Origin of the sequence: Planotetraspora kaengkrachanensis, from assembly GCF_016862895.1 — a bacterium.
In the GTDB taxonomy this organism is placed as follows: Bacteria; Actinomycetota; Actinomycetes; order Streptosporangiales; family Streptosporangiaceae; genus Planotetraspora; species Planotetraspora kaengkrachanensis.
This window is the reverse complement of the sequence record NZ_BONV01000042.1, coordinates 1-55,640: the sequence shown is the minus strand read 5'-3', so window position 1 is coordinate 55,640 and position 55,640 is coordinate 1. Positions and strand designations below refer to the sequence as shown.

At 70.5% G+C, this 55,640-nt stretch carries 57 protein-coding genes and 1 tRNA gene (1 of these 58 running past the window's edge); 35 read left to right on the top strand and 23 right to left on the bottom strand.

What is annotated here, in order from left to right:
- From radA to Pka01_RS33390, 4 genes are all read right to left on the bottom strand, one after another.
- A protein-coding gene (radA, locus tag Pka01_RS33405; protein WP_203886953.1) for a DNA repair protein RadA crosses the window boundary here: on the bottom strand, positions 1–50 show its beginning. 1,378 nt of this gene lie to the left of the window's left edge; the window shows 50 of its 1,428 coding nt (coding positions 1–50); it begins with the start codon at positions 48–50; the stop codon falls past the left edge of the window.
- 35 nt (positions 51–85) lie between these two features.
- Positions 86–400, bottom strand: coding sequence for a thioredoxin (gene trxA, locus Pka01_RS33400; protein ID WP_203886952.1), 315 nt, complete (start codon positions 398–400; stop codon positions 86–88).
- A complete protein-coding gene (locus Pka01_RS33395; protein WP_203886951.1) occupies positions 397–774 on the bottom strand; it encodes a MerR family transcriptional regulator in 378 nt (125 codons plus the stop codon). The genes trxA and Pka01_RS33395 overlap by 4 nt, the downstream gene beginning before the upstream one ends.
- A gap of 73 nt (positions 775–847) precedes the next feature.
- Positions 848–1,546 (bottom strand): class I SAM-dependent methyltransferase, encoded by a 699-nt coding sequence (locus Pka01_RS33390; RefSeq protein WP_203886950.1) that lies wholly within the window; start codon positions 1,544–1,546, stop codon positions 848–850.
- Between the two features lie 161 nt (positions 1,547–1,707).
- Here Pka01_RS33390 and Pka01_RS33385 point away from each other — a divergent pair, with 161 nt between their 5' ends.
- From Pka01_RS33385 to Pka01_RS33355, 7 genes are all read left to right on the top strand, one after another.
- Positions 1,708–2,523 carry a sugar phosphate isomerase/epimerase family protein gene (locus Pka01_RS33385; protein ID WP_203886949.1) on the top strand — a complete coding sequence of 272 codons (816 nt, stop codon included), beginning with the start codon at positions 1,708–1,710 and terminating at the stop codon, positions 2,521–2,523.
- A complete protein-coding gene (locus Pka01_RS33380; protein ID WP_203886948.1) occupies positions 2,520–3,302 on the top strand; it encodes a class I SAM-dependent methyltransferase in 783 nt (260 codons plus the stop codon). Before Pka01_RS33385 ends, Pka01_RS33380 begins: the two co-directional genes overlap by 4 nt.
- Entirely contained in the window at positions 3,299–3,931 is a 633-nt protein-coding gene (locus tag Pka01_RS33375) for a TetR/AcrR family transcriptional regulator (RefSeq protein ID WP_203886947.1), read from the top strand. Before Pka01_RS33380 ends, Pka01_RS33375 begins: the two co-directional genes overlap by 4 nt.
- Before the next feature lie 181 nt (positions 3,932–4,112).
- Complete coding sequence (locus Pka01_RS33370) at positions 4,113–6,215, top strand: (Fe-S)-binding protein (RefSeq protein ID WP_239115762.1); 2,103 nt, start codon at positions 4,113–4,115, stop codon at positions 6,213–6,215.
- A 158-nt stretch (positions 6,216–6,373) separates the two neighbouring features.
- Positions 6,374–7,168: a hypothetical protein gene (locus Pka01_RS33365; protein ID WP_203886946.1), complete on the top strand. Its 795-nt coding sequence runs from the start codon at positions 6,374–6,376 to the stop codon at positions 7,166–7,168.
- Positions 7,165–8,241: a glycosyltransferase gene (locus tag Pka01_RS33360; protein WP_203886945.1), complete on the top strand. Its 1,077-nt coding sequence runs from the start codon at positions 7,165–7,167 to the stop codon at positions 8,239–8,241. Before Pka01_RS33365 ends, Pka01_RS33360 begins: the two co-directional genes overlap by 4 nt.
- A 46-nt stretch (positions 8,242–8,287) precedes the next feature.
- A complete protein-coding gene (locus Pka01_RS33355; protein WP_203886944.1) occupies positions 8,288–8,569 on the top strand; it encodes a metal-sensitive transcriptional regulator in 282 nt (93 codons plus the stop codon).
- A 93-nt stretch (positions 8,570–8,662) separates the two neighbouring features.
- Here the strand turns inward: Pka01_RS33355 and Pka01_RS33350 are convergent, their stop codons facing one another.
- Together Pka01_RS33350 and Pka01_RS33345 are read right to left on the bottom strand one after the other, a co-directional pair.
- Complete coding sequence (locus Pka01_RS33350; RefSeq protein WP_169806330.1) at positions 8,663–8,824, bottom strand: hypothetical protein; 162 nt, start codon at positions 8,822–8,824, stop codon at positions 8,663–8,665.
- Between the two features lie 270 nt (positions 8,825–9,094).
- Entirely contained in the window at positions 9,095–10,486 is a 1,392-nt protein-coding gene (locus Pka01_RS33345) for a hypothetical protein (protein WP_203886943.1), read from the bottom strand.
- A gap of 183 nt (positions 10,487–10,669) precedes the next feature.
- Here Pka01_RS33345 and Pka01_RS33340 point away from each other — a divergent pair, with 183 nt between their 5' ends.
- Positions 10,670–11,908 (top strand): mannosyltransferase family protein, encoded by a 1,239-nt coding sequence (locus tag Pka01_RS33340; RefSeq protein ID WP_203886942.1) that lies wholly within the window; start codon positions 10,670–10,672, stop codon positions 11,906–11,908.
- Positions 11,909–12,007: 99 nt separating this feature from the next.
- On the top strand, positions 12,008–12,979 hold the full coding sequence (locus Pka01_RS33335; protein WP_203886941.1) for an endonuclease/exonuclease/phosphatase family protein: 972 nt from the start codon (positions 12,008–12,010) through the stop codon (positions 12,977–12,979).
- On the opposite strand, the gene Pka01_RS33330 is transcribed toward Pka01_RS33335, so the two are convergent.
- Complete coding sequence (locus Pka01_RS33330) at positions 12,924–13,454, bottom strand: gamma carbonic anhydrase family protein (protein WP_239115760.1); 531 nt, start codon at positions 13,452–13,454, stop codon at positions 12,924–12,926. The genes Pka01_RS33335 and Pka01_RS33330 overlap by 56 nt on opposite strands.
- A 160-nt stretch (positions 13,455–13,614) precedes the next feature.
- Here Pka01_RS33330 and Pka01_RS33325 point away from each other — a divergent pair, with 160 nt between their 5' ends.
- A complete protein-coding gene (locus Pka01_RS33325; protein WP_203886939.1) occupies positions 13,615–14,856 on the top strand; it encodes a coiled-coil domain-containing protein in 1,242 nt (413 codons plus the stop codon).
- 105 nt (positions 14,857–14,961) lie between these two features.
- Here the strand turns inward: Pka01_RS33325 and Pka01_RS33320 are convergent, their stop codons facing one another.
- Entirely contained in the window at positions 14,962–15,180 is a 219-nt protein-coding gene (locus tag Pka01_RS33320; RefSeq protein WP_203886938.1) for a hypothetical protein, read from the bottom strand.
- Positions 15,181–15,294: 114 nt separating this feature from the next.
- The gene (locus tag Pka01_RS33315) at positions 15,295–16,047 is read right to left on the bottom strand and encodes a GntR family transcriptional regulator (RefSeq protein ID WP_203886937.1); all 753 of its coding nucleotides are present in this window, start codon (positions 16,045–16,047) and stop codon (positions 15,295–15,297) included.
- 389 nt (positions 16,048–16,436) lie between these two features.
- Between Pka01_RS33315 and kynU the strand changes: the two genes are divergently transcribed.
- Positions 16,437–17,672: a kynureninase gene (gene kynU / locus Pka01_RS33310; RefSeq protein ID WP_203886936.1), complete on the top strand. Its 1,236-nt coding sequence runs from the start codon at positions 16,437–16,439 to the stop codon at positions 17,670–17,672.
- 36 nt (positions 17,673–17,708) lie between these two features.
- Here the strand turns inward: kynU and Pka01_RS33305 are convergent, their stop codons facing one another.
- Positions 17,709–18,113, bottom strand: coding sequence for a ClpX C4-type zinc finger protein (locus Pka01_RS33305; protein ID WP_203886935.1), 405 nt, complete (start codon positions 18,111–18,113; stop codon positions 17,709–17,711).
- Between the two features lie 86 nt (positions 18,114–18,199).
- On the opposite strand from Pka01_RS33305, the gene Pka01_RS33300 reads away from it, so the two are divergent.
- Together Pka01_RS33300 and Pka01_RS33295 are read left to right on the top strand one after the other, a co-directional pair.
- The gene (locus Pka01_RS33300) at positions 18,200–18,631 is read left to right on the top strand and encodes a TIGR03668 family PPOX class F420-dependent oxidoreductase (protein ID WP_203887009.1); all 432 of its coding nucleotides are present in this window, start codon (positions 18,200–18,202) and stop codon (positions 18,629–18,631) included.
- A 64-nt stretch (positions 18,632–18,695) separates the two neighbouring features.
- Complete coding sequence (locus Pka01_RS33295) at positions 18,696–20,051, top strand: HAMP domain-containing sensor histidine kinase (RefSeq protein ID WP_239115758.1); 1,356 nt, start codon at positions 18,696–18,698, stop codon at positions 20,049–20,051.
- Here Pka01_RS33295 and Pka01_RS33290 read toward each other — a convergent pair whose 3' ends face one another.
- Together Pka01_RS33290 and Pka01_RS33285 are read right to left on the bottom strand one after the other, a co-directional pair.
- Positions 20,052–20,735 carry a response regulator transcription factor gene (locus Pka01_RS33290; RefSeq protein ID WP_203886934.1) on the bottom strand — a complete coding sequence of 228 codons (684 nt, stop codon included), beginning with the start codon at positions 20,733–20,735 and terminating at the stop codon, positions 20,052–20,054. It abuts the gene before it with no gap.
- A gap of 26 nt (positions 20,736–20,761) precedes the next feature.
- A complete protein-coding gene (locus Pka01_RS33285) occupies positions 20,762–21,547 on the bottom strand; it encodes an isocitrate lyase/PEP mutase family protein (protein ID WP_239115756.1) in 786 nt (261 codons plus the stop codon).
- Positions 21,548–21,806: 259 nt separating this feature from the next.
- On the opposite strand from Pka01_RS33285, the gene Pka01_RS33280 reads away from it, so the two are divergent.
- The 3 genes from Pka01_RS33280 to Pka01_RS33270 all read left to right on the top strand — a co-directional run bounded on the left by Pka01_RS33280 (position 21,807) and on the right by Pka01_RS33270 (position 25,012).
- Entirely contained in the window at positions 21,807–22,448 is a 642-nt protein-coding gene (locus Pka01_RS33280; protein ID WP_203886933.1) for a mycothiol-dependent nitroreductase Rv2466c family protein, read from the top strand.
- Positions 22,449–22,520: 72 nt separating this feature from the next.
- Positions 22,521–23,939 carry a nitrosuccinate lyase gene (locus Pka01_RS33275; protein ID WP_203886932.1) on the top strand — a complete coding sequence of 473 codons (1,419 nt, stop codon included), beginning with the start codon at positions 22,521–22,523 and terminating at the stop codon, positions 23,937–23,939.
- An 8-nt stretch (positions 23,940–23,947) separates the two neighbouring features.
- Complete coding sequence (locus tag Pka01_RS33270; protein WP_239115747.1) at positions 23,948–25,012, top strand: NAD(P)H-dependent flavin oxidoreductase; 1,065 nt, start codon at positions 23,948–23,950, stop codon at positions 25,010–25,012.
- A 70-nt stretch (positions 25,013–25,082) separates the two neighbouring features.
- Here Pka01_RS33270 and Pka01_RS33265 read toward each other — a convergent pair whose 3' ends face one another.
- Positions 25,083–25,613, bottom strand: coding sequence for a GNAT family N-acetyltransferase (locus Pka01_RS33265; protein ID WP_203886931.1), 531 nt, complete (start codon positions 25,611–25,613; stop codon positions 25,083–25,085).
- An 87-nt stretch (positions 25,614–25,700) separates the two neighbouring features.
- Here Pka01_RS33265 and Pka01_RS33260 point away from each other — a divergent pair, with 87 nt between their 5' ends.
- From Pka01_RS33260 to nrfD, 5 genes are all read left to right on the top strand, one after another.
- Positions 25,701–26,126, top strand: a complete 426-nt coding sequence (locus Pka01_RS33260; protein WP_203886930.1) for a MarR family winged helix-turn-helix transcriptional regulator — start codon at positions 25,701–25,703, stop codon at positions 26,124–26,126.
- Positions 26,126–26,536 carry a hypothetical protein gene (locus Pka01_RS33255; protein WP_203886929.1) on the top strand — a complete coding sequence of 137 codons (411 nt, stop codon included), beginning with the start codon at positions 26,126–26,128 and terminating at the stop codon, positions 26,534–26,536. The genes Pka01_RS33260 and Pka01_RS33255 overlap by 1 nt, the downstream gene beginning before the upstream one ends.
- Before the next feature lie 129 nt (positions 26,537–26,665).
- Positions 26,666–29,839 (top strand): formate dehydrogenase, encoded by a 3,174-nt coding sequence (fdh, locus tag Pka01_RS33250; RefSeq protein WP_203886928.1) that lies wholly within the window; start codon positions 26,666–26,668, stop codon positions 29,837–29,839.
- Positions 29,832–30,581: a 4Fe-4S dicluster domain-containing protein gene (locus Pka01_RS33245; protein WP_203886927.1), complete on the top strand. Its 750-nt coding sequence runs from the start codon at positions 29,832–29,834 to the stop codon at positions 30,579–30,581. The genes fdh and Pka01_RS33245 overlap by 8 nt, the downstream gene beginning before the upstream one ends.
- Positions 30,578–31,543 (top strand): NrfD/PsrC family molybdoenzyme membrane anchor subunit, encoded by a 966-nt coding sequence (gene nrfD, locus Pka01_RS33240; RefSeq protein WP_203886926.1) that lies wholly within the window; start codon positions 30,578–30,580, stop codon positions 31,541–31,543. Before Pka01_RS33245 ends, nrfD begins: the two co-directional genes overlap by 4 nt.
- A gap of 8 nt (positions 31,544–31,551) precedes the next feature.
- Here nrfD and selD read toward each other — a convergent pair whose 3' ends face one another.
- The gene (gene selD, locus Pka01_RS33235) at positions 31,552–32,559 is read right to left on the bottom strand and encodes a selenide, water dikinase SelD (protein WP_203886925.1); all 1,008 of its coding nucleotides are present in this window, start codon (positions 32,557–32,559) and stop codon (positions 31,552–31,554) included.
- Between the two features lie 94 nt (positions 32,560–32,653).
- Here selD and Pka01_RS33230 point away from each other — a divergent pair.
- A tRNA-Sec gene (locus tag Pka01_RS33230) sits at positions 32,654–32,746 on the top strand.
- Here Pka01_RS33230 and Pka01_RS33225 read toward each other — a convergent pair.
- Positions 32,747–33,028 (bottom strand): site-specific integrase, encoded by a 282-nt coding sequence (locus Pka01_RS33225; protein ID WP_203886924.1) that lies wholly within the window; start codon positions 33,026–33,028, stop codon positions 32,747–32,749.
- A 49-nt stretch (positions 33,029–33,077) separates the two neighbouring features.
- On the opposite strand from Pka01_RS33225, the gene Pka01_RS33220 reads away from it, so the two are divergent.
- Positions 33,078–33,281, top strand: coding sequence for a transposase (locus tag Pka01_RS33220; protein ID WP_203886923.1), 204 nt, complete (start codon positions 33,078–33,080; stop codon positions 33,279–33,281).
- Here Pka01_RS33220 and Pka01_RS33215 read toward each other — a convergent pair.
- A complete protein-coding gene (locus Pka01_RS33215; RefSeq protein WP_203886922.1) occupies positions 33,266–34,108 on the bottom strand; it encodes a helix-turn-helix domain-containing protein in 843 nt (280 codons plus the stop codon). The genes Pka01_RS33220 and Pka01_RS33215 overlap by 16 nt on opposite strands.
- A 143-nt stretch (positions 34,109–34,251) precedes the next feature.
- Between Pka01_RS33215 and Pka01_RS33210 the strand changes: the two genes are divergently transcribed.
- Positions 34,252–34,644: an NUDIX domain-containing protein gene (locus Pka01_RS33210; protein WP_203886921.1), complete on the top strand. Its 393-nt coding sequence runs from the start codon at positions 34,252–34,254 to the stop codon at positions 34,642–34,644.
- A 327-nt stretch (positions 34,645–34,971) separates the two neighbouring features.
- Here the strand turns inward: Pka01_RS33210 and Pka01_RS33205 are convergent, their stop codons facing one another.
- A complete protein-coding gene (locus Pka01_RS33205; RefSeq protein WP_203886920.1) occupies positions 34,972–35,481 on the bottom strand; it encodes a hypothetical protein in 510 nt (169 codons plus the stop codon).
- Positions 35,482–36,530: 1,049 nt separating this feature from the next.
- Between Pka01_RS33205 and Pka01_RS33200 the strand changes: the two genes are divergently transcribed.
- From Pka01_RS33200 to fdhA, 4 genes are all read left to right on the top strand, one after another.
- Complete coding sequence (locus Pka01_RS33200) at positions 36,531–36,872, top strand: hypothetical protein (protein ID WP_203886919.1); 342 nt, start codon at positions 36,531–36,533, stop codon at positions 36,870–36,872.
- Between the two features lie 175 nt (positions 36,873–37,047).
- Positions 37,048–38,319, top strand: coding sequence for an L-seryl-tRNA(Sec) selenium transferase (selA, locus tag Pka01_RS33195; protein WP_239115744.1), 1,272 nt, complete (start codon positions 37,048–37,050; stop codon positions 38,317–38,319).
- A complete protein-coding gene (gene selB / locus Pka01_RS33190; protein ID WP_203886917.1) occupies positions 38,319–40,079 on the top strand; it encodes a selenocysteine-specific translation elongation factor in 1,761 nt (586 codons plus the stop codon). The genes selA and selB overlap by 1 nt, the downstream gene beginning before the upstream one ends.
- A gap of 132 nt (positions 40,080–40,211) precedes the next feature.
- On the top strand, positions 40,212–41,426 hold the full coding sequence (gene fdhA / locus Pka01_RS33185; protein ID WP_203886916.1) for a formaldehyde dehydrogenase, glutathione-independent: 1,215 nt from the start codon (positions 40,212–40,214) through the stop codon (positions 41,424–41,426).
- 13 nt (positions 41,427–41,439) lie between these two features.
- Here fdhA and Pka01_RS33180 read toward each other — a convergent pair whose 3' ends face one another.
- Complete coding sequence (locus Pka01_RS33180; protein ID WP_203886915.1) at positions 41,440–42,072, bottom strand: TetR/AcrR family transcriptional regulator; 633 nt, start codon at positions 42,070–42,072, stop codon at positions 41,440–41,442.
- 114 nt (positions 42,073–42,186) lie between these two features.
- Here Pka01_RS33180 and Pka01_RS33175 point away from each other — a divergent pair, with 114 nt between their 5' ends.
- Positions 42,187–43,371, top strand: coding sequence for an FAD-dependent monooxygenase (locus tag Pka01_RS33175; RefSeq protein WP_203886914.1), 1,185 nt, complete (start codon positions 42,187–42,189; stop codon positions 43,369–43,371).
- Here Pka01_RS33175 and Pka01_RS33170 read toward each other — a convergent pair.
- Genes Pka01_RS33170 through Pka01_RS33155 form a run of 4 tightly spaced genes read right to left on the bottom strand, consistent with a single transcriptional unit; the run spans position 43,349 to position 48,777 of the window.
- A complete protein-coding gene (locus Pka01_RS33170) occupies positions 43,349–44,638 on the bottom strand; it encodes a cryptochrome/photolyase family protein (protein ID WP_203886913.1) in 1,290 nt (429 codons plus the stop codon). The genes Pka01_RS33175 and Pka01_RS33170 overlap by 23 nt on opposite strands.
- A gap of 42 nt (positions 44,639–44,680) precedes the next feature.
- Positions 44,681–46,213, bottom strand: coding sequence for a cobyric acid synthase (locus Pka01_RS33165; RefSeq protein WP_203887005.1), 1,533 nt, complete (start codon positions 46,211–46,213; stop codon positions 44,681–44,683).
- Positions 46,214–46,229: 16 nt separating this feature from the next.
- Positions 46,230–48,047, bottom strand: coding sequence for a sensor histidine kinase (locus tag Pka01_RS33160; RefSeq protein ID WP_203886912.1), 1,818 nt, complete (start codon positions 48,045–48,047; stop codon positions 46,230–46,232).
- On the bottom strand, positions 48,037–48,777 hold the full coding sequence (locus Pka01_RS33155) for a response regulator transcription factor (protein WP_203886911.1): 741 nt from the start codon (positions 48,775–48,777) through the stop codon (positions 48,037–48,039). Before Pka01_RS33155 ends, Pka01_RS33160 begins: the two co-directional genes overlap by 11 nt.
- A 114-nt stretch (positions 48,778–48,891) precedes the next feature.
- On the opposite strand from Pka01_RS33155, the gene Pka01_RS33150 reads away from it, so the two are divergent.
- From Pka01_RS33150 to Pka01_RS33130, 5 genes are all read left to right on the top strand, one after another.
- Positions 48,892–49,503, top strand: a complete 612-nt coding sequence (locus Pka01_RS33150; protein WP_203886910.1) for a hypothetical protein — start codon at positions 48,892–48,894, stop codon at positions 49,501–49,503.
- On the top strand, positions 49,490–50,614 hold the full coding sequence (locus tag Pka01_RS33145; RefSeq protein ID WP_203886909.1) for an efflux RND transporter periplasmic adaptor subunit: 1,125 nt from the start codon (positions 49,490–49,492) through the stop codon (positions 50,612–50,614). Before Pka01_RS33150 ends, Pka01_RS33145 begins: the two co-directional genes overlap by 14 nt.
- The gene (locus Pka01_RS33140) at positions 50,611–51,339 is read left to right on the top strand and encodes an ABC transporter ATP-binding protein (RefSeq protein WP_203886908.1); all 729 of its coding nucleotides are present in this window, start codon (positions 50,611–50,613) and stop codon (positions 51,337–51,339) included. Before Pka01_RS33145 ends, Pka01_RS33140 begins: the two co-directional genes overlap by 4 nt.
- Positions 51,336–52,547, top strand: a complete 1,212-nt coding sequence (locus Pka01_RS33135; protein ID WP_239115740.1) for an ABC transporter permease — start codon at positions 51,336–51,338, stop codon at positions 52,545–52,547. The genes Pka01_RS33140 and Pka01_RS33135 overlap by 4 nt, the downstream gene beginning before the upstream one ends.
- 87 nt (positions 52,548–52,634) lie before the next feature.
- On the top strand, positions 52,635–53,279 hold the full coding sequence (locus Pka01_RS33130) for a hypothetical protein (protein WP_203886907.1): 645 nt from the start codon (positions 52,635–52,637) through the stop codon (positions 53,277–53,279).
- Positions 53,280–53,455: 176 nt separating this feature from the next.
- Here Pka01_RS33130 and Pka01_RS33125 read toward each other — a convergent pair whose 3' ends face one another.
- A complete protein-coding gene (locus Pka01_RS33125) occupies positions 53,456–54,094 on the bottom strand; it encodes an HD domain-containing protein (RefSeq protein WP_203886906.1) in 639 nt (212 codons plus the stop codon).
- Positions 54,095–54,289: 195 nt separating this feature from the next.
- Here Pka01_RS33125 and Pka01_RS33120 point away from each other — a divergent pair, with 195 nt between their 5' ends.
- Positions 54,290–55,501, top strand: coding sequence for a DUF2786 domain-containing protein (locus Pka01_RS33120; RefSeq protein WP_203886905.1), 1,212 nt, complete (start codon positions 54,290–54,292; stop codon positions 55,499–55,501).
- The last annotated feature ends 139 nt before the right edge of the window (positions 55,502–55,640 follow it).

Genomic DNA, 55,640 nt, shown 5'->3' with positions numbered 1-55,640 from the left:
GTCCACCCGCACTCGCCGCACCGGTACGCCGGCCTCGCTGCCTTGCTCACGTGCCGGAGGCTACCGGTCGCCGCCGACAACCGCGTCAGATGTGGCGTTCGAGGTCGGCGAGGAGCAGGCGCTTGGGCTTGGCTCCCCTGATCTGCTGCACCACCTCGCCGTCGCGGTAGAGATTGAGCGTGGGCAGGCCGAGGATGCCGTACCTCGCGGCGATCTCGGGATTCTCGTCGAAATTGATCGAGGCGACGGTCACCCGGTCGCCGTACTCCTCGGCGATCTCCTGCAGCACCGGCGCGACCATCTTGCAGGAGGGGCACCACTCGGCCCAGAAGTCCACGAGCACGGGCTTGCCGCTCCGCAGCACCTGCTCCTCGAAGTTCTCCGCCGTCAGCGTGATCATGATTCTCCTCGTGTGATCAGGCAGCCCGGGCACGCCTGGGCGAGCTGGGCGGCCACCTCGGATCTGCGGGCCAGCAGAGAGCGGATGTCGGCGTCGATGTCGGCCAGCTTGCGCCGGTAGACGGCGACGGACTCCGGGCAGGAGCCCCCCGACTCGTGCCCCGCCTTCAGGCACTCGACGAAGGGGCGGGCGTCCTCAAGGGTGAAGCCCACGGCGATCAGCGAACGGATCTCCGCGACGAGCCGCACGTCGGCCTCGTCGTACTCGCGGTAGCCGTTCGTGGACCGCCGGGCCCTGATCAGCCCGTTCTGCTCGTAGTAGCGCAGCGCCCGGGGGCTCACCCCTGACCGCTGTGCCAGTTCTCCGATCCGCATCGGCCCTCCTCGGCACGACCGTAAGCGTTGACGCCGGTGTCAAGGTCAAGCGCCGGGAGACGGCGGATATGCCTCAGAAACGCCGCCACCTGAGGACGTTGGGGTAGAAGAGCTCCAGCCCGGGGGTCTCCTGGGCGGCCCTGGCCGCCACCGGGGGCGTGAACTCGATGGCCAGAACAGCCTCGAGATCGGCCCGGGAGGTGAAGGCCATCGTCAGATCGAGTTCCCTGCGCTGCCACCCCTGGCGGGACCAGAACTCCTCGACGGTCTCGGGGGAGTAGGAGGGGACCGTCTGCCGGAACCACCGGCCGAAGTCGCCGCGAGAGCCGTCCAGGTCGACCACGAAGGCGGCGCCGCCCCTGCGCATGACCCGGGTCAGCTCGCGCAGGCCGGGCTCGCAGCCTGGGCCGAAGAAATAGGCCCATCGGGCGATCGACACGTCGACAGACGCGGGCGGCAGGGGCAGCTCCTGGGCGGTGGCCGTGCGGACGGCGACGTTCGGCAGGGACGCGCATCGGGCGGCGGCCCGCGCCGCGAGGCCCTCGTGCGGCTCGATTCCCACGACACGCTCGGCCGCGGCGGCGTACGAGGGGAGGTGGAAGCCCGTTCCGCAGCCGATGTCGAGGACGGTGGCGCCGTCCCAGGGCCGGATCTCCCGGATCGCGGCGTCGACGAGCCCGCCGGGGTCCACGGCCCGGTTCTCCACCTCGTAGATCTGCGGTGAATTCCAGATGTTCGGGCTGGGTACGGCCCCGTTCACGATCCGCGCCATGGGTTCACGATAGTTCGTGATCTTGCATGCCATCATTGTGGCGAAGCGGCAGACGGTGCCGGTCCGGCTTAGGCTGGATCCGTGAACGGGCGCCGGCAGGGTTCAGACGACGAACTGCCACAGCGACGTGCCCGTCGAGCCGCCAGGGGAGGCGGGCGTAGATGAGTGTGATCCGCGTGCCCAGCGCGAAGGTGGCGCTGTCGACGGCCTCGGTGTACCCGGAGCGTACGCCGGACGCCTTCGAGCTTGCCGCGCGCCTCGGGTACGACGGCGTCGAGATCATGGTCGGTCAGGACCCGGTCAGCCAGGACGTCGAGGTCCTTCAGCGGCTGAGCGACCACTACTCCATGCCCGTCCTCGCGGTGCACGCTCCCTGTCTGCTGGTCACCCAGCGCGTGTGGGGCCGCGACCCGTGGGTCAAGCTGCAGCGGGCTCGGGACGCGGCCGAGCGGCTCGGCGCCCAGACCGTCGTGGTCCATCCCCCGTTCCGGTGGCAGCGCGACTACGCCAGGGACTTCGAGGTCGGGCTCGCCCGGATGCGCGAGGAGACCGACGTCGTGTTCGCGGTGGAGAACATGTTCCCCCTGCGGGCACGGGGCAACGAGGTCGTGCCGTACGCGCCGGACTGGAACCCGGTCGACTACGACTTCCCGCATGTGACGCTCGACCTGTCCCACACCGCGGTGTCCGGCTCCGACGCGATGGAGATGGCGGGCAAGCTCGGCGACAGGCTCGCCCACCTGCATCTCGCCGACGGGGTCGGCACCACGAACAAGGATGAGCACCTGGTGCCCGGCCGGGGCGTTCAGCCCTGCGCGCAACTCCTCGAACGCCTCGCGGGAAACGGATACGGCGGGTTGATCGTGCTGGAGATCAACACCCGCAAGGCCACCAGCCGCACCGAGCGGATCGAGGACCTGAGCGAGGCGCTCGCCTTCGCCAGACTGAACTTCGCCGCGTCGACGACGGCCACATGACCAGGGCGCGTGAAGACAGCCACCAGGTGTTCGACCGGGTGGCCGAGGCCTACGACGCGGCGCGGCCCGAATATCCGGAAGCGCTCTATCTCGCGCTGGAGGAGCTTTCCGGCATCCGGCTCCAGGGCGCACGGGTCGTGGACGTCGGCGCGGGCACGGGGATCTCCACCCGCGGCCTGCTGGATCGAGGAGCGCGGGTCGTCGCGCTCGACCGCGGGAACCGCATGCTCGCGCGTCTTCGCGCCCGCACGGCCTGCGAGACGCTGCTCGCGGACGGGAACACGCTGCCCTTCCGCGACGGCGTGAGCGATCTCGTCACCTACGCGCAGGCCTGGCACTGGCTGGACCCGGTCCTGTCGATCGCGGAGGCCGTACGCGTGGTCACGCCCGAGGGAGCGGTGGCCGGCTGGTGGAACTCCGTGGACGCGGGCAAGGCCGACTGGCTGGCGGCCTGCCAGGTGCGGCTGGCGGATTCGTGTGAGGGGTACACCGGTCCCGCGCTGCCCGGATGGAGCATGCCTCCCATCGCGGAGGCGATGGCGGACGCGGGCCTGCGGGTCGAGGAGACGTGGATCCACTGGACCCGCGGGGTGCTCCTGGACGATTTCCTGACCGACCTGCGCTCCCACTCCTATGTCGCCACGCTCGACCAGGAGGCGATGGAAAACCTCATGATCCGCGAGCGCGCCGAGCTCACCAAGGTCTTCGGCGACGGCAGGATGACCGTCCCGATGCGGGTCTACCTGGCGGTGGGCCGCAAGGCGGGCGATCGGCCGTGACGAGGGGCCCGGCAGGCGGGCGCGCGGCCGTACCGGAGGACCGCGCACCGGAGAAGAGGCGCCGGCCCGGACGCCGGCCCGGAGCCGCGGACACCCGCGGGGAGATCCTCACCGCGGCCCGCAAGGTCTTCGCGGAGAAGGGCTTCGACAAGGCCACGATCCGCGGCATCGCCCGGGAGGCGAGCGTCGATCCCGCGCTGGTGCACCACTACTTCGACACCAAGGACGGCATCTTCGTCGAGGCCATGCAGTTCCCGGTCGACCCGGCGACGGTGATCCCCACGATCCTCGCCGGGCCGCGCGAGGAGGTCGGCGAGCGGCTGGTGCGGTTCATCCTCACGCTGACCGCCGACTCCCAGGCGCGCGAGCCCGTCGTGGCGCTCCTGCGTACGGCGATGGCGAACGAGCAGGCCGTGACCATGCTCCGCGAGTTCCTCACCCAGGCGGTGCTGGGACGGGTGGCGGAGGGGCTCGGCATCCCGCCGATCCGGCTGCAGGTGGCCTTCTCCCAGATGTTCGGCGTGATCATGATGAGGTACATCCTCAAGCTCGAGCCGCTCGCGTCGGCGGACCTCGAGGAGCTCGTGGAGATCCTTTCGCCCACCATCCAGCGGTATCTCGCCGGCTGAGGGCTCGCGCGAACCTGCTCCAGAGCCTTGTTCTAGTATCGGAGCGTACTGGTAGTCACACGGTCAAAGGGCATAAGTTACCGACGGGTACCATTTGTGGTGGTCCGCGTGGACTTGCCTGACCACTGTGGACGGGCGGCGGTCATACGCTTGGCAGCCAACGCTGGATATGGGAGGGCACGTGCTCTGGGTAGCGATCATCGGGCTGGTCATGACCGCGGCCGCGGTCGCCGTGGCCGGTCGTCGCGTGCTGTTCCTGTACAGGCTCGCCACCAGCGGCCAGCCCGCCCCCGAGCGCATCGCGTACGCCAGGGAGAACGTGGGCGCGGAGATCAAGGCTCAGCTCGTCGAGGTCTTCGGGCAGCGGAAACTGCTCAAGTGGACGCCCTCGGGCACCGCTCACTTCTTCGTCATGTGGGCGTTCTTCATCCTCGCCACCGTCTATCTCGAGGCGTACGGCGCGCTGATCCAGGGTGCGGTGACGGGCACGCCCGACTTCCACATCCCCCTCATCGGCACGTGGCCGATCCTGGGCTTCCTGCAGGACTTCATCGCGGTCGCCGCGCTGATCGGCCTGATCGTGTTCGCCGCCATCCGCGTCGCCAGGTCGCCGAAGAAGCTCGGCCGGGGCTCCCGGTTCTCCGGCTCGCATCTCGGCGGCGCCTGGCTCGTCCTCTTCATGATCTTCAATGTGATCTGGACGATGTTCCTGTTCCGCGGGGCATCGGTCAACACGGGCAACTTCCCGTACGAGTCGGGCGCGTTCGCCTCTGACCTGGTCGCGAAGATCCTGCCGACGAGCGAGGCGCTGGAGAGCGTCGGGCTGCTGCTCCACCTCGGCGTGATGCTGGTGTTCCTCGTGATCGTGGTGAACTCCAAGCACCTGCACATCTTCACCGCTCCGATGAACGTGTTGTTCTCGCGTCGCCCCGACGGGCTCGGCGCCGCGCAGGAGATGCGCAGCAACGGCAAGGTCCTCGACTTCGAGGAGGCCGACCCCGACGTCGACGTGTTCGGGCGCGGCAAGATCGAGGACACGACCTGGAAGGGCTTCCTCGACTTCTACACGTGCACGGAATGCGGCCGCTGCCAGTCGCAGTGCCCGGCGTGGAACACCGACAAGCCCCTGTCGCCCAAGATGCTGATCCTCGACCAGCGCGACCACGCCTTCAAGGTCGCGCCGTATCTCCTGATGAGCGAGGAGCAGCGCGCCCACCAGGGCGAAGACGTCCTGGCCCTGCTCGAGAAGCCGCTGGTGGGCGAGGACGGCGTCATCCACCCCGACGTGCTCTGGTCGTGCACCAACTGCGGCGCCTGCGTCGAGCAGTGCCCTGTCGACATCGAGCACATCGACCACATCCTCGACATGCGCCGCTACCAGGTGATGATCGAGTCCTCGTTCCCGTCCGAGGCCGGCGTGATGCTGAAGAACCTCGAGAACAAGGGCAACCCCTGGGGCATGTCCGAGATGAAGCGGGCGGAGTGGATCGAGGAACTCGACTTCGAGGTCCCGCTCATCGACGAGAAGATGCCCGAGGACGTCGAGTACCTCTTCTGGGTGGGCTGCGCCGGCGCTCTCGAGGACCGGGCGAAGAAGACCACCAAGGCCGTGGCGGAGCTGCTCCACATCGCCGGGGTGAAGTTCGGCGTGCTCGGCCCGATGGAGGCGTGCACCGGCGACCCGGCCCGCCGCCTGGGCATGGAGTTCCTGTTCAACATGCTCGCCCAGCAGAACATCGAGACGCTGAACGACGCCGGGGTCAAGAAGATCGTGGCCACGTGCCCCCACTGCTTCAACACGTTGGCCAACGAGTATCCGCAGCTCGGCGGGCACTACGAGGTCGTGCACCACACGCAGTTGCTGTCGCACCTGGTCGAGGAGGGCAGGCTCACCCCGATCACCCCGATCGAGGAGAAGATCACCTACCACGACCCGTGCTTCCTCGGCCGTCACAACAAGGTGTACAGCCAGCCGCGCGACATCATGGCGAAGGTGCCCGGCGTGCAGACGCAGGAGATGCACCGGTGCAAGGACCGCGGATTCTGCTGCGGCGCCGGCGGCGCGCGCATGTGGATGGAGGAGCGGATCGGCAAGCGCATCAACACCGAGCGCGTGGAGGAGGCGCTGACCACCGATCCCGACACCGTCTCCACGGCCTGCCCGTTCTGCCTCGTCATGCTCGGCGACGCGATCAATGAGAAGAAGAACTCGGGTCAGGCCAAGGAGTCCGTCGAAGTGGTCGACGTGGCCCAGTTGCTGATCAAATCCGTAAAAGGCGTATAGCCGTGACTTTTCATGATCAGAAAACTATTTGTGGAATCTCTCGGTAAAGAAGGAAGAAGCACTACTTCGCCGGGAAGGGCATGAAACCCTTTCTCCACATAACGGGAAAATCACGGTAACCTCAACGTTGGCTCGATCGACGGGGAGGGGGCTGCAGGGTGGGCGTGGTCGTCACCGGCGCTGAGGTCACACTGGCCGACGTCCTCTCTCTTCGCATGGCGATCGACGAGCCGCTCGCCGAGGGCACCCGGCTCGTGCTGCGCCATCGCGGCACCGGCGAGGAACGGGAGGTGCCGCTCGGCACGCCGGGCGGCGCGCCCGGCGACGCCAGCGTCGCCGTCTCGCTCGCCCCCCTGTCGCTCACCACGGGCCGCTGGGACGCCTACCTCCAGGCGGACGCGAAGCGCGCCCGGATCCAGAGCGTCGACCCCGGTTTCTCGCTCGACCGTCTCGACGCGTACGCGCTGGACCGCAGGACGATGGCCTACCGGGCGTACCGGACCAGGAACGGCTTCCTCGCCATCAAGATCGAGGAGGCGGAGCCGGTCGCCGACGTCCGCGCGGTCTGGTTCCGCGAGGGCAGGTTCGAGGTCACCGGCCTGCTCGCCTACACCGGGCTCGACGACGACGACCGGCAACGCACGGCCAGGCTCGCGCTGCGGCACGACGACCCGGCCGCGACCGTGACGGTCGCCGCGACCGTGCAGGGAGTCCGCTTCCACGCGGCGCTTTCGCTGTGCGACGTGCTGGACGCCATCCCCGAGTCGGAGGGCGTCTGGGAGCCCTCGCTCGAAGTGGACGGCGTCGACGGAGCACTTCCCCTCGGCGCGAGACTCGACGACATCGAGGGGAAGCGGCGCCGCGTCCACTACCCGCGGGCGCTCGTGGACGGCGTGCCGATCGTGCCGAGCTTCACCTCCGACGACGAGTTACGGCTCGAGGTGGGCGCGTGAGGATCACCTTCGTGGCTCCCTCCGCGTACAGCATGCGCGGTGACGTCAGGGCCGTGCTCAACCTCGCGGCCGAACTGGCCCGCAGCCACGAGGTCGAGGTCGTGAGCGTCAAGCGGACCAGGGAGAAGCCGTTCTTCCCCGTCAGCCCGCGCGTCGCCATGCGCTGGCTCGTGGACGCGCGGCCTGGCGTGCCCCACCTGCTGCCGCGCGGCCAGATGCGGACCGAGGTCGCGCTGTGGCGCCTGCTCCGCAACCTGCGGACCGACGTCCTGATCACGGCGCGGCCGGGGCTGAGCGTGCAGTCGGCAAGGTACGCGCCACGAGAGATCATCCGCATCGCCCGGGAATGGAACAGGCCCGCGGTGGCGGAACCGATCCGGCGGTTCTATCCCCGCCTCGACGCGGTCGTGGCGAGCAGCGCGAGCGGGCGGGACGAATGGGTCCGGCTGCTCGACGACGAACTCTCCGTCCACGCGATCCCCGATCCGCTGCCGGCGGGGCCGTGGCCGCGCTCGCGCATGGACAACCGGATCGTCTGCGCCGGCGGCCGTCTCGTGCAGCAGAAGGCCTACGACAGGCTCGTCCGCGCGTTCGCGATCGTCGCGGACAAGCGGCCGGACTGGAGATTGCGCCTGTACGGCAGCGGGCCGGAGGACAAGCGCCTGCGCGCGCTCGTCGCCGACCTCGACCTGCACAACCACGTCTATTTCATGGGCGCGACGTCGGACCTGGCCGGGGAGTTCGCCAAGGCGTCGATCGTCGCCGTGCCGTCCCGGCAGGAGCCCCTGGGCATGACCGTGGTGGAGGCGCTGAGCTGCGGGGTGCCCATCGTCGCCTTCGACTCGGCGCGCGGCCCCGTGCAGTTCCTGCGGCCGGGCAAGGACAGCGTCCTGGTCGCGGAGGGCGAGGGGGAGATCGAGTCGTACGCGGCGGCGCTGCTGGCGCTCGTGGACGACGAGTCCCGCCGCGGCGCGCTCGCGGCGGGAGCGCTCGAATCCGCGTCCGCGCGGTCGGCCGACGTGATCGCCGGTCACTGGCAGGAGCTCATGTACGGCCTGCGCTCCCGGGCCTAGCCGCTCGGCAAGGCGTCTCGATACCCGTAGCGGGTACCGTTGGGGCATGCACGGCTACAGCGGCGACAAGCAGGCATACCTCGCGCGCCTTCGCCGGATCGAGGGGCAGATCCGCGGGTTGCAGCGGATGGTCGACGAGGACGCGTACTGCATCGACGTCCTCACCCAGGTGTCGGCGGCCACACGTGCGCTCCAGGCGGTCGCGCTCGGGCTGTTGGAAGACCACATCGGGCACTGCGTCGCCGACGCCGTCAGCACGGGCGGGCCGGAGGCGGAGGCCAAGGTCAAGGAAGCCTCTGCGGCTATCGCCCGGCTTGTACGGTCCTGAGGGTTATGCACCTTTTGGGTGTTTCTAACTAGTCCCGGACAAAAACCAGCCCGGACCCCTCAGGAGTCCGGACCGGTTCTGCTGAGAATCCCTTCAGCGGCTCGCCGAAGTCCGCAATCCGAGCGCGTTGTCGAGCTCCTCCAAGGTCAGTCGGTCATCGGTGAAGTTGACGGCCTCCAGCACCTCGGCGTACAGCGCGATCTCGTCCAACGCGACACGATCGTGGACCCGAGAGTCCAGGTCATCGTGCCCCACCGCGTCGTCCTTCCTTCCGCAGCCCACACCCACCACGAGGTTACGTCGGGGCTCCTTTCCGCGACATGGCCCATCGGGACCATTCCGCGACCCGATCGTGTCCCTCTCTGACCATTTCCCAGATAGCGAGATCACGATTCGGTGAAAAAGGCGGTGAGGTTGGGAAGAGATTGCTAAAGGAGTAGTAAGGATGACATATCCGAATTTGACGTTTGGTGTGACGCAACGCAACCACGGATACCGGTGGGATCGCCCCGAAATGCCGTGATCTTATTGCCAGGCCCTGTCGGGCAGCCGACCGTGATCATGCGGCGAACCGACGCTACCAGGTCCACCGGCCGGAAACGGATCATCGCGCTGGTGCATCAGGAACGGCACCACGGCCGAGGAGGCCGCGAAACCGCTCGAGGGCGGCGCCGTCCAGGTGAGCCGGCACCACGCCAGCCCCGTGGCGTAGGCGGCCCCCAGAAGGGCGGCGGCGGCTCGGCGGTCGGGCGGCACGAGCGCCGGGGGAAGCGCGCCGCGGGCGGGCCAGAAACCGCGGAGCGGATGGGACGGATCCGTGAGCGTCACATAGAGCTGGTGACGTGACTCCTCGTCCATCCACGCGTAGAGCAGGTTGACGGCGTCGGCGGCCGCCGGCGCCCCCGCGAAACGACCGTGGAGGTCGGCGGCGAGCAGGGCGGCGGCCGCCGCACGCGGGTCGGCGCCCCGGGCGGTGGTGAACGACAGGGACTCGACCAGGTCGTACAGGCTGTGCCGGAAGTGTTCGCCAGGCGAGGTCTCGGTGAGCGTGGCGCCGAGCAGTCGAGGCGGGCATCGCGACAACCACGCCTGCCGTACGGCGCCGCCCGCGAGGGCGTGGTGGTCGAGCCACGGCTGGGCCAGGATCGGCTCGGCCATCGCGATGAGGGCCTCGGCCCGGGGCCGGAACCGCGCGTCGGCGCGGAGGACGGCGGCCGTGTCCGTCATCAGCCGCACGAGGTGCAGCCCGGCCCGCGCGGCCCCCGCGGCCATGCGCTCGGCGTACAGCGCGACGAGCGCGTCCAGGGACGTCGGCGGCAGCCAGCGCACCCAGTCGTCCCCCGGAAGCGGCCGGGCCAGGAACTCGCCGAACATCGACAGCAGGATCTCGTTGCCGTCGAAGGCGGGGGCATAGGCGCACCACATGACCGTGCCCCAGACGGCCGCCACCGGACTGGTCACGTCCCGGGCGAACATCCCGTGGAAACCCTCGGGAGGCAGGGGGAAGTCGTCGCGGCGAAGACCCCGTTGCGCCTGCAGCATCGCCCGGATGCCCTCGGTGATCCCCTCGGGGACGTCCGGCCCCACGAAGGCCTGGGTGGATCCACGCTCGTACGCGAAGTCGGGCCCGGCGGGAAGCGGGAGCGGCGGGATCGCCGGGGGCGGCGGCACGACCCGGGCGGCCGACCGGACGCCGGTGTGCGACGGCGGCGCCGACAGATGCCAGCGGCCGTCGGCCGGGCCGAACCGGTGCCACCGCGCGTGGGCGCCGAACAGCCAGCGTGACCCGTCGGGGGTCTCGAGCATCCGCTGGGCCATCACCTGGGCGCGCACGACGGGGGGAAGCGTCATCCACCGGGGGTCGCCGACGAGAGCGCGGACATCCCGCTCCATCGCCGTGAACCCGTCCCATCGCACGCGGCAATGCTAGTTCCGGTCACCGACACCGGAGGCGGAAGCGCGATCTCGTGGACGGAGGTGGAACTTTCCGTGCCAGGAAAGGTGATGACCTGCGTGAACGCTGGCGAATGCCGCATAAGCTCGCAAACACGTGCCGTCGACCCTTGGCATGGACACTCCGGACGTATTCGATAGGTGGTCGTGACAGAGATCCACCAGCCCGTGGCCGCCGCGGATCCCGTGCGAGCGGAGGCGCCGCCGGGAACCCCGGCCCCGGACGCCCCGGCGCCGGCCGTCCCGCCCGCGACCGGTGACGCGACCGAAGCGAGTTCGGACCGACCCTGGTGGCTGGGCTCGCGGGCCGACCGCACGGCACTGCTGATCTGGCTCTTCTGGCACGTGGCGACGTACATCTACATGGTCCTCGCGGCTCCGGGGCGGACCGACGCCCCGCTGCTCGACCGCCTCACGCCCTGGGACTCCGACAACTTCATCGCGATCGCGCAGTACGGCTACGACGGGTCGCCGGGGATGCCGGACGCGCCCAAGCTGGCCGCGTTCTTCCCCGGGCTTCCGCTGTTCCTGCGCTACGTGCACGTGGTCGTCTCCGACTGGAGCCTCGCCATCGTGCTGGTGTCGTTCGTCGCGAGCGCGGTGGTGGCGGTCGCGCTGTCCCGGCTGAGCGAGTCGTTCAAGGAGGGCACCGGCACGTGGACCGTGCTGGCCTTCTTCCTCAGTCCGTTCGCCGTCTTCATGCTGGCGGGCTACTCGGAGGCGCCGTTCCTCGCGCTGGCGATCCCCGCCTGGCTGCTCGCGCGGCGGGGACGCTGGGAGGCGGCGGCGGTCTGCGCGGCCTTCGCCTCCTCGATCCGCGTCTCGGGCCTGTTCCTCCTCGCGGGACTGGTCGTGCAGTTCCTGGTCGCCGACAACGGCCTGCGGGGGAAGGGATGGCGGACCGCGCCGTGGCTGGCGCTTCCCGCGGTGCCCGTGCTGGCCTACATGGGCTATCTCTGGTCGCGTACGGGTGACCTGCTGGCGTGGAAGCACGCCGAGGCGGACTACTGGGGGCGCTTCGCCGAGTGGCCCTGGCAGGTCCTCGTCAACACCTGGAACCGGTCGCTCGAGGAGAGCGTCCTGCGCACGTCGTACCGCGAGGAGATCCTCGCGGCCCTCGTGCTGGCGGCGCTCGTCGTCTGGCAGGCCGTCAGACGACGGTGGGGGAACCTCGCCTACCTCGCGCCCCAGGCCGTCGCGCTGCTCGCGATGTCGTCGTTCTACATGTCGGTCGGCCGGGCGTCGTTGTTGTGGTGGCCGCTCTACTTGTCGATCGGCATCACCGGCGCGCGCAAGCCGTGGGTCTTCGTGGCGTACCTGGCTGTCGCCGCGCCCGTTATGGCAATCAATGTAGGAAATTTCACCACAGGCGCATGGGTTGGATGATCCAGATTCAGCTACTGTCACCGCCTATGGGGGGATTTGTCGCAAATGACCTCCTGAACGGATGCCCGCGAGGGCTCCCGGAATCGGGGGGTGTGGCGCGTGCGGAAAGCGGGATGGCGTCGGCGCGGCGCGGCACTGGTGGCGGCACCGGTCGTGCTGACGGCGGGGTTCACCGGTGCGTCGGCCGCGGATCGGCCGGGGCCGTACCGCGTCAACGTGCTGACCTACAACGTCTGCGCGGCGAACAACCGGGACGACACCTGCACGGAGAGCCTGCGTCCCGACCGCAGGCGCGCATGGGCGGGTGAGGTCGCCGAACTCGTCCGCCGGCGTGACATCGACGTCGCCTCGTTCACGGAGATGTGTTACGCGCAGGTCGACCTGCTCCAGCGGAAGCTGCCGGACTACCGGATCGTCTGGTTCGGGATCGACCGGGCGCACGCGCGCGACGGCAAGGGCGACAAGTGCCGCCGATTCTGGGGCGACCTCACGTCCCGGACGACGCCACCGGACAAGAAGACGTTCGGCCTGGCGCTGGCGCTCAAGGGGCCCGTCACCGGACGGCCGCTGCGGCGGATGCTCGCCGTGGACGCGGCAGCCGGCCCCGGCTCACGAGTCCATCCACGCGGCCTGCTGTGCGCACGGAGCATGGTGGGTCAACGCCGGTCGGTGAGCTGTGTGACGCACATCTCGGAGACCGAGTCGCCCCGCCAGGTGGAGGAACTGGTCGCGGCATACGCCGGAGGCAGTCCGGTGATCCTCGGCGGCGACTTCAACCGCAAGCCGGAGGACCCCCAGCTCTCCGCCGTGTACGGCAAGGGTCTCGGCACCGGGAGGTACACGGAGGTGGGGGCCGGGCCGTACCTGGCGCAGCGCCGGGGCGGCACCCCGACGACCCGGGGCGGCCGCAAGATCGACTATGTCTTCGCGACCGAGGCGGACTTCATGGCCGCGGGATCCGAGGTGGTCAGGACCGATCCCGAGCTCTCCGATCACCTGGTCCTGACCGGGACCTTCATCGGGAAAGCTCGGTCGCAGCGGCGTGCCGCCGGGCCTTCGCCTGGTAGTTAGCCGGTGTGCGGGCGAAGGACGCGCGGTCGTCGTCGGTGAGCTCGCGGACGATCCGGCCGGGCACGCCGGCCACCAGCACCCCGGCGGGGATCTTCGCGCCCGGGGTGACGACGGCGCCCGCCGCGACGAGCGAGCCCTCTCCGACGACGGCGCGGCCCAGCACGGTCGCGCCGATCCCGACCAGGGCGCCCGCGCCGATGTGCGCGCCGTGCACCATCGCCCGGTGCCCGAGGCTCACCCGGTCCTCGAGGATCGCGGGCTCTCCCGGGTCGGAGTGCAGGCAGCACAGGTCCTGGATGTTGCACTCCGCTCCGACCTCGATCCGCTCGTCGTCACCGCGAAGGACCGAGCCGTACCAGACGCTGGTCGCCCGGCCGAGCCGTACGCGCCCGACCACCACCGCCCCCGGCGCCACCCACGCGTCGGGGTGGATCATCGGCACGGCGTCGTCGTCCAGAGCTGCGATGTACGGCATGCGGGTCATGATTCCACGCGCTCCGCGGCCGCCTGAGGGCCGGTGTCCTGCAATTTTCCCCTGGGCGCTTGAGGCGTTCGGGTTGCGATGTCCGCCCGATAGCAGGAAAGTCGTGTCCTGACGTGCGTACCGTCTCTATCTTCGACCCCCAGGGCTTGTCATGACCAACCAGACCGAGAACTTCCCCGACCTTATGAGCGACGACTCCTTCGAGGTCGTCATGCGCGGATACAGTCGCAGGCAGGTCCACGACTACATGATCCGCACGCGCAACCAGATCCGGGACCTGGAGGAACGGCTCGCCCGCACCATCGACCAGGCCGAGCAGAGCCGCATCGAACTCGCCGACGCGCGCCGCAAGATGACCGAGGCGCCGCAGAACCCCGACGAACTGGGCGAGCGCCTGAGCCAGATCCTCAAGCTGGCCCATGAGGAGGCGGCGGCCAACAAGGAGGCGTCGGAGTCCGAGGCCGCCCGCATGCGCGACAACGCGGCGGCCGAGGCCGAGCGCCAGGTCATGATGGCGCGTGAGCAGGCCGAGTCGATCAGGTCCGCCGCCCAGGAGGAGGCCGAGCGGCGGGTGGCCGACGCGACCGCCGCCGCGGAGCGGCTGTTGTCGCAGGCCGGTTCCGACGCCGAGGAGACCCTGGGGACGGCCCGCGCCGAGGCGGAGGACACCCTGCGCTCGGCCCGCGCGGAGTCGGACCGGCAGCTGACCGCCGCGCGGCTGGAGTCGGAGCGCCAGGTGGCCGACGCCAACGCGGAGGCGAGCGCCTCCCTCGCCGCCGCCGAGAAGCGGGTCACCGCGCTCGACGAGCACACCGGCCGCAGAGTCGTCTACCTGACCGACACGCACACCGAGGTCATGCGCCGCCTCAACGAGATCGGATCGGTCCTCGGCGACCTGCTGCACCGCGAGGCGGCGGCGGGGCCGCTGATCGACGAGGCGGCGGTCGTTCCGCCCGCTCCCCAGTTCCGCGAGGCTCAGCAGGCCGAGCAGCCTGTCGCCGACGTCCCCGCCCAGCCGGAGTCCCAGGAGGACGCCGTGGCCGACATCGCCCCGGCTGACCAGGGCGATCTGGACGACCAGGGTGACGACGCGATCAGGTCCGGTGGCCGGGTCGAGGCCGAGGGCCTGGACGTCGCGACCGCTGACGAGGCCGGATACGCGGCAGGCCACACCCCGGCCCACGAGGGCGTCGACATGTTCCGCCCGGTTCGCCCGGTGGACCACTCCGCGGGTGACGCCAACGACGACATCCGGGTGATCGTGGACGACGTCCGCCACGCCGACCCCCTCGCCCCCGCGCCTATGGTCGTGGAGGTCGCGGAGTACACCGAGGTCGACTTCGGCCGGCTCCGTCAGTCGCACGAGGACCAGGGGCCGTTCCAGAACAGGTAGGAGTCGGACCCGTGAGGGCGCCGTTGTGATTGGCACCAGTGGCGACGCCCCCACGGGCGAACGAGCGGAAGCCTCCGCCCCCGATAGGGTCGGAGGCTTCCGCGCTCACGGATCGGCGAGCGTGGCACGTTCCTCTTGCTCACGCAGCTGACCGCGCAGCCCGTCGGGGTCGTCCGCGTCGATGGTCATCGCGCAGCCGGCCTCCCGCTGCTCCATGGTCAGCGGGTGATGCCGGGTGGCCCACCACCGGCCCGCATCACTCCGCCAGATCGTCCATTCCGGGAACTCCCGGGCAATCTCGGCGAGGTGTCGGTCAAAGGACATCCGTCCACCCTTCCCTCGCCGTGTCCGGTTGTTCTTGACGTCTCTTTCTCAAGGTGCGGGACATCTCTAGAGAAATCAATGATCGGGATGGACAGGTCAACCTTGCCCCTTGACCTACGCGTCGAAGTCGTACTGGAGTACATAGGACGCGGCGTCGAGTGTCATCTCATTGAGTTCGATCGGAATGCCTCCGGCCGCGTAGGCGACCCGGCTGATGATGATGACCGGGGTGCCCGCGGGCAGGCCGAGCAGGCTCGACTCCCCCGGCTGCGGCATGCGGGCGCGCACCTCCTCGGTGAAGTGCGCGGGGGAGTAGCCCAGGTCGCCGAGCCTCGCGTACACCCCGCCCGGCCCCGTGTCCGGCAGGGTCACCGCCGTCCCCTCGACGAGGTCGGCCGGAAAGTAGGAGACGGCCAACTGCACGGGCCGGCCGTCCACCGAATACCGGCGGCGGCGCACCCATGCCTGGTCGCAGTCGAGCACCCGGGCCACGTGTTCGCTCGCCGGGGTCCGCTCGATCCTTACCTCGTCAACTGTGTAGGAGCGGCCGCGAGTGTCGGAGTCCCAGACCGCCCGGCCTTGTCCCCACTGTTCCCTGGAGAGCCTCCGGGACCCGTGCCGCCTGATCGGGCGGAACAGGCGCACGTAGACTCCCGATCCTCTCCTCGGTACGGCCAGGCCCTCGTTGATGAGCACGGCGAGCGCCTGTCTCGCCGTCGCTCGCGCGATGCCGTACTCAGCCATGATCGCGTTTTCGCCCGGTAGTCGATCCCCATCACTCAAGTCGCCCGACAGGATCTGGTCGCGCAGCCGGTCGGCGATGCGGCGATAGATCGGGGGCTCGTGATGCACCGGGGACTCCGTCACGTTTGATCACCCTCTGTCACCAACGGGGGATTGGCGTCTACAGAGAACTTGCCCCGTCTTGTCCACGATCGCACAGAGTCTCTGGTTGGTCCCGTGCTTATTTTGAGCGGATCGTGCCCGTGTGGTGATCTCCGCGAGTTATAGCAGTCCGTAATCATGGAACGATCCCGGCCCGTATTTCACCGGCATGCCAACGCTGAGTCATTAACGCTGCGAATACGGTCCTCCCGAGACCGGGCGCGCCGTTCCTGGGCAGGTGGGCGCGGCGGGCCGTCCAGGGCGTACGGAAGTAACCCGAAGGTAAGGGTCCGAGGCCGCCCCCACCCGAGCTCATTTGTGAGCATATGAAGGTATTTGGGGACATAACGCGGTGAGCGAAGGAGCGACAGGTGGTCATCAGCCGTGCGGAGTGCGAGACCCTCGACGAGCAGGATCCCCTCAGAGACTTCCGGGACGAGTTCACGCTTCCGCCGGGGGTCGTCTACCTTCTGGGCAACTCGCTGGGGGCGCTTCCCCGGCGTACCGCCGCGCGCGTGGCGCACGCGGTGGAAAGCGAGTGGGGCCTCCACCTGGGAGCGAGCTGGAACACGGCGGGCTGGTGGGATCTGCCGCAGACGACGGGTGACAGAATCGCGCCGCTCATCGGCGCCGGGCCGGGCGAGGTGCTCGCGGGCGACTCCACGTCGGTGAACATCTTCAAGGCCGTCACCGCCGCGCTGCCCCTGCGCCCGGGCCGCAGGGTGATCATCTCCGACCTGGACAACTTCCCCACCGACCGTTACGTGGTCGAGGGCGCGGCCGCCGCGCTCGGCGACTACGAGATCCGCGACATCGGCACCGCGGACGGCGCGCTCCGCCTGGAGGAGGCTCTCGGCGACGACGTGGCGATGGTGCTGCTCTCACAGGTCGACTACCGCACCGGAGCGGCGCACGACGTCGACGCGGTGACCGCGCGGGTCCAGGCCGCCGGGGCGCTCATGGTCTGGGACCTGTGCCACAGCGCCGGGGCCCTCCCGGTCGACGTGAGCGGGGCGGACTTCGCGATCGGCTGCACGTACAAGTACCTCAACGGGGGTCCGGGCGCGCCCGCGTACATATATGTGGCCTCGCGTCACCACGAGCACGTCCGTAACGTCATATCCGGCTGGCACGGCCACGCGGCGCCGTTCGACTTCGAGCCGCACTACCGGCCCGCCGACGGGGTGCGCAGGTTCGCCTCCGGCAGCCCGCCCGTGCTGTCCTACACGGCGCTCAACGCCTCGCTCGACATCTGGGAGCGGGTGGACATGCGCGCGCTCCGCGCCAAGAGCGTGGCGTTGACGTCGTTGTTCATCGACCTGGTCGACGAACTGTGCCCGGGGCTCAGCCTGGCGAGCCCGCGTGACGCCGACCGGCGCGGCAGCCAGGTGAGCTACCGCCATCCCGACGGCTACCCGGTGGCCCGGGCGCTCGTGGACCGGGGAGTGATCGGGGACTACCGCGAACCCGACATCGTCCGGTTCGGCTTCGCCCCGCTGTACGTCCGCCACGTCGACGCGTACGACGCCGCGACGACGTTCGCCGAGGTGCTGGGCAAGGAGTTGTGGCGGGACGAGCAGTACCAGCGGCGGCTGACCGTCACCTGACCGGCTCGCCGCCCCGTGTGGGCGGCGGCCGGGCCGTCAGCGGCGTTTGGCGAGGTCGGCCACGATCTCGCCGGCCAGCGCGACGCACTTGTCGCAGATGCGGCCGGCCTCGCCGTGGACCATGTGGACCCGTGGTCCGGGACGCTGCCGGCAGAACGAGCACGCCGCGTCGCGCTTCTTGCGGCGGTTCTCCAGCGTCTTGCCGGCGAAGGGCGGGGTGAAGCGTTTGCGCGCGGCCTGCCGGGAGAAACCGAATCGTTCCCCGATCGCGGTCCAGGACGCTCCCGCGTCCCGGGCTTCGCGCACCGCGAGGTCGAGAACGGCGTCGGCGTCGTCGCTGAGTTCGGTGCTGAGCGAGATCGCGGACGAGAGGATCTCCAGCGGGTCGTCCGGATCGGAAGAGCGTGAGCGGGCTCGCGCCAGCAAATCAGGGGGCTCCATTCCGACAACCTTAGGTTGCCCAAGGAAGATCATCAAGTGCGGCCGGTCCGGCCGGTACGGCCCGGCCGTAGCCTGGCGGCGTGAGGATGTCGGCGGACCTGGCGCGTGAGCTCTTCGCCGCCGCCCGGGTGGCCAGGCTCGCGACGGCCGCCGCGGCCGGGGCGGACGCAGCGGTGCCGAGGCTCGTGCCGGTGACCTTCGCCGTGGCCGGCGACGTGGTGGTGACCGCCGTGGATCACAAGCCGAAGTCGACCACCGATCTGCGCCGTCTCCACGACATCTCCGCCAATCCCCGGGTCTGCCTCCTGGCCGATCACTACGAGGACGACTGGGAGCGGTTGTGGTGGGCCAGGGCGGACGGGACCGCCCGTGTCGTCGGACACGGCCCGGAGCGCGACCGCGCCGTGGAGTCGCTGGTGGCGAAGTACGCCCAGTACGCCGACCGTCCACCGGAGGGGCCCGCCGTCCTCGTCGAGGTCGCGCGGTGGTCCGGCTGGGCGTACTCGGATCACCTCTGACGGGTCGGCGTACGTCGTCAGCCCCGGCGCCCACGCGTGTCCGGAACTCTGGGACGCTGAACTGGTGATATGGGGAAATAGGCGACACATCACACCGGACGCGGAGAAGCCGGCCGATCGGCGTGAGCCGTACGGCAGGCCGCTGCGCCTCAGAGTGCTGGGGGCCATCGTGGGCGTGGCCACGCTCTCCGTCGCGCTGTTCGCCATCCCCCTCGCGATCTCCATGGAGCGGCTCTACCACGACGACATGGCGGCGTCGCTGGACCGAAACGCCACCTGGATCGCCGCCGTCGCCCACGAGGACGTCGTGCGGGGCGGCGTGGTCCGCGTCCCGCTTCCTCGGGGCGTGCCGTCGACGCTGACCGTCGGCTTCTTCGCCACGGGCGGGGCCAAGCTTTCCGGCGAGGGGCCGGCCACGTCGCGGATCGCGGCCGACGCCCGCGACGGCCACGTCCATGAAGGCTTCGAGCATGACTTCCTCGTGGTGGCCGCGCCCTTCCCGTCCGACAAGAAGCTCGCCGGGTCCGTCCGGGTGGCCGTTCCTTACGGGGTCGTGCGCGACCGGCTGTACCGCGCCTGGCTCGCCATGGCCGGGCTCGCCGTCGTCGTGATCGGGCTGGCGGCGGTCTTCGCGTTACGGCAGTCCGCCCGGCTGTCCGCGCCGCTGGAGCACCTGACGAAGTCGGCGCAGGCTCTCGGCTCGGGCGACTTCTCCATCCGGGCGCCGCGGTCCGACGTGCGCGAGGCCGACGCCGCCGGGCTCGCGCTCGAGGCGACCGCACGGCGGCTGGGCGACGTGCTCGACCGGGAGCGGGCGTTCAGCGTCGACGTGTCCCATCAGCTCCGCACGCAGCTCACCGGCATGCTGCTCGGCCTGGAGTCGGCGCTGCACCGCCACGACGCCGACCTCTCCGGCGCCATCCGCACGGCGGTCGAGCGCGGCGAGCGGTTGCAGACCACGATCGAGGACCTCGTGCGGCTCACCCGTGGCGGGCACAGCAGCGGGCTGGAACCGTTCGACGTGGGCGCCCTGGTGGAGGAGATCGGCGCGGACCGCCGCGCGGCTCTGGCCGAGGCGGGGCGCGGCCTGACGGTGTCCGTGCCCGACGAGCTGCCCGGGGTCGCCGCGTCGCTTGCCGCCGTGCGGCAGATCCTCCATGTGCTGCTGGACAACGCCGCCATCCACGGCAGAGGCGAGATCGCCGTCCAGGTGTCCGACCTCGGCGACGGGGTCGCCGTCGAGGTGTCCGACCAGGGCCCTGGCGTCCCGGAGGGGACCGACGTGTTCGCGCGCCGGGCGGGGGACGGCCACGGGATCGGCCTCGCGCTGGCACGGTCGCTCGCGGAGGCCGAAGGCGGCCGTCTCATCCTCAGGCGGGCCTGTCCGCCCGTGTTCAGCCTGCTGCTGCCGGCCAGATGATCAGAGGTCGGTCTCGTACCGGTAGCCGCGTCCCCTGAGGGTGGTGATCCGGCGGGGGTCCTCGCCCTCCTCCGTGAGCTTGCGGCGCAGGGCGAAGACGTGGACGTCGAGCGTCTTGGTGGGGCCGAACCAGTTGGCGTCCCACACCTCCTCCATGAGCTGCTCCCGGGTCACGACCTCGCCAGCCCGGCGTACGAGAACCGAGAGCAGGTCGAACTCCTTGGGACGCAGCATGACCTCCGTGCCGGCGACGAACGCCCGCCGGGCCGCGGTGTCCAGGCGGACCCGGCCCACCGACATGCTGCGCGGGTCGGCGGGAACGGTCTGCCTGCGCAGGTGCGCCCGCAGCCGGGCCTGCAACTCGGTCAGCCGGAACGGCTTGGTGAGGTAGTCGTCGGCTCCCGCGTCGAGCGCCACCACGACCTCGAACTCCTGGGTGCGCGCGGTCAGCACCACGATCACGGCGTACGGCATGGCGCTGCGGAGCCGGCGGCACAGGGAGACGCCGTCCACGTCGGGCAGGCCCAGGTCGAGCAGCACGAGGTCGGGCGCCGCGCGCAGCGCCAGATCGAGCGCGGTCTCGCCGTCGGCGGCCAGCGCCGTCCGGTATCCGTAGTCGGACAGCGCGTCCGCCAGTTCGGAACCGATCGCCGGATCGTCCTCCACGACCAGCACGTTGGTCATGCCGTCGATGGTAGGGGAGACGGGTGTCAGGTCTCCTTCGGCGGGTAGGGGCTACGGCCCTCCTTGATCGCCGCCACCATCCGGGCGGTGAAGTCCTGCGTCGCGCTGTGGAGCCCGTGCCCGAAGCTCACCCGGGCCACCCCGAGATCAGCGAGCCTGGCGATGCTCGGCACGCCGGGCCGGAAAAGCACGTTGACCGGGCCGCCGAGTTCCTCCACGAGCGTCCGGATCATGCCGGGGTCGGTGACGAAGATGGGGTACACGCAGTCGGCTCCGGCGGCCAGATAGCGGCGGCCACGCTCGATGGCGTCGGCGAGCCGCTCCTCCGGCGTCCCGGACCCGTTGAGGAAGCTGTCCACCCGCGCGTTGACGACCAGGTCGGAATCGGCACCCCTCGCCGCGCCGCGGACGGCGGCGACGAGGTCGGCCTGCTCGCCGATGTCGATCATGGCGCCCGTGACGGGATCGGAGTCCTCGATGTTGCAGCCGACCGCCTCCGTCGCGCACAGCCGCTCGACCAGTTCGGCGGGCGGCGCCCCGTAGCCGCGTTCGACGTCGGCGGTCACCGGGACGCCGACGGCCGACGCGATGCGGGCGATCGCGGCCATCATTTCGCCGATCGGGGTGCCCTCGCCGTCCGCGTAGCCGAGCACCGGGGCGATCGCCGCGCTGCCGGTGGCGACCACGGGGAACCCGGCCGACTCGACGATGCGCGCCGACGCCGCGTCCCAGATGTTCGGGAGGACGAGCGGGTCGCCAGGAACATGCAGGGCCCGCAGTCTCGCCGCCTTCTCGGCTCTCGTCATGCTCATCGTGCCAGTGCCCTCCGTACGTCCCGTGTGCCCCGTCTGCCCGGAACACCACCTTACGGACGGCGGCGGAGGCGCGAACAAGCGGCCGTCCGGCCGCGGGAGGGCGCGGGAGGGACTCGCGGCGTTCATTGGGAATTAGGAGATGATCAGCGGTGGTTGCAGAGTCTTGAGGCGGTGTCGGTGCCATGCCGGCCCCTGGCGTGATGAGCCGAGGCGGATCCGGGGCCCGACTCGGCGAGACTTTCAGTAAGGAGACGTGATGACCACAACTGGTCAGGCAGAGGCGGAGCCGGCGGCCCGGCCCAAGGTCGATTTCTATTTCGACCCGATCTGCCCGTTCGCGTGGATCAGTTCCCGGTGGATCCTCGAGGTCGAGAAGCAGCGGGACATCGACCTTCGGTTCCGGGTGATGAGCCTGTCGGTTCTCAACGAGAACAAGGAAGATCTTTCCCAGTCGTACCGTGACCTGCTCGACAAGGGCTGGGGACCGGTGCGGGTGTGCATCGCCGCCGCGGAGCGGCACGGTGAGGAGGTGCTGCGGGACCTCTACACGGCCCTGGGCACCCGGATCCACAACCAGGGGAACAAGGACTTCGCACTCGTCGCCAAGGAGGCGCTGGCCGAGGTCGGCCTGCCCGTGGAACTGGCCGACGCGGCCGGCAGCCCGGACTACGACGAGGCACTGCGCCGCAGCCACCACGAGGGCATGGACCCGGTCGGCGAGGACGTCGGCACGCCCACCATCCACGTCGACGGCGTGGCGTTCTTCGGGCCGGTGCTGAACCGCATTCCCCGCGGTGAGGACGCCCTGAACGTCTTCGACGGCGCGTACGCGCTCGCCAGGTATCCGTACTTCTTCGAGCTGAAGCGCACCCGCACGGGCGGACTCGACTTCAGCTGACGAACTCCGCCGCCGCGGGGCCGGGAAAGCCCCGCGGCGGCGCTCATCCGCCCGCGACGGGAGACTGCGACGATGACCGGCCCGACGGAAGACGAAGGTCCCGCACCGGACACCGGCCTGCTGTCCCCCGTGCGGGCGGGCGGCGCGGCCGAGCGGGCCACCGACGACCGGGCCTGGCTCCGGGCGTTGCTGGACGCCGAGGCCGCCCTGGTCCGGGCTCAGGCCCGCCTCGGTGCGGCCCCGGCCGCCGCGGCGGAGACCGTCACGAAGGTGGCCGCCGGGGTGGCGATCGATCCGGCGCGCCTGGCCGTACGCTCCCGCGAGTCGGGGAACCCGGTCGTCGCGCTGGTCGAGGACCTGACCGCCGCGGTCGCCGCGGTGGACGCCGGCGCCGCCGACCACGTCCACCGAGGGTCCACGAGCCAGGACATGATGGACACCGCGGCGATGTTGGTCGCCGCCCGGACCCTCGCGCTGATCCAGGCCGACCTCGGCCGGACGGCCTCCGCGCTCGCCCGGCTCGCGGCGGACCATCGCGACACGGTCATGGTGGGCCGGACGCTCACCCAGCACGCGGTTCCCAGCACGTTCGGGCTGAAAGCGGCCGGGTGGCTGCATTCCGTCGTGGCCGCGGGCGAGCGGCTGCGCCGCGTGCGCGCGGACCTTCCGGCCCAACTCGGCGGGGCGGCCGGCACGCTCTCCGCCTACCGGGAGTACGCGGGGATCGCCGGGGTGCCGGATCCGGACGCCTATCCCGAGCGCCTGATGGCGGCCTTCGCCGCGGAGGTGGGGCTGGAGGCCCCGGTGCTGCCCTGGCACACGTCGCGGATCCCGATCGCCGACCTCGCGGGGGTGCTCACCCTCACCTCCGGGGTGCTCGGGAAGATCGCGGTCGACGTTCAGGTGTTGTCGAGGACCGAGATAGCGGAGGTCGCGGAGCCGTCCGCGGCCGGCCGGGGCGGTTCGTCGGCGATGCCGCACAAGCGCAATCCCGTCCTCGCGACGCTGATCCGCTCGGCGGCGATCCAGATGCCGATGCTGGCGGCGACCCTGGGGCAGTGCATGCTCGCCGAGGACGAGCGGCCCGCGGGCGCCTGGCAGGCCGAATGGCAGCCGCTGCGGGAGTGCCTGCGCCTCCTCGGCGGGGCCGCCGAGGCGACGGCCGAGCTCGCGGAGGGGCTCCAGGTGTTCCCCGACCGCATGCGGGCCAACCTGGAGCTCACCGGAAGCCTGACCGTCACCGAGCGCGTCGCGGCCGTCCTGGCCCCGATCCTGGGCAAGGCCGCGGCCAAGCGCCTCGTCGGCCTGGCCGCCGCGGACGCCGTGGCGACGGGGCGGCCGATCGCCGATCTGCTGGCGGAGATTCCCGCGGTTTCCGAGCGTCTGACCAGGGAGGACATCGCCGATCTTGTGGATCCCGCGGCTTACACTGGGGTCGCAGGGACGCTCGTGGACCGCGCGCTGCGGGCTCATGAGCCGGGTGACGGGTGAGGAGCTCCATGGCCGGTCGCATTCTTCCTTTCGGGATGGCGCTGCCCGTCATCCAGTCGCCGATGGCCGGGGGCCCGTCCACACCCGCCCTCGCCGCGACGGTGTCGGCCGCGGGCGGCCTGGGATTCCTGGCGGCCGGATCCCGTACGGCCTCCGCTGTGCGCGATGAGATCGCGGAGGTCCGCGCGCGGACGGATGCGCCCTTCGGCGTGAACGTCTTCGTGCCCGGACCCGACCCGGCCCGTGCGGGGTTCACCGAGGTCGAGGCGGATCTCGCGTGTTACCGGGAGGAGTTGGTGGCGGAGGCGGAGCGGTACGGCGTGGACCTGCCGGAGACCGTCCCCTGGGATGACGACCAGTGGGAGGCGAAGATCGACCTTCTCGTGTCAGAGAGGGTTCCGGTCGTCAGCTTCATGTTCGGCTGCCCGTCGCCTGAGATCGTCTCCCGCCTGCACGGTGCGGGAAGCACCGTGGTCGTCACCGTCAACACCCCGGCAGAGGCCGTCGCCGCCGCCGAGACCGGGGCGGACGCGCTGTCGGTGCAGGGGCCGGGCGCGGGAGGCCATCAGGCGGACTTCCTGCCGTCGGACTGGTCTCCGCCGTCAGGACTGCCCGAGCTCGTGGCCGAGATCCGCGGAGTCGTCGACCTTCCGATGGCGGCGGCGGGCGGGCTCATGGACGGGCGGGACATCGCGGCCGTCCTCCGGGCGGGAGCCGTCGCCGCGCAGCTCGGCACCGCGTTCCTGCGCACGACGGAGAGCGGGGCGCACCCGGTGCACAAGGCGGCGCTGGCCGACCCCGCCTTCACGGAGACCGCCTTCACCCGCGCGTTCACCGGACGCCGGGCCCGTGGCCTGGCCAATCGCTTCATGGCCGAGCACGAGGGATCGGCGCCGCACCTGTATCCCCAGGTGAACAGGCTGACGGCGGGCCTGCGCCAGGCCGCGGCCGCTCAGGGCGATCCGCACGGGATGTCGTTGTGGGCCGGTGTCGGCTTCCGCCGCGCGCGTGATCTTCCAGCCGCCCAGGTGGTGGCGTCGCTCGCCGAGGAGACCAGGGCCGCCCTGGGCTGAGGGGCGGTGCCGCGAAACCTCCGGGGCTCTCCGGGGACGGGTGACACGCCTGCGGCCTGGGGGCCGACCTTCAGAGAGTGATCCAGTAGCGGCGCTTGACGCCCGCCTCGGTGGTCCGCACGTCCTCCAGGACCCCGCCGTTGCGTTCGATGGTGAGCGCCGAGGCGGTGTTGTCGGTGTCGCACGTGACCAGGACCCGGTCAAGACCGCGCGCACGGGCCAGGGGCAGGACCTCGCCCAGCGCCCACGTGGCCAGGCCGCGCCTCCTGGCCGACGGCCGGATGCTGTAGCCGATGTGCCCGCCGAGCTCGAGCAGAACGGCGTTCAGGTAGTGGCGCAGATCGATGGCTCCCAGATAGGTGTCATGATCGGCGATCCAGTAGTAGGTGACGTGAACGCGTCCAGGCTCGACCGGGATCGACTCGTCCGAAGCCCGGAGAAGCCGGTCGACCCAGGTCGAGAAGCTCTCGGGGCCGTCCACGTCGTCATCGGGGGCGAGGTAGAGCCCGGCCCCGTCCTGGTGGGCGCCTGGATGCCACTCGTCGCGCGCCGCCAGCCATGATTTGTGCAGTCGCGCCGTCGGGGTGATCAGTTCGGGCATGAGGGCGACATTAACACCCCTGATATGGAGTTTTGTGAGGGGAAACCCGGATGCGGGCCGTGGTTCGAAGTCGTATAGTCCGATTCCGTGATATCCGAAAGCGTTGAAACGTCGATGGTGTTGTCTCTGCAGCGGGCCACCCATCGCACCTTGCACGCTCTGGCCACCGCGCTCGCCGATCTCGATCTGACGGCGTCCGAGATCAACGCGCTCGCGAATCTCGCCGACGGGCGGGCGCGCAACGTCCGGGCGCTCAGCGCCGACACCGGCACCCGGGCGACCACGTTGACCGGCGTCCTGGACCGGCTGGAACGGCGAGGCCTGCTCACCCGCGAACTCGACCCGGACGACCGCCGCTCGTTCCGCCTCGCCCTGACCGACTCCGGCCGGGACGTCGCCGCCAGGGTGCGCGCCGCCGTCTCCGACCTCGAAGCCCGCGCGCTCGCCGGGCTCTCCCCCCGGCAACTGTCCGGCTACCACGCGGTCGTCGCCGCGCTCCAGGAGGTCTCCTGATGGACCACGGACACGATCCCTCGCTGAGTGAGATCCTTTCCTTCGTCGTCGGCCCCGACGGCGCCTTCGGGCACCGGCAGCACGTCCACCTCGCCTTCGTCGCCGTACGCCGCTACGGAATGCCCGAGGCCGCGGAGAAGGTCTGCGACTGGCTCCGGCGGATCACCGCGTACGAGAAGGCGCCGCAGAAGTACCACCACACGGTCTCGCGGGCCTGGGTGGAACTGGTCGCCCACCATGTGGCCGCCGAACCCGACGGCACGGAGTTCGAGGTCTTCGTACGGCGGAATCCGGCGTTGCTGGACAAGCGACTGCTCGCCAGGCACTACCGGTCCACCACCCTTGCGGCCGGCGAGGCCCGGCGTGGCTGGGTGGAGCCTGACGTGGCCCCGTTCCCCTGGGCGGCCTGACCTGCGCTTCTCGGCCTGGGGGCCTGGCCTGGTTGGCTGGGCCTGGCCGTCTCACCTGGGCCGTCTTACCTGGGATCCCCGGATCGGCCGGCCGGTTAACGAGCAGCCAAGTGGGGCAAATCACGCATCATGGCGGACGGTGGGTGGATCTCCCGCTGGCCGGTGTTCCGGCAGCTCCAGGGTGAGGACGGCAGGCGCGACGCCGCGCGCTCGGCGCGGACCGACGCCCTTCGGCCGCGCACCGAGCAGGCCGACACGGTCGCAAGGTCGGTGTGCCCCTACTGCGCGGTCGGCTGCGGCCAGCTCGTCTACGTCAAGGACGGCAAGGTCACCCAGATCGAGGGAGATCCCGACTCGCCGATCTCGCGCGGACGTCTGTGCCCCAAGGGATCGGCGAGCAAGCAGCTCGTGACCCACCCCGGGCGTCGGACCGAGGTTCTCTACCGCCGGCCGTACGGCACCGAGTGGGAGCGGCTCGACCTCGAGACCGCGATGGACATGATCGCCGACAGGGTCGTCCGCACCCGGCGGGAGACCTGGCAGCAGACGCACGAAGGCAAGGAGGTACGCCGGACGACGGGCATCGCCGGCCTGGGCGGGGCGACGCTCGACAACGAAGAGAACTACCTGATGAAGAAGCTGTACACCGCCCTGGGCGCCATCCAGGTCGAGAACCAGGCGCGCATATGACACTCCTCCACCGTCCCCGGTCTGGGGACCAGCTTCGGACGCGGCGGCGCCACCTCCTTCCAGCAGGACCTGGCGGGAGCTGACTGCATCGTCATCCAGGGGTCCAACATGGCCGAATGCCATCCGGTGGGCTTCCAGTGGGTGATGGAGGCACGGCTTCGCGGCGCGAAGGTCTTCCACATCGATCCGCGTTTCTCGCGGACGAGCGCGGTCGCCGACAGGTATCTGCCGATCCGGGCGGGGACCGACATCGTGCTGCTCGGGGCGCTGATCAACCACGTGCTGAGCAACGAGCTCTACTTCCGCGATTACGTGCTGGCCTACACCAACGCGGCCACCCTGGTGTCGGAGCGGTTCCAGGACACCGAGGACCTGGACGGCCTGTTCTCGGGCTTCGACCCGGAGACCCGCCGGTACGACCCGTCGAGCTGGGCCTACGAGGGCGACGAGGAGGCCACGACGGACGAGATGCGAGAGGGCGGCGCCACCCATGCCGAGGCCGCCGGATCCGACTCGTACGGCGCCCGCGGCGCCGGGGCGTCCGCCAGGCCGCCCACCGACCCGACGCTGCGGCACCCCCGCTGCGTCCTTCAGGTCCTGAAACGCCATTTCGCCCGCTACACGCCGGAGATGGTCGACGAGCTGTGCGGGATCGCGCCGGAGGACTTCGCCGAGCTCGCCGAGGCGATCACCGCCAACTCCGGGCGCGAGCGGACCACCGCGTGGGTCTACTCGGTCGGGTGGACGCAGCACTCGGTCGGCGTGCAGTACATCAGGGCGTCGGCCATCCTCCAGCTCCTGCTCGGCAACATGGGCCGCCCCGGCGGCGGGATCATGGCCCTGCGCGGCCATGCCAGCATCCAGGGCTCCACCGACATCCCGACGCTGTTCAACCTGCTGCCCGGATACCTCGCGATGCCGCACGCGCACCGGCATGAGGATCTGGCCGACTACCTCGAAAGGGAGGGCGCGGGCACCGGCTACTGGGGGAACAGGCGCTCCTACCTGGTCAGCCTGTTGAAGGCGTGGTGGGGCGACGCGGCCACCGAGGACAACGACTTCTGCTTCGACTACCTGCCCCGGCTCACCGGCGACCACGGGCACTACACGACGGTGATGGGGCAGATCGACGGGACCGTCAAGGGCTACTTCGTCATCGGCGAGAACCCCGCGGTCGGCTCGGCGAACGGCAGGGCGCAGCGTATGGGCCTGGCCAACCTCGACTGGCTCGTGGTGCGCGACCTGACCCTGGTGGAGACGGCCACGTTCTGGAAGGACGGCCCCGAGCTGGAGACCGGCGAAATGCGCACCGGGGACATCGCCACCGAGGTCTTCTTCCTGCCCGCCGCCAGCCATGTGGAGAAGGAGGGCACGTTCACCAACACCCAGCGGCTCCTCCAGTGGCGGGAGAAGGCGCTCGATCCGCCCGGGGACTGCCGCAGCGACCTGTGGTTCTACTACCACCTCGGCAAGCGGATCAGGCGGAGACTGGGCGACGACGAGATCGATCGGCCGATGACCGAGCTGACCTGGGACTATCCCGAAGAGGGCCAATATCGCGAGCCGTCGGCGGAGGCCGTCCTCCGGGAGATCAACGGCACCGGGCCGGACGGGCGCGCGCTGTCGTCCTATCGCGAACTCGCGCCCGACGGGTCGACGCGGTGCGGCTGCTGGATCTACTGCGGCGTCTACGCCGACGAGGTCAACCAGGCGGCCCGCCGCATGCCGGGGAACCGGCAGTCGTGGGTCGCGCCGGAGTGGGGCTGGGCGTGGCCGGCCAACCGCCGCATCCTCTACAACCGGGCCTCGGCCGACCCGGACGGCCGGCCGTGGAGTGAGCGCAAGGCGTACGTCTGGTGGGACGCCGACAGGGGTGAGTGGACCGGCCACGACGTCCCCGACTTCGACCTGCGCAAACCGCCGGACTACCAGCCGCCGGAAGGCGCCCGCGCCGAGGCCGCGCTGTCCGGGACCGACCCGTTCATCATGCAGTCGGACGGCAAGGGCTGGCTGTACGTGCCGTCCGGGCTGTCCGACGGGCCGATGCCCGCGCACTACGAGCCGCACGAGTCTCCCGTGCTCAACACCCTGTACGGCAGGCAGGCCAACCCGACGCGGCGGATCTACGACAGGCCGGAGAACCCGTACAACCCGCCGGGGGCGGCGCGCTTCCCCTACGTGTTCACGACCTCCCGGCTCACCGAGCACCACACGGCCGGCGGAATGAGCCGGACGCTCGCGTACCTCGCCGAGTTGCAGCCGGAACTGTTCTGCGAGGTGTCGCCGCAGCTCGCGGCCGAGGTGGGACTGGTCAACGGGGGCTGGGCGACCATCGTGACCAGCCGCACGGCGATCGAGTGCCGCGTGCTGGTGACGGATCGGGTCAGGCCGCTGCGGGTGCAGCGGCAGATCATCCACCAGGTCGTCGTGCCGTACCACTGGGGCCACGAGGGGCTGGTGACGGGAGACGTCGTCAACGACCTGCTGCCGGTCGTGCTCGACCCGAACGTCTACATCCAGGAGAGCAAGGTGTGCACCTGCGCCGTCCTGCCGGGCAGGCGGCCGCGGGGGCAGGCGCTGCTCGACCTGATCGAGGAGTACCGCCATGGCTGAACGCGTCGGATTCTTCACCGATTCATCCGTCTGCATCGGTTGCAAGGCCTGCGAGGTCGCGTGCAAGGAGTGGAACGGCGTCCCCGACGACGGGTTCGTCTTCCGCGCGACCTCCTACGACAACACCGGGGGGCTCGGCGCCGACACCTGGCGGCACGTGGCGTTCATCGAGCAGGACGGCCGGTGGCTCATGTCGTCGGACGTGTGCAAGCACTGCACGAACGCGGCCTGCCTGGACGTGTGCCCGACGGGGGCGCTGTTCCGCACCGAGTTCGACACGGTGGTGGTGCAGCCGGACATCTGCAACGGGTGCGGATACTGCGTGCCCGCCTGCCCGTTCGGCGTGATCGAACGCCGGGAGCGCGACGGCCGGGCCTGGAAGTGCACCATGTGCTACGACCGGCTGCGCGGCGGGCTCGAGCCCGCCTGCGCGAAGGCGTGCCCGACGGACTCGATCCAGTTCGGGCCGCTCGACGAGTTGCGTGAGCGGGCGGCGGCCCGCCTCGAACGGCTGCACGCGGACGGCGTGGACGAGGCCCGGCTGTACGGCGACGACCCCGGCGACGGCGTGGGCGGCGCGGGGGCGTTCTTCCTGCTGCTGGACGAACCGGAGACCTACGGCCTGCCGCCTGCTCCGGTGGTCACGACACGTGACCTGCCGCAGATGTGGTGGTGGGCGGGCGGAGCGGCGGTCGCCCTGGTCGGCGCCGTGGCGGCGTGCTTCGCGGGGAGCCGTCGATGAGGGCGCGGCGGGGCGGCGACTCCGCGGCGACGGTCCCCGAGGCCGAGCTCCGGTCGTACTACGGGCAGCCGGTGCTCAAGCCTCCGATCTGGCACGTGCCCCACATGCCGGTCTACCTCTATCTGGGCGGGCTGTCGGGCGCCTCCTCGGTGATCGCCGCCGCGGCGCGCCTGTCCGGGCACGACCGGCTGGCCCTCGCCGCCCGGGTGACGGCCTTCGCGGGAGCGGGCCTGGGCTCCGGGTTCCTTGTGGCCGAGCTCGGCAGGCCGGAGCGCTTCCTCAACATGCTGCGCGTCTTCAAGGTCACCTCTCCGATGAGCGTCGGTTCCTGGACCCTCGCCGCGCACAGTGGTCTCACGGCGGCCGGAGTCGCCTCGGCGGTCACCGGCCTCCTCCCCGTCGCCGGGGACGCGGCCGTCATGGCGAGCGCGCTGACCGGCCCCGTCATGGCCACCTACACCGGAGTGCTCCTCGCGGACACCGCCGTGCCCGCCTGGCATGCCGCCAGGCGCGAGTTGCCCTTCCTGTTCGCGGGCAGTGCGCTGGCGAGCGCGGGCGCCGTCGGCATGCTGACGACCCCCCGCGCCGAGGCCGCGCCGGCCAGGGCAGCTGCGGCCCTGGGGGCCGTCATGGAGACCACCGCGGCGGCCGTCATCGAACGCCGTCTCGGGCTCGAGGGCGAGCCGTACCAGCAGGGGAGGGCGGGCCTGCTCATGAAGACGTCACGCGCCCTGATCCTGGCGGGCGGGCTGCTGGCCACGGTCGCCGGGCGCAGCCGGGCGCTCACCGCCGCCTCCGGCCTCGCCCTCACGGCGGGTGCGCTGTGCACCCGGTTCGGCATGCTGGAGGCCGGCAAGGCGTCGGCTCTGGACCCGAAGTACACCGTGGTGCCCCAGCGGGAGCGGGCCGGCGGCAGAAGGCTCACCGTCGTCCCCGACCGGGACGACGGCCCGCATGCGTAGGCGCCGGCTCAGCGCAGCCGCAGCGGCGCGCCCTCCCGGGGGACCAACTCCCCGATGACGGGCGCGCCGGGGATCTCGCCCGCCACGAGCAGCCCGCCGGACGTCTGCGCGTCGGCGAGCAGCAGCAGTTCGTCCCCGTCGACCTTCCCCGCGTCCAGGTGGGGCTCCACCCAGGCCAGGTTGCGCCGGGTGCCGCCGCTCACGTAGCCGTCCCGCAGGGCCTCACGGGCGCCCTCCAGATACGGCACGGCGGCCACGTCGACGACCGCGGTGACGCCGCTCGCCCTGGCCAGCTTGTAGAGGTGACCGAGCAGGCCGAACCCGGTGACGTCGGTGGCACACCGGGCTCCCGCCGCCAGAGCGGCCCGGGAGGCCGCGGAGTTCAGGGTGGTCATCGCCGCGACGGCCTGGGGGAAGACCTCACCGGTCGCCTTGTGCCGGGAGTTCAGCACGCCGATGCCGAGCGGTTTGGACAGGGAGATCGGCAGCCCGGCCCGCCCCCCGTCGATGCGCAGCAACCTCGACGGGTCGGCCAGGCCCGTCACCGCCATGCCGTACTTGGGCTCGGGATCGTCGACGCTGTGGCCGCCCGCGACGTGGCATCCCGCCGTCGCGGCCACGTCGAGCCCTCCGCGCAGGACCTCCCTCACCAGGTCCAGCGGGAGCGTCTCCCTGGGCCAGCCCAGCAGGTTGACCGCGACGAGCGGCTCACCGCCCACCGCGTAGACGTCCGACAACGCGTTCGCCGCGGCGATGCTCCCCCAGTCGTACGGGTCGTCCACGACGGGAGTGAAGAAGTCGGCCGTGGCGACGACCGCGCGGCCGCCCTCTATCCGGACGACGGCGGCGTCGTCCCCGTCGTCCAGGCCGACCAGCAGGTCGGGGGGTGATCCCGAGCCGGCGAGGAGGCCGGAGACCATGGTCTCAAGCTCGCCTGGGGGGATCTTGCACGCGCAGCCGCCGCCGTGCGCGTACTGGGTCAGCCGGATCCCGGGGGGCGCCGTCGTCTCGGTCATGCAGCACTCCTCCGGGTCATGTCCCGCTCTGACATGGCACGCCACGGTCGCGCCGTGCCGCTAGTGCCGTACCCGGTCGGGTTAGGTTTCTCCCGGAGGCGTCTGGGCGCCTGGTGGCCCCCGCGGTCTTCAAAACCGACGAGGTCGAGGTCCTCGGCCTGGCGGGTTCGATTCCCGTCCGCCTCCGCTAACCCTGCCTATCTGGGATGACGCAGACACGGTGGCCGCGGTGTGCCGCGCATCGTGCAGCTTGATCTTCGGTAAACCCGGCCCTCTCCGACTTGGGGGTGTCCACGATGGTCTGCCCGCCGAACTGCAGCACGGTCTGGACGATGGTCGCGTGCCCGGCGTCCAGGTCGATGTCGGCCCACCGGAGGCCGCACGCCTCCCCGCGGGGCAGGCCGCGCAGGACGGCCAGGCGGTACAGCAGCCCGAGGGGCTCTCGCTCGGCCTCCCGGAGGGAGATCACGACCTGTTCGGGCGACCGCCCTTGACCTGCCGTTTCCTAGCCTGTGTGGGTGGTTCTACGCATGGTCGGCCTGAACGGGTACGAGGTCGAAGCGATCAACCTGAACGGTCGGCAGCGACTGCGGGTCTCCCGAATGGTGGGCGGCCGCCGCTACTTCATCGCGTACTGCCGCACGCCCGCGGAGGTGGCGGCCCACGTCGACCTGGCGGACCTTGTGGAAGTGACGGACTTCAGCGCCTATCGCCGCCTGTGACCAGTACAGACCAGGCCCATCATGGCGCCCAACTTGGCCAGGGCCTCTTCGGAGGGACTGCCTGGCTCCGCTTGCATCGTGACAAGACGCTGGCCGGGGGCGCTGTCGACGGAGAACGCCTCCTGCCAGAGGATCAGGTCGCCGACAAGGGGGTGGCGAAAGTGAATGGCGTCGCCGCGCCTGTAGCGTACGTCGTGGCGAGCCCACATCTGTTGAAAGTCTTCGCTGTCCTCCGAGAGCTCCTCGACCAGCTCGAGAAGGGACGGATTTTTGTGGTCCGCCCCCACGACGGCACGTAGGTGGGCCACCAGGCGCTGGGCCTCCTGTTCCCAGGCCGTCCAGAACCCCTTGGCGGCCGGGTTGAGAAAAAACATCCGCAGAACGTTGTCCGTGTGCTCTAACCCCTCGAAGAGGGCGACACACAGCGCGTTTTGGGCCAGCACGTCCGTTCGACGGTTCAGCACGTGCGCCGGCCCGTGGTCCCAGCCGTCCAGGAGCCGCAGCACATGCGGCACGACCTGTTCATCCTCGCCATCGACCCCATACCTGCGCGCCCGGGTACGGGCGAGCTGGTGAAGATACTCGGCGGCTTCGGCGTCAAGGTGAAACACGCGTGCCAGGGCGTCGATCACCTGATCCGACGGACGGCGTTCTCTGCCCTGCTCCAGCCTCATGTAGTAGTCGACACTGACCCCCGCCAGCAAAGCCACCTCATCGCGGCGCAAGCCCGGCGTGCGCCGGCGGTCGTGACCGCTTGGCAAGCCGGCCTCTTCGGGGGACACGAGCTGACGCCGAGCACGGAGGAACTCGGCAAGGGGGCTCCGCATACCGGACAGAGTACGAAGGGCCAGGTCAAAGCCGCGCAAAACGAGGGAAGCTTAAGCGAGGGAAGCTTATGAGCGGGCGCAATCACATTCGTGCTTGACGGCGCGGCCGATGGGCGGCCCGCCGCGACGGCATTCAGAAGCTCGTGGTCGGCGCGATCGTCCACCACGACGGTGACGTCCTCCTCCTGGAGCGCGTCCCGGATGACTTCCTGGGCGGCATCGAGGAACTCCCCTCCGGGGGTGTCGAGGACGGCGAGACCTTGATCGGCGCGCTGGCGCGCGAGCCGGCCGAGGAGATCGGCTGGACGGGCCCGCCGGCCATCGACAGTCGGTTCGTCGGCTCGTTCGACTACACCTCCGCCTCGGGGCGGCGGGCCCGGCAGTTCACGGTCTCGGTCTACGCCGAGGGCCGGGCCGTCGTCCTGTCGGACGAGCACGCCGCCCACCGGTGGATCCACCCCAGCGCGCTGGCCGGGGCCCGCGTCACTCCGGAGACCGAGGCGGTCATCCGCGAGTGGGTGTCCTCCCACCAGTAACAACCGAAGAGGCCTGAACGGGCGCGCAGTGGAAACCTACGAAGGTTTCCCGGCCGGGCTCGCGTCGGGCGGCTCGTCGCCGGGCGGCGACCTTCGCGTTAGTGGGGTGTCGCCTTGCTCCGTGTGGATCATCATGCGGCGCCGATAACAGGCCAGAAGACAGCCGATCGCGGCCAACGACAACCAACGGTCTTTTTCCAAGTAGGGCGGCACGGCCAACGATGACCAATGGTTGCCAACGTCCGCCTCCGCCATGCGCATCTACCTGCGGTGACACCCGGAGGGCGGGCTCGATGGCTTCGCCTGTCGGTCTTCGTCTGAGATGTCCTACACACGGCCCTGAAGGATCTCGGCCAATCGCAGCCCGGCCTCTTGGCGCCCATCCGAGCTCGCGGTTCTCACCTTGATCCCGCAGTAGTCCCCGCCACGGCAAGGGAACCACAGCTCGCCGTGCGTCGCGTCGTACGTGGCGCCCTCGACGAATCCGCTCAGCGGCTCCCCGATTTCGGCCACGGACTCGTACTGCGCCTTGGGCAGCACCGCCGCGAAGATCGCCTCATTGAAGCCGTCCTTGGCGCTTGAGGCCGTCCAGACGCATCCGCCGAACGTGTAGTCGTGCTGGCCGCCGTCATTCGGGCCGATCACGTCAGCGACCTCGTCCTTGGTGAGGAAATCGCAGCTGGCGTCGCTGTCACCGGAGCCTTCCCCGGCGGGGGCGTTCACACCGGGCAGGCTCACCGGGCTGGAATCACCCGAGCCGCCGCCTCCGCAAGCCGTGACCAACGCCAGCGCACCGGCGAGAATCGCAGCCTGCGTGAACTTCCTGAAGACGTTCATGGTTTCATCCGTTTCATATATGGGGGTAATAGCGGGAGAATTCCGAAGCATTCGGTTCGTCGCGGGAAGGCCACCATCTGTCCTGCGCCAGTGCAGCCGGTTGGGCTCCATGAAGAGGGCGTATTGGGGCGTTCGATGGCTTCGCGTAGCTGGGAGCTGTGTCGGTCGGGGCTCTTGCATCACCAGTTGTAGGCCGGGCCGCTTGCAAAGTGCTTTCAGCGGCCTGACCCCCACACGCAGACCGCTGGTCATCCCGCACGGTGGGAGTGCCACCGCGTGATAGGCCGGGCCGGCCCCCTCGACGCCCCGGCTGGGCAAGGCTGGTTGTCCGTACCGATGACGGGGACGCTCTGGTAGATCGAAGTGAGCGATCCTGTTGAGCCCAAACCGGACGGCAGTTCCGAGTGGGCCGCACTGTCGACACTCGCTGCCTCGTGGCGCGGCCGCCGGAATCAGGAGGGGCACCGAGCCTGGGCTGAGTTGCGCATGATGCCGAGATCCCCATCACTGCGGCGGACCTGGCATGAGCTCGACCACCAGCGGCGGCGAATTGTGAGCTCTTACCAACCGGTGATGGTCCGGTGAAAGTGACCAAATCTTACGGAGAGGCCGCGAACCATAACACTCCGTCGTTACGCTAGGACGATCACCCCCGGAACCAGCACAACATTCGCCTGAAGCGGAATGCCGCTGTTTACTGCAGCGACAAGAAAAACTACGTACCGTAGCGCAGTCGCTATGCAAAGGTGTGGCGAGGGTCGGCCTAGGCGGGAGTGATACCGGGAACGTACACTCACAGCGCACTAAGGCGAATAACGACAATGGCGCCCAAGCATCCCGATAAGGAGATCCGGAAGCTTCTCGAAGAAGCTGAAGATCAAGGCTGGGAGGTCAAGCCACCACCAGGACGGGGGTACTGGAAGATCATGTGTCCGTGTGCGGACAAGCACTGGAGCACCGTGAAGATCAGTCCGTCCAACCCTAAGTACCTGAACGAACTGCGGAAGAAGTTGAAGCGGGAGACCTGCTGGAAAGGGGTGAGTTGAGCCGTGAAGTTCCGGGCCGAATTGGGCCTCGCCTTCCAGGGCGACCTCACGATCCTTGAGCCCCGACTCGACAACCTCATGGAACAGCTCCTGACCATCGAGGAGTGCGACGAAATGGTGGAGGATCCTGACATCACCGCGACGCTCACCAAGGGCGAGGCGGTGGTCAGCATGTACCTCATCGCTGAGGACCTCCCTGGAGCGGCCCAGAAGCTGGTCGCCACCGTGCGCCATGCCATCCACGCCATCGGGGACGGCACCCCGGGGTGGGAGGGCGCCGAGAAAGTCGTCTTGGAGCACAGCATCGCTGTACGTCCGGCAGACCGCGCCCTAATAGACGTCTGACGACCAAGGCGCACAGGCCCCGCCTCCAGTAGGAGGAGCGGGGCGTGCGCATCAGCGCTTGTCCGATCCACCGCCGAGCCGCCGAACCGCTGTCCGTCATCTGGCAGAGGCTGCGCGTCTTCCCAGGTGAGAGGGGATGGCGCTTGTACGTTGAGGTGTGGACCGACGAAGGCGCGTGCCGCGCACAGACACCGTCCTTGCCGACCCGCGCCTTGCCGAGACGGTGGAGCGGCTCGGGCGGGCCGTGGTCAAGGACGCGGTCGTCGCCGCCCAGCAGCGCGTACGGCAGGGCGAGATCGAGCCTGAGGACGTCGCCGACGCGGCCCTGGCGGCGCTTCCCCGGCATGCCGCCCACCTGCGCCCGGTGATCAACATGACCGGGGTGCTCATCCACACCAACCTCGGCAGGGCGCCCCTTTCGCCGGCGGCCGTGGAGGCCGCGGCCGTGGCGGCCGGGCCGGTCGACGTGGAGTTCGACCTGGCCGCGGGCGTCCGGGCCAGACGTGGCAGGACCGCCCTGGCGGCGCTCGCCGACGCCGTGCCCGCCGCGGACGACGTGCACGTGGTCAACAACAACGCAGCCGCGCTCGTCCTGGTCGCCACCGCCCTCGCGGCGGGTCGGGAGATCGTGATCAGCCGGGGTGAACTGGTGGAGATCGGGGACGGATTCCGGATCCCCGACCTTCTGGTCTCGACCGGGGCGCGGCTGCGCGAGGTCGGCACCACCAACCGCACCACGCTCGCCGACTACCGGGCCGCCGTGGGGCCGGAGACCGGGTTCGTGCTCAAGGTCCATCCCTCGAACTTCAGGATCGAGGGGTTCACCGGTTCGGCCGGGATAACGGAGCTGGCCGGGCTCGGCGTCCCGGTCGTGTCGGACATCGGTTCGGGTTTGCTGGAACGGGAACCGCTCCTGCCCGACGAGCCCGACGCGACGACCACCCTGAAGGCCGGCGCCCATCTGGTCACGGCCAGTGCCGACAAGCTCCTCGGCGGCCCCCAGGCGGGGCTTGTGCTCGGGCGGCGCGACCTCGTCGAACGGTGCAGGCGGCATCCGCTCGCCCGGGCGCTGCGGGTCGGGAAGGTGACGCTCGCGGCGCTCGAGGCCACCCTCCGGGGTCCCGCCACCCCTCTCCACCAGGCACTGCACGCGGACCCTCGGGCTCTGCTCGACCGCGCGCAGGCCCTGGCGGACGTCCTGGCCGATTCGGGGATCGACGCGAGAGCCGTACCCGCGGAGGCGACCGTGGGCGGCGGCGCGGCTCCTGGGGTGCGCCTGCCCAGCGCGGCGGTGAGCCTTCCGGAGCGGCTGGCCGCGCCGTTGCGTACGGGCGATCCGCCCGTCGTGGGGCGGGTGGAGGGCGGCAGGCTGCTGCTCGACGTGCGCGCCGTCCCCGCCGACCGGGACGGCGACGTGGCTCGGGCTGTGCTGGCGGCGGGCCGCTGATGCATGTCATCGCGACCGCGGGTCACGTCGACCACGGTAAGTCGACGCTGGTGAGAGCTCTCACCGGGATGGAACCCGACCGGCTGGAGGAGGAGCGCAGGCGCGGGCTGACGATCGAGCTGGGCCACGCGTGGACGGCGCTGCCGTCGGGGGAGCGGATCGCCTTCGTCGACGTCCCCGGGCACGAGCGTTTCCTCGGCACGATGCTCGCCGGAGTCGGCCCGGTTCCGGTCGTGATGTTCGTGGTGGCCGCCGACGAGGGCTGGATGCCCCAGTCGGAGGAGCACCTGGTGGCGCTGGAGACCCTCGGCGTACGGCTGGGCCTGCTGGTCGTGACCCGCGCGGACCTGGCCGAACCCGGGCCTGCCGTCCTGGAGGCCCGGGCGCGTCTGGCGCGGGGCGGTCTCGGGCAGGCGGAGGCGCTGGTCGTGAGTGGCCGCACGGGTGAGGGCCTCGCCGAGTTGCGGGCGGCGCTGGACCGGCTGGTGTCGGGCCTGCCCGCGCCCGACGCCGAGGCTCCGGTGCGGTTGTGGATCGACCGGGTCTTCAGCGTGCGCGGCAGCGGGACGGTGGTGACGGGGACGCTTCCCGAGGGCCGCGTCTCGACCGGCGACGAGCTGGAGATCGACGGCGAGCCGGTGCGGATCCGCGCCATCGAGTCGCTGAAGGAACCGGTGGACTCGGCGACGGGCGTGGCGAGGGTGGCGCTCAATCTGCGCGGCAGGCTCACGCCGGAACGGGGACGTGCCCTCGTGACCGCGGGCGCCTGGACCTCGACCGACCTGGTCGACGTGCGGATACACGCCGCGCCGGGCTTCGACGGTCCCCTGCCGAGGCGGCTGACCGCCCACATCGGCTCGGCGGCGATCACGTGCGACGTGCGGCCGCTCGGCGTTTTGGTCGCGCGGCTGCGTCTCGGCCGGCGGGTGCCCCTCCACCTCGGCGATCTCCTGCTGCTGCGTGATCCGGGCGGACACCGGGCGCCGCGCGTGCTCGCCGGGGCCCGGGTCCTCGATCCGCGGCCGCCCGGGCTGGTACGGCGGGGCGCGGCGCGGGCACGCGCCGACCAGCTCGCCGCGGCGGCCTTGGACGCGCCCTCCCTGCTCCGGGTGCACCGGTTGCTCCGCGGCGAGCAACTCCTCGCCATGGGCTGCGAACTCCCAGGTCCGCCCGTGGAGGGGGACTGGTACGCCGATCCGGCCCATTGGTCCAGCCTGGGCGAACGGCTGGCCGAGGCCGTGCGCAGGCACGGGGACGACCACCCGCTGGAGCCGGGGATGCCGCTGGAGGCGGCCCGCCACGAGCTGGAGCTGCCCGACCGGAGGCTGGTGACCGCCCTCATCCATCCCCCGCTGAAGACGGTGGGCGGCCGGATCGTCTCGGGACCGTCCGGAGGCCTTCCCGCGACTGTGGCAGGAGCCGTGCGGCGGCTGGCCGCTGAGCTTTCCGAGCGTCCCTTCCTCGCGCCGGAGGCGGGACACCTCACGGCTCTCGGCCTCGGCCCCCGCGAGCTGGCGGCAGCCGTACGGGCCGGGGCGCTGTTGCGGGTGGCCGACGGGATCGTGCTGCTCCCGGGTGCGGACGCCCGTGCGGCGGCGGTGCTGGCGGCGCTGCCGCAGCCCTTCACGGTCAGCCAGGCCAAGATCGCCCTGAGCACCAGCCGCAGGGTCGCCGTGCCCCTCCTGGAGCATCTCGATCGCCGCGGGTTCACCGAGCGGGTGGACGACTACCACCGCATATGCCGGGTAGGCGGCTCCTGACCAGCAGGTATACCGTCGACTCAAGGGGCCGTCGTCGCCCGAGGGCCCGGTGACGGCCGCTCGGCCGCCCCTCACCCCCCGTCCTCGTCGCGGGCGGCGGCCGGAGTCTCGGCAAGGAAGGAAGCCGCCATCATGCCGGGCAACAAGGCTGTCGTGTACGAGGGGCCAGGACATGTAGAGATCGTCGACACCGACTATCCCGAGTTCGAGCTCAAAGAGGGACCGGGGGTGCCTCCGGCGAACGTCGGCAGGAAGGTCGGGCACGGGGCGATCGTCAGACCGGTCGCCACCAACATCTGCGGGAGCGACCAGCACATGGTCAGGGGTCGCACGACCGCTCCGCCCGGGCTCGTGCTCGGACACGAGATCACCGGTGAGGTGGTGGAGGTCGGGCCCGACGTCGAGGTCGTCAAGGTCGGCGACCTGGTGTCGGTGCCGTTCAACATCGCGTGCGGCCGCTGCCGCAACTGCAAGGCGGGCGACACCCACATCTGCGAGCGGGTCAACCCGGAGCAGCCGGGCGGGGCGTACGGCTATGTGGACATGGGCGGCTGGCCGGGCGGCCAGGCGGAGTACGTCCTGGTGCCCTACGCCGACTGGAACCTGCTGAGATTCCCCGACCGCGACCAGGCGATGGCGAAGATCCTCGACCTGGCCATGCTCGCGGACATCTTCCCGACGGGCTACCACGGATGCGTCTCCGCCGGCGTGACCAGCGGATCGACGGTGTACATCGCGGGCGCGGGGCCGGTGGGGCTCGCCGCGGCGTGCGCGGCCCAGTTCCTCGGGGCGGCCGTGGTCATCGTCGGCGATCTCAACAAGGACCGGCTGGCCCAGGCGCACAGCTTCGGCTGCGAGACCGTCAACGTGGCGGACGGCGACCCGGGCGAGCAGATCGACCAACTCCTCGGCGTGCCCGAGGTGGACTGCGGCGTCGACGCGGTCGGCTTCGAGGCGAAGGGCCACGGGCCGGGAGCCGAGGAGGCGCCCGCCACCGTGCTGAACTCGCTGATGCGGGTCACCAGGGCCGGTGGCCGGCTGGGCATTCCCGGGCTGTACGTCACCGGCGATCCCGGGGCGAAGGACGACGCGGCCAAGGAGGGGTCGCTGTCGATCCGGCTGGGCCTGGGGTGGGCCAAGGCGCACGCGTTCGTCACCGGCCAGTGCCCGGTGATGCGGTACCACCGCAAGCTCATGATGGCGATACTCAACGACCGCGTTCAGATCGCGCAGGCGGTCAACCCGACCGTGCTGCCGCTCGACCAGGCGCCGCACGGTTATGAGGAGTTCGACCACGGAGCGGCGCGCAAGTACGTCCTCGACCCGCACGGCCTGATCAACGTCTGACGCGCTCAGCCGATCACGACGGGCGCGCCGGCGCTCCGGCGAGGCCGCGGTGCAGCAGGGCGGTGAGAGCATCGATGATCTCGCCGTCCGCCACACCCGGGCCGTGCTCGCCCGCCGTGAGGACGGCGTATCCCAGCATGGAGAGCATGGCGCCCATGGCGGCGGCCACGAGAGTGGGGTCGCCGGGCAGCTCGCGGCCCTGCTCGCGCATGTACTCCAGGTGTTCCCGCAGGTCGCCGGTCTGGTCGGCGAGACTCTGCCAGGCGCGGCCCGAGCCCGGCGGGTCGGTCATCATCGACTGGGTCAGCGCCACGACCACGGGGAGATTGTCCCGGTAGGTGCGCCAGGCCACCGCCACGTGCGCGCGTAGCGGGCCGGCCTCGGCGAGATCGTGCTCATGGGGACGCTCCACCGCCCTGCCCGCACCGATCGTGGCGTCCACCTGCGCCTCCATGTCGGCCAGCAGTGACTGGAGGAGGTCCTCCTTGCTGCTGAAGTGGTCGTAGAACGAGCCGGTGGCCCGGCCCGCGGCCCGGGTGATGTCGGTGATCTTCGTGTTGAGGTAGCCGCGCTCGACGAAGAGCCGCCGTGCCGCCTCCTTGAGCGCGGCCTCGGTTCCCGCCGCCTTCTCCTTGCGCACTCCCACCGGCGTGTTCCCCTTCCCTGTCCCTCAACGGGTTGACACCCATCTTCGCGGCTCTCCATACTGAATCAACATTCACTGAATATAAATTCGGTGAACGAATGTTCAGGAGGGCTCATGGAAGTCATCGTGACGGGCGGCGGCGTGGCGGGGGCGGCGAGCGCGATCGCGTTGCGGCGGATCGGCGCGGAGGTCACCGTCTACGAGGCGTACTCCGACCCCGCGGGAGAGGTGGGCTCGTTCCTGAGCCTGGCGAGCAACGGCCTGCGCGGTCTCGAGGCGCTCGGCTGCCTGGAGGAGGTCCAGCGGCTCGGCTTCGCCGTGCCGACCCAGCGGATGATCGCGAGCTCGGGCCGCGTGCTCGGAGAGATGGCCCGCGGGCGGATGCCGGACGCCCCGCTGCTCAGCGTGGCCCTCATGCGCGGCCGGCTGGTGGAGACGCTGCGCGAGCAGGCGATCCACGCGGGCGCGCGGATCGTCACCGGCAGGCGCCTGGTCGGCGCGGCCCCGGCGGGCGACGGGGTCGGGGCGGAGTTCTCCGACGGCTCCGGCGCGAGCGCCGACCTGCTCGTGGGCGCGGACGGCCTGTGGTCGGCGACCCGCTCGATCCTCAATCCGGAGACCGCTCGTCCCGGGTACGCGGGGATGTACAGCGTCTCCGGGGTGTCGGAGGGCGTCCCCGGCATGGCCGGCCGGCCGCCCGTCTTCAACATGGTCTACGCCCGCAACGGCGCGTTCATCTACATCCCCGCCCCCGACGGCACGGTCTGGTGGTCGGCGCAGATCATCGCGCCGCGACAGCCGGACACGTCGGGCGTCGGCGACGCCGAGTGGCTCGCACACCTCGCGGAGCTGTACCGCTTCGAGAGGACGCCCCTGGCGATCATCGAGGCCACCGCCCAGTTGCACCGTCCCACGCTCATGCACGTGCTGGCCGAGGTCCCCACCTGGCACGACGACCGCGTCGTGCTCGTCGGGGACGCCGCGCATCCGGTGGGCGCCGGGCAGGGGGCGTCCATGGCGATCGAGGACGCGGTGGTCCTCGCACAGGCGCTGGCGCGGAACGCCTCCACCGCCGCCGCCCTGGCGGAATTCGACCGGTTGCGGCGGGCCAGGATCGGCAGGATGGCGAAGATCGCGAGCGCCAACCGCGAGGCCAAGAAGGCCGGGCCCCTCGGGCGCCGCCTGAGCGACCTCTTCATGCCCGTCGCGTTTCGTCTCTTCTACACGAGGGCAACGTCCTGGCTGTACACGCATGACCTGGGCACACTGCCCGAGGTCACGAGAGGAGCCGCTCGTTGAGCATCGGCGCGGGGTAGCCGGGGACACGGGCCGGATGCCGCCACGGCTCGTGGACGACCGATCCTGGGAGGTCGGCGAGCTCCGGGACGTACCGCCGCACGCACTCGCCCTCGGGGTCGACCTTCTTGGCCTGGCGCAGGGGATTGAGCACGCGGTTGGGCCGGGTGTCGTTGCCGGTTCCCGCGACCCACTGCCAGTTGCCGCAGTTGTTGGGGATGTCGGCGTCCAGCAGCAGATCGTTGAAGTGGTCCGCGCCCACCCGCCAGTCGATTCCGAGGCGTTTGGTGAGGAAGGAGCCGACGATCATCCGGAGCCGGTTGTGCATCCACCCCTCTGCCTGGAGCTGGCGCATCCCGGCGTCCACGATCGGCACGCCGGTCATCCCCCGGCGCCAGGCCTCCGCGGCCTCCTCGTCGTCCTCCCATTTCGCGCGTCTCGGCCGGTAGTCCCGCCGGGGAAGCTCGGGGAAGGCGTGGGCGACCTGGTAGTAGAAGTCCCGCCAGCACAACTGCCTGACGTACTCCTCGCCGCCCGGCCTGCCCGCCGACCTCGTCACCACCTCGATCGGTGAGACGCATCCGAAACGCAGGTAGGGACTCAGCATCGAGGTGCGCCCGGCGGCGAGGTCACGGCCGTCGGCGTACCCGGCCAACCCGCCGCGCAGCCACGCGTCCAGATGGCGTCTTCCCTCGGTCTCACCCCCCTTGAGCAGCCCGAACGGCTTTCGCGAGGCTTGGGGAAGTGACCCGGTGTCCAGCTTCGCCGGCAGCCGCACCTGGGTGGGGGGATCGAGGGCCCGCCGCTTGGGGGCCTGCGACCAGGCCCGCCAGTAGGGCGTGAACACGCGATAGTGATCACCCCCGATGGGCACGAGGTCACCGGGCGGGACCACGGTCAGGCCCGGGTACAGCCGGAAGTCGAGCCGTTCGCCCGCGCACGCGTCCGCCAGGCGCTCCTCGCGCCGGCGGGCGAACGCGCTGACGTCCGCCGCCGCCCAGATTCCGTCCGCCTCCACCTGGCGTGCCAGCTTGATCGCTTCGGCGACCGGATCGCCGTGCCGTACCACCAGGTCGCCGCCGAGCTCGCGGAGACGGGACCTCAGGTCGTGCAGCGCGTCGCGCAGGAAGTCGGCACGGTGACGCGGTTCGATGGCCGGATCGACCACGAACAGCGGCACGACCTGCCGCGCCTGCTCGCACGCCTCCGCCAGGGCCGGATTGTCGTGGACGCGCAGGTCCCTGGTGAGCAGCACGATGACCGTCTCCACACACTGCTCTTCGAGGCGGATCCGGTGATCGGTTGCCGCGATTCAGGAACCCCCGCCCGGAGGGAGCGCGGGCAGCCCCTCCGGCGCCCCGTTCTCGATGAGGGAGAGCAACGCGTCGGTGTCGACGTACCTCTCGATCATGTCTCCCAGCGCGTCGAGCTGGCGCTCCCGCAACGCGGCGAAGGACACGCCGGGGGCCGGGGAGAAGTCGTCCTTCCCGGCCGCGGAGGCGATCTCGGCCAGGAACGCCCGGCGGAAGGCGTCGTTCTCCAGGGCTCCGTGCCAGGTGGTGCCCCAGACCGTGCCCACCCGGCACCCGTCGAGGAACGGCTCGGCCTCCCCGTCGAACGACACGACCCCGTGGTGGATCTCGTAGGCCGCGACCCGGTGGCCGTACGCCTCGCCGACCGGCCGGGAAAGGATCTTCTCCGGCCCGAACTCCACTGTGGCGGGAAGCAGCCCGAGGCCCTCGACCAGGCCTTCGCCGGACTCCACCTCGTCCATGATCGAGCGGGCGAGCATCTGGTACCCGCCGCAGATCCCCAGGACGGGACCCCGCCGCTCGGCCACGGCCGAGGCGAGGCCCGTACGGCGCAGCCAGTCGAGGTCGCTCACCGTCGCGCGGGATCCCGGCAGGACCACCAGATCGGCCTCCCTGATCTCCGCCGCCTCGGCGGCCGAGGAGACGAACCTGACCACGACTCCGGGCTCGGCCGCGAGGGCGTCGATGTCGGTGAAGTTGGAGATCCTCGGATAGCGCACCACGGCCACGTGGAGGCTCGCCCCAGTGTGGGATCCGGTGTGTGATCCGGCGTCCGGCGGCTCCGCGGTCCGCCTGTTGTCCAGGGCGAGGGAGTCCTCGAGGTCCATCCACAGGCCGTCGAGCCAGGGCAGCACGCCGTACACCCGGCGCCCGGTGAGCTCCCTGAGCGTGTCGAGCCCGGGCTCGAGCAGTTCACGCGCCCCGCGGAACTTGTTGATCAGATATCCGGCGATCAGGGCCTGGTCCTCGGCCTCCAGCAGGGCCAGCGTGCCGTACAACGAGGCGAAGACGCCGCCCCTGTCGATGTCGCCGACCACGACGACGGGGATGTCCGCCGCGCGGGCCAGCCCCATGTTCGCGATGTCCCCCCTGCGCAGGTTGATCTCCGCGGGGCTGCCCGCGCCCTCGCAGACGACGACGTCGAACTCAGCGCGCAGCCGCCGATAGGACTCGATGGCGACGGCTCTGAGCCGGTCCTTGTAGGCGAGGTACTCCATGGCGTCCACGTCGGCCAGGGGCTTGCCGAGCACGACCACCTGGCTTCGCCGTTCGCCCCCCGGCTTCAACAGGATCGGGTTCATGTCGGCGGTCGGCTCCAGCCCGGCGGCCTGCGCCTGGGCGACCTGGGCCCGCCCGATCTCGGCTCCGTCGGCGGTCACGAACGAGTTCAGCGACATGTTCTGCGCCTTGAACGGCGCCACCCGCACGCCCTGGCGGGCCAGCCACCGGCAGATTCCCGCCGTCACCACGCTCTTGCCGGCATCCGAGGTCGTCCCGGCCACCAGCAGTGTCCCCTTCGGGGTCCGATTCAGCACGGAACCCACCTTTTCAGGCGGGCAGACGCAGGGTGAAGACCGATCCCCTTCCCGGCTCGCTCGTCGCGGAGACGGTCCCGCCGTGGGCCTCCGCGAGCTTGCGGACGATGGACAGGCCGAGCCCGCTGCCGCCGGTGGCCCGGTTGCGGGACTTGTCCGCCCGCCAGAACCTCTCGAAGACGTGCGCGAGGTCCTCTGCGGCGATCCCGGAGCCGGTGTCCTCGACGTCGATCACGACGTGGCCGCCTTCCAGGCGCGAGCGCACCGTGACGGATCCCCCGGGAGGCGTGTGCCGTACGGCGTTGGAGACGAGGTTGCCCACGGCCTGGCGCAACCGCAGCGGGTCGGCGAGGATCTCGGGACGGCCCTGGGCCTGCGAGGTCAGCGTGACGCCTGCCGCGTCCGCGCCGCCTCTGTGGGCGGTGACGACCTGGGCCACGAGATCGGGCACGCCGATGGGCTCCTTGTGCAGCCTGAGTTCGCCCGCGTCGGCCATCGCCAGATCCTGCAGGTCGTCGATGACGTGTTGCAGGAGCATGGCCTCCTCGAGCAGCGAGGCGGTCAGCGTGCGGTCGGGGTCGACGACGCCGTCCTCCGCCGCCTCGAGCCAGCCCCGGATGTTGCTGAGCGGTGTGCGCAACTCGTGGGCCACGTCGCTGACCATCGCCCTGCGCAGCTTCTCCAGTTGCTCGCGCCGCTCCGACATCGCGTTGAAGGCCGTCGCGAGCCTGCCGATCTCGTCGCCGCGATCGACGTCCACCCGGGCGGAGATGTCCCCCTCCTCCATCCGCCTGGCCGCGCCGGTCAGCGCCCGCAGCGGGCCGATCAGCCGGATGCCCGCCAGGATGGTGACGGTGACGGTGATCAGCAGGACCCCCGCCGCGACCCCCGCGATGCGGGTCTGGTTGGCCCGGGAGAGGTCGAAGATCGTCGATGGCGCCGAGCTGCGGCTGCTGACGAACATCAGGGCCGTGGGCGCGACGTAGGACGCGAGTTGCTCGCGCCTGCCGGAGGTGACGCAGTCCTGCACGACCTTCCGGTCCTTCGCGCTGTCCTGGCGCGGGGCCGTCTGCCTGGAGGTGGTCGCGCTCGCCGGCGCCGGCATCGGCGTCCAGCTGAAGTCGAGGGCGAGCTTCACGTCCGGCCGCCCCTGATGCGCGAGGCAGGTGTGGACGAGCTCGCCGAGCCGGGTGAGCGCCTTCGCCTCGGTCCGGCTCGGCGCGTCCAGGACAGGGGCGGGACACCTGCTGGACAGATCAAGCCCGTGATCGGAGGTCTCGACGCGCGGCCGCCCGTTGGGGTCCTCCACGATCTTCGTGGTCACGGCGAAGAAGGCGTCACGCAGGCATGCCGCGCGCCGCTGGGCGGCAGCGCGCAGCGTGTCACGCTCCGCACGGGTCAGCCGGTACGGCCCGACGGCGCGAGGATCGATGTGGTCGGCCGGAGCGTCGGCCACCAGGGCGCCGTCGACGGACAGTGGGTCGATCACCGCGGTCGGCTTGGCGGGCAACGAGATCGGGCCGGTGTCGGAGTCGAGGATCGGCGTGCGGTCCTCGGTGGTCAGCGTGATCCTGTGCTTGAGCTTCCGCGCCAGATCGCCGACCACCTGCCGTGCCCCGTCCCAGTCGGGGTGGGTGGCCGCGTAGCCGAGGAGCGCGTCGTAGGTCCTGGCGTCGTCCGCGAGGGCCTGGCCCTGCTCCTGCTGGATGGCCACCGTGGTGCTCCGTACGGTCAGCCAGGCCGTCGCGGCGATGGAGCAGACGGACACGAGCACGGACACCGCCAGCAACCGCATGAGCAGGCTGCGGCGGAACGGCACGTCACGGCGCATCGTGGATGTCCCGCCGACCATCTGCGCCGTTCTCTCCGCCGGGGGAGCCGTCGGTCAGCTTGTAGCCGACGCCGTAGACGGTGACCAGCCGGACGGGATGGCGGGGCTCGGGCTCGATCTTCCTGCGGAGGTTCATCACGTGCACGTCGACCGTCCGCGAGGTGATGTAGCGGTCGAAGCCGTGCAGGTGGCCGAGGATCTGCGGCCGGGTGAACACCCGGCCGGGCTCCGCCGCCATCAGCTCCAGCACCTGGAACTCGCCCGGAGTGCACTCGATGCGGCTGCCGTCCACGCTGATCTCGTGGCGGACCGGATCCACCGCCAACGCGCCGACCCGGAGCATCGGATCGATCTTCGGGACCGTGGAGTGGGCCCGCCGGAGCAGCGTGCGGACGCGGGCGGTCAGCTCACGCGGGCTGTAGGGCTTGGTCATGTAGTCGTCGGCGCCGAGGTCGAGGCCGAGGAGCAGGTCGTCCTCCGTGGAGCGCGCGGTCAGCATCAGCACCGGGAGGTCCGACTCGGCCCGGAGAATGCGGCACACGTCCAGTCCGTCGACCTTGGGCATCATCACGTCGAGCACGAGAAGGTCGGGGGGCGTGCGGCGGACGGTGTCCAGGGCTTCACGGCCGTCGTGCACGGTGACGACCGAATGCCCCTCGCGCTCCAGATAACGGCGGACCAGTTCGGCCTGCTTCACGTTGTCCTCCGCGACCAGGACGTATGCGCACATAACGGCGATCCTAGGCGTGGTCCGAGAGGGCCCGGACGCCCCCGGCCTGGTGGTTCATGGGAGCGCTAAGGGTTCCTGACAGGTTTCTGACAATCCCGGCCCATCCTGTCCGCCATGCCGAGAACCAGTTCCCTTCGCTACTACAGGTCCCAGGCCGCCGGGCTGTGCGCTGCGGCGTCGCTGCTCGCCCTCAGCGCCTGTGCCGCGTCCGGTGAGGGCCGGGATCAGGGGGTGGCCTCACTCGCCAGTGCCGTACCGGAGGATGGCGGCTCCGGCACGACGACGCCCACGGCCGGCGCGATCGAGGCCGCGAGACCTCAGCTCCGCCTGGACAGCACCGAGGAGGAGGTCAAGCGGCTGAGGTTCGCCTACTGGGCGTGCCTGGAGACCCATGGGGTCAAGATGGACACCGCCCGTGTGGGCACGTCGAAGGCGCAGGCCCCTCCCCTTCAGAGCGGCCCGAACTCCCACGAGCCGGCGGAGGCGTACAGGGCCTGTCTCGTGAAGATGCCCCTCATGCCTCCTGAGCTGGACCGGGACAGGAACCCCGACTACGTGGTCCAGCATCACGCCTACGTCAAGTGCCTCAAAGCGCACGGAATGCATGTCACGGAGCTTCCCGACGCGAGTGGCTGGACCTACGCCGACAACGACCAGCCGGCCGAATCTGTGCGACACAAGATCGACAAGGACTGCAAGATGGAGGTCTTCGGTGGCAGGAACTGACGTCGCGGACGCGCCGCCGCGGAGGGGAAGGAAGCGGCACGTTCTGGGGGCGGTCGCCCTGCTCGCGGTCGTGGCCGCCGGTGGGGCAGCGTTCGTGGTGATCGACCACGGAGGCGAGCCCGAGGCGACCGGGACGGCCAAGGCTCCGGTGGCGACCACCTCCGTGGTCAAGACCGATCTTTCTGACACCCGCACCCTCCCGGGCACCTTGGGCTTCGGCGCCGAGCGCTCGGTGCGGGGCGCGGGCACCGGACTGGTCACCCGGCTGCCGAAGGCGGGGGCCACGGTGGCCAGGGGCAAGCCCCTCTACTGGGTGGACGATCACCCCGTGCCGGCCTTCGTGGGGGACACGCCGCTGTTCCGCAAGCTGGACAAGGTGGGAACCCGGGGCCGGGACGTGACCGTGGTGGCGAACAACCTGCGCGCCCTCGGGTACACCATCGGCTACCTGCCGCCCCAGACGCCCGCCGCCGGGAAACCCTCCGTGCCGGGTGACGTCTTCACCGCTCCGCTCAAGTCGGCGCTCAAGCAGTGGCAGGTGGACGCCGGGCTGGAGCCGACCGGCACCTTGGACGTCGGCCAGGTCGTCGTGCTCCCCGGGCCGTCGCGGGTCGCGTCCATCAAGGCCCAGCTCGGCGATCCCGTCGCGGAGGAGCTGATCACGGTCACCCCGACGGCCAAGGTCGTGACCGTGCCGGTGGACGCCACCGACGTGGGCACCATCCGCCCGAAGGCGCGCGTGAGCATCGTGCTCCCCAGCGGCAAGAAGATCGCGGGACAGGTCACGGCCATCGGGAGGACCGTTCAGGACGTGACGGACGGCTCCGGTCAGAACACGGCCCAGCTGAACATCACCGTCACGCCTCGCAAGGCCGCCGACGTGAAGGCGCTGGACGCCGCGGGCGTCGAGGTGACCTTCACGTCCCAGGTCCGGCGGGGTGTGCTCGCCGTTCCCGTCGGCGCGCTGCTCGCCCTGCGCGAGGGCGGCTACGCCCTCCAGCTCCCCGACGGGAAGCTCGTCGCCGCCGAGACCGGGATGTTCCTGAGGGGGATGGTCGAGGTCACGGGCACGGGCGTCACCGAGGGCCTCAAGGTGGTGACGAGCTCATGACCTCCGGCGTTCCCGTCATGCGCGTCCACCGGGCCAGCAAACTCCATCCGGGTGGTGTCACCGCCGTCGACGACGTCTCGCTGCTGATCGACGAGGGTGAGCTGCTCGCGATCGTCGGCCCTTCAGGCTCGGGCAAGTCCACCCTGCTGAACATCATGGGCACGCTCGACCTGCCGACCAGCGGCACCGTGGAGATCGGCGGACAGGACGTCGCCGCCCTGACCGACCGGAGACTGTCCGCGCTGCGCGGCAGGCTGCTGGGATTCGTCTTCCAGCAGTTCCACCTGACCGACGGGCTGAGCGCGGCCGAGAACGTGGCCACCGGGCTGCTCTACGCCGGGGTGCCGCACCGCAGGCGCCGCCCCATGGCGCTCGAGGCACTGGCGCGGGTGGGACTCACTCATCGGGTCGGGCACCTGCCCCATCAGCTCTCCGGCGGGGAGAGGCAGCGGGTCGCCATCGCGCGTGCCCTGGTCAACGAACCGGCGCTGGTCCTCGCGGACGAGCCGACCGGCGCCCTCGACACGGCCAACGGCCAGGCCGTGCTCGAACTGCTGACCAAACTGAACGCGGAGGGCACCACGATCGCGATCGTCACCCATGACAGGGACATCGCGGCACGGGTGCCCAGGCGGGTGGAGATCCTCGACGGCCGGATCGTGCGCGACACCCGTCCGGGCGGGCACGCCATGACGGGCGCCGGTCTGTCGGGGAGCCTGTCGTGAGGCGGACGACCCGGACCGATCCCGTCCGTCTCGCCCCGGGAGACATCCTGCGGCTCGGGCTCCTGGGCATCCGCACCCGGAAGATGCGGGCCGCGCTGTCGGCACTGGGCATCTCGATCGGCATAGCCACGCTGATCATCGTGATGGGGATCCCGGCCTCCAGCCAGAGGGCCCTGATGAACGAGCTGTCCGCGCTCGGCACCAACATGTTGCGCGCGGAACCCATGCCCAACCAGGACCCCCCGGTCCTGCTGCCCGAGACGGCCGACGGCATGGCAGCCCGCGTCGGCCCCGTCACCGTGGCGAGCGCCGTCGCCAACACCCACGCCGTCGTGGCCCGATCGGACAAGGTGGACGCCGGGGACGCCGCCGGCATCAGCGTGCTCGCGAGCCGCGACAACCTGCTCGCCGCGGTGAACGGCTCCGTTCAGTACGGACGATTCCTCACGACCTCGACGGACAGGTTCCCGACCGTCGTCCTGGGCTACGAGGCCGCGTCACGCCTCGGAATCAACGAGCTGGTGCCCGGCCAGGAGCCCCCACAGGTGTACGTCGGCGACCACTGGTTCACCGTGATCGGCGTCCTTCGTCCCATGCCGCTCGCCCCCGAGCTGGAGCGCTCCGTACTGGTCGGGTGGGAGGCCGCCCGGCGGTACCTGCGCTTCGACGGGCATCCGACGGTCGTCTACGTGCAGGCAAGCGAGGACGCCCTGGAGGCCGTGCGGGACGTCCTGCCCGCGACCCTGCACCCGGAGACCCCCGACCTGGTCGTGGTCAGCCGTCCTTCGGACGCGCTCGCGGCCAAGCGCGTGACGGAGACGACGTTCTCGGCGCTGTTCCTCGGCCTCGCGGGCGTCGCCCTGCTGGTCGGAGGCATCGGCGTGGCCAACACCATGGTGGTCTCCGTACTCGAACGCCGCCGTGAGATCGGCCTGCGCCGGGCGCTCGGCGCCACCCGCGGCCACATCCGGGCCCAGTTCCTCACCGAGTCGGTCGCGCTCTCCGGGCTGGGAGGTGTGATCGGCACCCTGCTGGGGGTCCTGGTGGCCGTCGGCTACTCGGCGTACCAGGGATGGCCGCCGGTGATCCCGCCCGTCGCGGCGTTCGGCGGCATCGGCGGCGCGGTGGTGGTCGGCATGGTGGCCGGGGTCTACCCGTCGATCCGTGCGTCCCGCCTGACCCCGACCGACGCCCTTTCCGCGCCGTGATTTCCCGTGATTTTCGCTCTCTGACCACGACCGGAACCTCATCGCCCCCTGACAGGTTCCTCACAACTCCTGGAGATGCTCACCCTCATGATTTCCCTCTCTGATCGCACCGTCCGGCTCGCCGCCGTCGTACTCGCCGGTTGTTGCTGGCTCACCGCGTGCGGCGGCTCGGACGACAAGGCGGCGACGCGGAACGACGGCGTCGCGTCCCTGGTCACCGAGTCTCCCTCCGGCACGTCGAGCACGGCGAAGCCCGATCCGGCGGGAGATTCCTCTTCTGACTCTTCTTCTGATTCCTCTTCCGAGTCGAAGCGGCCCCAGTTGCGCCTGGACAGCACCGCGGAGGAGGTGGCGATGTACCGGAAGGCCTACGCCGAGTGCCTGACGGATCATGGATCGCCCACCAAGACCAGTGGTGAGCCCACCAAGGCGGAGACGAAGGCGTACGAGGCCGCGAGGAAGGCCTGCGAGAACAAGATGCCGCTCATGCCGCCGGAGTTCTCGCCCAAGACGAACCCCCACTACGCCGACGACGTGCGCAAAGAGGTGGCGTGCCTGAAGCGGCACGGGTTCAAGGTGCACATCACGCCGGCCACGGGCTCCGATCCCAACGCGATCGGGTGGACGTACGACAGCATCCCGGCGGAGGGCGTGGACATCGAGAAGATCCAGAACGAGTGCCGGGCGGAGGGGTACGGCGGCGGAGCCGCCCTGGCCCCCGGCGCCGCGTGATCACGTCTCCCGCGTGATCGCGTCTCCCGCGTGATCATGCACAGGCTCGGTGAAGTGCGGGTTGAGCTGCGGCGACGCCCGGCGTGATCATGCGCGAATTCGGAAATGATGCGCTGACCTGGGAAGACTAGCTCCGTGATCATGCACGTGCGGGGGCCGTGCATGATCACGCAGGGTCATTCAGGCCAGGCGGAATTCCGGATGACGTCGACGAAGTCGATGTGGCGGAAGCCCGGGACGAAGTGTTCGAGCACGTCCGCGTTGACCGTGCCGAACGTGGACGCCGGGCGGTCCTTGAACCCGTTCGTGAACGCCGCGAGGATCTGGCGTTTGAAGTCGGGACGCGGATGGGCGGCGACGACCGCCGCGACATCGCCGGGGTCGAGCTCGTCGTAGCCGATGCCGAGGACGTCCGTCTCCACACCCGCTGTCACCAGGGCGATCTCGGGATCGAGCCGGTACGGGATCTCCGGTGTGGTGTGCAGGGCGATCGCCTCCCAGACCCTGCGGACATCGGACGTGGGCACACCGTGGGAGTCGAGGAACCGACGGGCCTCGTCGGCTCCGTCGAGCTCGAACCGCTGGTCCGTGCGCCGGTAGGTCTCGGTCAGCCCCAGGTCGTGGAACATCGCGCCGACGTAGAGCAGCTCGGCGTCGGCGGACAGCCCGAGCCGCCTGCCCTGCAGCGTCCCGAAAAGATAGACCCGCCGGGAGTGGTGATAGAGGAGGGGGGTCGTCGCGTCCCGCACGAGTTCGGTCGCTTCGACGGCGAGTTGCGAGTCGGGTACGGCGACGCCCGCGATGGTCTCCGACATGACAACGATCTCCTTCGCCCGCCTGCGGTGCCTGGCTGGAACATGCCCTGGAGTTCGACCGATTTGACTCCGCAAAAAGACAAGAACGCCTGGTAGAACATGATCTGTCCGCCTGTGGTGTACGCCCGAGACCGTCGGTGGCGTCTGCGAGGATGCGGTCTCCGGACGTTCGAGGGGGGTCGGCCGATGGGCCAGATGGATGCAGCCGCGATGGCCGAGGCGCTCGTCTCCGAGGCGCTGCGCGTACGGCACCACTGGGACGAGCACCGGTTCCGCCGGACGGTGGAGGTTCTGGCCGATCGGTCCGATCATGCGGGGTGGCCGCGGACGGTCGACCGTACGTTGCTGTCCGGCCTGCGGCAGGCCGTCACCGCCGCGTGGCAGGCCGGCTGGCAGCCCGCGGACGTGGCCCGTCGGGTTCGCCGCGCGTTCGGGGGCGAGCACGTGCAACTCGCCGTCGACGCGATGGCCGGCGAGATGCGGGCGTACGCCGCCGTGACCGTCGCCGAGCGGTGGCTGGCGCAGCTTTCCGCGCTCGACGCCCGTGTGTGGTGGGAGGCCGACGAGGAGATCCTGCGCGAAAAGGGCGACCGGCACGCGATGGTGACCCGCGCCGTCGAGGTCCTTTCCGTGCTGACCATGCTTCCCCGGCTGGAGCGGCTCTGCCCGCTACCCGGTACGGCCCGCCGTGCCGTACCCGTGTCCGGCCGGGTGGCGGGAGAGCGGACGCTCGCCCGCATCCGGGCCCTGCTGGCGAAGGCCGAGTCCACCGAGTTCCCCGCGGAGGCGGAGACCTTCACCTCGGCGGCACAGTCTTTGATGGCCAAACACAGCATCGACGCCGCGATGCTCGCCGCCGAGCCGGGCGGCGCCGAGGAACCGGCCGGCCGCCGGGTGGGGATCGCCTCTCCTTACGAGAAGCCCAAGGCGATCCTGCTCGACGTCGTGGCCTCGGCCAACCGGTGCCGGGCCGTCTGGAGCAGGGACCTCGGGTTCTCCACGGTCCTCGGGTTCGACGCCGACCTCGACGCGGTGGAGTTGTTGTTCACGTCGTTGCTGGTCCAGGCGACCTCGGGGATGGTCCAGGCCGGTGCCCGCCGTGATCTCGCCGGCCGGTCGCGTACCCGCTCGTTCCGTCAGTCGTTCCTCGCGGCGTATGCCCAGCGCATCGGCGAGCGGCTCCGGGCGGCTTCGGGCGAGGCGGTACGGCAGGCCGTGGCCGAGGCGGGAAGTGATCTTCTGCCGGTCCTGGCCGCCCGGGAGTTGGCGGTGGACAAGGCCGTCACCGTGCTGTTCCCCCGACTGTCGCGAACCGGTGTCATGTCGGTCAACGACCGGGAGGGCTGGGTGTCCGGAAGGGCGGCCGCCGACCTGGCCACTCTCCACGCCCGCGACAAGATCGCCTGAGAGCGCGCAGGACTTCGAGGGGATCACCCCGCGCCCCGTTGTGTCTATTGCGCGTGATCATGCACACCTTCGCGCATGGGCGCGATGAGCTGCGCGGATGCCGTACGTGATCATGCGCGAATTCTGGCAATGACCCGCT

Bases quoted from the DNA above. Each gene is read 5' to 3' on its own strand.
- Pka01_RS33390 (WP_203886950.1), bottom strand. From the start codon at position 1,546: ATGGCGCGGATCGTGAACGGGGCCGTACCCAGCCCGAACATCTGGAAT.
- Pka01_RS33125 (WP_203886906.1), bottom strand. From the start codon at position 54,094: ATGTCGGAGACCATCGCGGGCGTCGCCGTACCCGACTCGCAACTCGCC.
- Pka01_RS33355 (WP_203886944.1), top strand. From the start codon at position 8,288: ATGCACGGCTACAGCGGCGACAAGCAGGCATACCTCGCGCGCCTTCGC.
- Pka01_RS33280 (WP_203886933.1), top strand. From the start codon at position 21,807: ATGACCACAACTGGTCAGGCAGAGGCGGAGCCGGCGGCCCGGCCCAAG.
- Pka01_RS33320 (WP_203886938.1), bottom strand. From the start codon at position 15,180: ATGTCCTTTGACCGACACCTCGCCGAGATTGCCCGGGAGTTCCCGGAA.
- Pka01_RS33120 (WP_203886905.1), top strand. From the start codon at position 54,290: ATGGATGCAGCCGCGATGGCCGAGGCGCTCGTCTCCGAGGCGCTGCGC.
- selB (WP_203886917.1), top strand. From the start codon at position 38,319: ATGCATGTCATCGCGACCGCGGGTCACGTCGACCACGGTAAGTCGACG.
- trxA (WP_203886952.1), bottom strand. From the start codon at position 400: ATGATCACGCTGACGGCGGAGAACTTCGAGGAGCAGGTGCTGCGGAGC.
- Pka01_RS33255 (WP_203886929.1), top strand. From the start codon at position 26,126: ATGGACCACGGACACGATCCCTCGCTGAGTGAGATCCTTTCCTTCGTC.
- Pka01_RS33270 (WP_239115747.1), top strand. From the start codon at position 23,948: ATGGCCGGTCGCATTCTTCCTTTCGGGATGGCGCTGCCCGTCATCCAG.
- Pka01_RS33275 (WP_203886932.1), top strand. From the start codon at position 22,521: ATGACCGGCCCGACGGAAGACGAAGGTCCCGCACCGGACACCGGCCTG.
- Pka01_RS33160 (WP_203886912.1), bottom strand. From the start codon at position 48,047: ATGCGCCGTGACGTGCCGTTCCGCCGCAGCCTGCTCATGCGGTTGCTG.
- Pka01_RS33150 (WP_203886910.1), top strand. From the start codon at position 48,892: ATGCCGAGAACCAGTTCCCTTCGCTACTACAGGTCCCAGGCCGCCGGG.
- Pka01_RS33140 (WP_203886908.1), top strand. From the start codon at position 50,611: ATGACCTCCGGCGTTCCCGTCATGCGCGTCCACCGGGCCAGCAAACTC.
- Pka01_RS33300 (WP_203887009.1), top strand. From the start codon at position 18,200: ATGTCGGCGGACCTGGCGCGTGAGCTCTTCGCCGCCGCCCGGGTGGCC.
- nrfD (WP_203886926.1), top strand. From the start codon at position 30,578: ATGAGGGCGCGGCGGGGCGGCGACTCCGCGGCGACGGTCCCCGAGGCC.
- Pka01_RS33215 (WP_203886922.1), bottom strand. From the start codon at position 34,108: ATGCGGAGCCCCCTTGCCGAGTTCCTCCGTGCTCGGCGTCAGCTCGTG.
- fdhA (WP_203886916.1), top strand. From the start codon at position 40,212: ATGCCGGGCAACAAGGCTGTCGTGTACGAGGGGCCAGGACATGTAGAG.
- Pka01_RS33325 (WP_203886939.1), top strand. From the start codon at position 13,615: ATGACCAACCAGACCGAGAACTTCCCCGACCTTATGAGCGACGACTCC.
- Pka01_RS33330 (WP_239115760.1), bottom strand. From the start codon at position 13,454: ATGCCGTACATCGCAGCTCTGGACGACGACGCCGTGCCGATGATCCAC.
- Pka01_RS33290 (WP_203886934.1), bottom strand. From the start codon at position 20,735: ATGACCAACGTGCTGGTCGTGGAGGACGATCCGGCGATCGGTTCCGAA.
- Pka01_RS33155 (WP_203886911.1), bottom strand. From the start codon at position 48,777: ATGTGCGCATACGTCCTGGTCGCGGAGGACAACGTGAAGCAGGCCGAA.
- Pka01_RS33380 (WP_203886948.1), top strand. From the start codon at position 2,520: ATGACCAGGGCGCGTGAAGACAGCCACCAGGTGTTCGACCGGGTGGCC.
- Pka01_RS33305 (WP_203886935.1), bottom strand. From the start codon at position 18,113: ATGGAGCCCCCTGATTTGCTGGCGCGAGCCCGCTCACGCTCTTCCGAT.
- Pka01_RS33245 (WP_203886927.1), top strand. From the start codon at position 29,832: ATGGCTGAACGCGTCGGATTCTTCACCGATTCATCCGTCTGCATCGGT.
- Pka01_RS33265 (WP_203886931.1), bottom strand. From the start codon at position 25,613: ATGCCCGAACTGATCACCCCGACGGCGCGACTGCACAAATCATGGCTG.
- Pka01_RS33395 (WP_203886951.1), bottom strand. From the start codon at position 774: ATGCGGATCGGAGAACTGGCACAGCGGTCAGGGGTGAGCCCCCGGGCG.
- Pka01_RS33385 (WP_203886949.1), top strand. From the start codon at position 1,708: ATGAGTGTGATCCGCGTGCCCAGCGCGAAGGTGGCGCTGTCGACGGCC.
- Pka01_RS33175 (WP_203886914.1), top strand. From the start codon at position 42,187: ATGGAAGTCATCGTGACGGGCGGCGGCGTGGCGGGGGCGGCGAGCGCG.
- Pka01_RS33285 (WP_239115756.1), bottom strand. From the start codon at position 21,547: ATGAGCATGACGAGAGCCGAGAAGGCGGCGAGACTGCGGGCCCTGCAT.
- Pka01_RS33205 (WP_203886920.1), bottom strand. From the start codon at position 35,481: ATGAACGTCTTCAGGAAGTTCACGCAGGCTGCGATTCTCGCCGGTGCG.
- selD (WP_203886925.1), bottom strand. From the start codon at position 32,559: ATGACCGAGACGACGGCGCCCCCCGGGATCCGGCTGACCCAGTACGCG.
- Pka01_RS33130 (WP_203886907.1), top strand. From the start codon at position 52,635: ATGATTTCCCTCTCTGATCGCACCGTCCGGCTCGCCGCCGTCGTACTC.